Below are 52,000 nucleotides of genomic sequence, written 5' to 3'. Positions count from 1 at the left end.
GGCCACGGCCGGATCGGCGATCACGATGTCGGCGAGCTGCTCCTGCAGCTTGCGCATCGACTGAAACGAGATGTCGGCGGAGGCGCGGGTGGAGCCGATGACGAAGCCGGAATCGTCGATCGGGAAGTATCCCTTCGGCACCTTGATATACAGCGTCACCGTGAGCGCGATGGTGGCGACGAACACCACCATGGCCAGCCACGGCACCGCCAGCACAGCACGCAGCGTCCAGGCATAAAATCCAACGATACGGCTCAGCGTCCCCTCGACCACCCGATCGAACCAGGTCTGCTTCGGCGATTGCTCGGCGCGGATGTAGTGCGCGCAGATCATCGGCGTCACCGTCAGCGACACCACGGTCGACACCGCAATGGCGAAGGTCAGCGTCAGCGAAAATTCACGCAGCAGCCGGCCGATCAGCCCGTCCATGAAGATCAGCGGCGCGAACGCCGCAACCAGCGACAGGCTGATCGACAGCACCGTGAAGCCGATCTGCCGGGCTCCCTCCAGCGCCGCAGGCAGCGGCGCCATGCCGCGCTCGAGATTGCGGTACATGTTTTCGATCATCACGATGGCGTCGTCGACAACGAAGCCGACCGCGATCGCGAGCGCCATCAGCGACAGATTGTTGATCGAAAACCCGCTGATCCACATTCCCGCGCAGGTGCCGGCCAGCGCCAGCGGCACCGATATGCCGGCGGCGATGGTCGGCGTCAGCCTGCGCAAGAACAGCAGAACGACCACCATCACCAGGATCGCCGTTGCCAGCAGCGTCCATTGCATGTCGTCGACGCTGGCACGGATCGTGCCGGTGCGGTCGGCCAGCACCGAGATGTCGACCCCGGCCGGAATCCACCGCTTCAGCTCCGGCAGCAACGCCTTCACCCGGTCGATCGTCTCGATGACGTTGGCGTCGCCCTGCTTAGTGATCTGCATGATCACCGCCGGCTGCTTGTTGAACCAGGCGATGGTGCGGGCATTGCGGGTCGCGTCGCTGACGGTGGCGACATCCGATAGCCGCACCGTACCGTTGGCATCGCTCTTGATGACGATGCTGCGGAACTGCTCCGCCGTGCGCATCTGTGGATTGGTGGACAGCGTCTCGGTCAGCCGCGGCCCGTCGAACGAGCCGACCGGGCCGACCGGATTGGCGGCGACGATCGCGGCACGAACATCGTCGGTCGAGATGCCGGCATTGGAGAGCGCGACAGGATTGAGCGCGATCCGCACCGCCGGCTGGTCGGCGCCCGACACCGTGACGTCGCCCACACCCGGCACCTGCGAAATCCGCTGCGCCAGCACCGTATCGGCCACGTCGTAGATGGCGCTGGCCGGCATCGTCTTCGAGGTCAGCGCCAGGATGTAGACCGGCGCGGCCGCGGAGTTGAACTTGCGAAACGTGGGGAGCGTAGGCAGATCGGTCGGCAGGTCACTGACGGCGGCGTTGATCGCCGCCTGCACGTCGCGCGCGGCACTGTCGACGTTGCGGCCGATCGAAAACTGCAACTGAATCCGGGTCGTTCCCAGCGAGCTGGTCGAGGTGATCTGGTCGAGGCCGGCGATCTCGCCCAGCCGCCGCTCAAGCGGCGCCGCAACCGTCGAGGCCATCACCGACGGGGCTGCGCCGGGCCGCGAGGCCTGCACCATGATCATCGGGAAATCGACGTTCGGCAGCGCCGCCACCGGCAGCACCGCATAGGCCACCATGCCGACCAGAAACAATCCGATCGCCAGCAGCGTCGTGCCGACCGGCCGCCGAATGAACGGGGCGGACATCGACGCCATCAGCGCGCCTCCCCCGCCGGCCCGGCCAGCGGCGGTGACGGCGTGGCTGGAGGCACCGGCGGCAGTGCCCGCTCCAGCTTTCGGTTGATGCGGTCGAGCGCCAGATAGATCACCGGCGTGGTGTACAGCGTCAGCAGCTGGCTGAGCAGCAGACCGCCGATGATCGAGATGCCGAGCGGAAACCGCAGCTCCGACCCGGTGCCGCTTTCCACCGCGAGCGGCAGCGCGCCGAACAGCGCCGCCAGCGTCGTCATCATGATCGGTCGAAACCGCAGCCGGCAGGCCTCCACGATCGCCTCATAGGACGACAGCCCACGTCCGCGCTCGGCTTCGAGCGCGAAGTCGATCATCATGATGGCGTTCTTCTTGACGATGCCCATCAACAGGATGATGCCGATCAGCCCGATCACCGACAGGTCCTGACCGAACAGCATCAGCGCCAGGATGGCGCCGACGCCGGCCGACGGCAGCGTCGACAGGATGGTGATCGGGTGGATGTAGCTCTCGTACAGCACGCCGAGCACGATGTAGATCGCGACGATCGCAGCCAGGATCAGCCATGGCTGGCCGTCGAGCGCCTTGGAGAACTCGGCGGCGTCGCCGTAGAACACGCCGACAATACTGCCCGGCATCCCGATGCGCGTCTCGATCGCCTTGATCTCGTTCAGCGCCTCGCCGAGCGAGGCATCCGGTGCAAGATTGAAGCTCATCGCGACCGAAGGGAACTGCGCCTGGTGCGAGATCGCCAGCGGCGCGATGGTCCGCTTCAACTCGGCGACCGCCGAGATCGGCACCTGGGCGTCCGAAGCTCCGGGTACGTACAGCTTCGACAGGATCGATGGATCCTGCTGATAGATCGGCATCGCCTCGAGCACCACGCGATACTGGTTGGCTTGGCCGTAGATGGTCGAGATCTGACGCTGTGCGAAGGCGTCGTTGAGCGTGTCGTTGACCGTCTGGATGCTGACGCCGAGCTGCCCGGCGCGTTCACGATTGATGTTGAGCGCGGCTCGCAATCCGCCTTCCTGCGCTTCGGTCGACACGTCGCGGAACAGCGGATCGCGGCGCAGCTCGCCGAGCAGCCGATTGGCCCATTGCGACAGCAGCGCCGCGTCGGTCGCCGTCAGCGTGTATTGATACTGCGAGCGGCTGGCCTGGGTCGAAATCTGCACGTCCTGGACGGCCTGGAAGTACACCGTCATGCCGGGAATGCCGGCGACGCGCTGCTTCAGCCGTTCGATCACCTCGCCGACGTCCGATTTGCGGTCGCCGCGCGGCTTCAGCGTCAGCACCAAGCGGCCGACATTCGGCGTGGGATTGACGGACCCGGCGCCGATCACCGACACCACGCCGACCACGTCGGGGTCGGCTTCGATCGCTTTGGCGGTCTCGATCTGCCGCGCCTTCATCTCGGCGAACGACACCGCTGGCCCCGCTTCCGTCACCGCGGTAATCGACGCGGTGTCCTGCAACGGTAGAAATCCCTTCGGCGCGACCACATACAGCACCAGCGTCGCCGCGATGGTCAGGAACGTCACCAGCAGTGTGGCGGGTTGATGCTTCAGCACCCACAACAGGCTGCGGTGATAGGCTTCGGCGCCGCGGTCGATCCAGGCCGTGATGGTGGCGAGCCCGGGCACCTGCCGCTCGTCGCGGGCGTGCTTGAGCAGCCGCGAGCACATCATCGGCGTCAGCGTCAGCGACACGATTGCCGAGGTGACGACCGCGATCGTCAGCGTCAGCGCGAACTCGCGGAACATCCGCCCCACCAGCCCCGACATGAACAGCAGCGGGATGAAAACCGCGATCAGCGACATCGTCAGCGAGATCACGGTGAAGCCGATCTCGCTGGCCCCTTTCAGCGCCGCCTGCATCGGGCTTTCGCCGTCCTCCATGTGGCGGACGATGTTCTCGATCATCACGATGGCGTCGTCGACCACGAAGCCGGTGCCGATCGTCAGTGCCATCAGCGACAGATTGTCGAGGCTGAAGCCCATGAAGTACATCACGCCGAAGCTGGTGATCAGCGACAGCGGCAACGCCACGCCGGCGATGATGGTGGCGCGCATCGAACGCAGGAACAGCAGCACCACCAGAGTGACCAACACGACGCTCAAGAGCAGCGTGAACTGGACATCGTGGACCGAGGCACGGATCGTCTCGGTGCGGTCGCTGACGACGGTGAGCTTGACGCCGGCCGGCACCATCCGCTGAATCCGCGGGATTTCGGCCCGGATACCCTTGACGACATCGATGACGTTGGCGCCGGGCTGGCGCTGGATGTCCAGGATCACCGCCGGCGAGCCTTGGTACCAGGCGCCGGTGCGTTCGTTCTCCAGTCCGTCGACGATCTGCGCCACGTCGCCGATCGTCACCGGAGATCCATTGCGATAGGCGACGATGATCGGCCGGTAGGCGTCGGCCGCGGCGATCTGGTCGTTGGCGGCGATGGTGTAGGCCTGCTGCGCGCCGTCGAGCGAGCCTTTCGGTCCCGACACGTTGGCGTTGGCGATCGCGGTGCGCAGATCCTCCATCGAGATGCCGTAGGCGGCGAGCCGGGCGAGATCGGCCTGCACCCGCACGGCGGGCTTGAGACCGCCGAGCACCGAGACCCGGCCGACGCCTGAGATCTGCGCCAGCCGCTGCGCCATCAACGTGTCCGCAAGATCGCTCATGTTGCGGAGCGACACCGTCGTCGAAGTCAGCGCCAGCGTCATCACCGGAGCGTCGGCCGGGTTCACTTTGGCGTACACCGGCGGATACGGAAGGTTCTTTGGCAGGATGCCGGCCGCCGCGTTGATCGCCGCCTGCACATCCTGGGTGGCGCCGTCGATGTCGCGGTTGAGGTCGAACTGCAGCGATACCTGGCTGACGCCGAACGACGAGGTCGAGGTCATCGCGGTCAGCGACGGAATCTGGCCGAGTTGCCGCTCCAAAGGTGCGGTGATCAGCGACGCGACCACGTCCGGGCTGGCGCCCGGCAGTTGCGTCGTCACCTGCACGGTTGGAAAGTCGACCTGCGGCAGCGCCGATACCGGCAGCGCGAGATAGCCGAGCAGGCCGCCGATCATCAGCGCCACGCCGAGCAGCGAGGTCGCAATCGGACGGCGGATGAACGGCTCGGATACGCCCATGAAACTCACCTCAGCGTTGCGTACAGACGTCTCGCAGTCTGGTGTCCGCCGCCGCTGCGCGGACAGCGAACCCCGTCAGGGCGTCTTCGGGGCGCCAGACGACGCCTCGCCGGACGCCGGCGCCTGCTGCCCGGCCTCCCCGCGGTGACGCTTGCCGCGCCCCTCGCCGGCTTCTCCGCCCCCCTGGCTCTGAGCGCCGTGCGAACCGCGGCGGCGCTTCTGCGGGGCGAGATCGGCGGTCGGAACCTGGCTGGCGTCGCCGATCGTCACCTTGGCGCCTTCCGCCAAGTTGGCAAAGCCAGTGGTGACGACCCGCTCGGCCGGCGTCAGTCCATCCGCGACCACGGCCTCGGTTTCGTTCTGCTGCGTCACCTTCACCGGACGGGCGTGAACGATGTTGTCTTCGCCGATCACGTAGCTGAACGTGCCGGCCGGCCCACGCTGCACCGCCGAGACCGGCACCACGATCGCCTGCTTCAAGGTGTCGACCTTGAGCCGGACGTTGACGAACTGGCCCGGCCAGAGCTGCAGCTTGGCGTTGGGAAATTCGGCTTTCAGCTTCACCGTGCCGGTGGTCTGGTCGACCTGGTTGTCGATCCCCTTCAGCATGCCGGTGTCGATCACGGTGACACCGTCGTTGCCGAACACGTCGACCGGCAGCGGCGCCTCGGCGGCCGCGGCGTTGACCCGCACGATCTGCTGCTGCGGCAGGCTGAACTGCACCCCGATCGGCTTGAGCTGCGTCAGTACCACGATGCCCGTGGTGTCCGAGGCGTGCACGATGTTGCCTTTGTCGACCTGACGCAGGCCGGCACGGCCGGAGATCGGCGCCACAACCTTGGTGTAGCTCAGCGTCGCCGCGGCATTGTCGATCGCCGCCTGATCGGAGCGCACCTGCGCCTCGAGCTGTGCCACGGTCGCCTTCTGGGTGTCGGCCTGCTGCTTGGAGCCGGCATTGGAAGCAGCGAGTTGCTGATAGCGGGCCAGATCGATCTTTGCGTTGGCGAGCTGCGCCTCGTCCTGCGCTTTCTTTGCGACCGCCTGATCGTATTGCGCCTGATAGATCGCCGGATCGATCTCCGCCAACACATCGCCGGCCTTGACGTCCTGACCTTCGGTGAAGTTCACCGAAATCAGCTTGCCGTCGACCTGGGCACGCACCGTGACAGTCGCGAGTGCTTTGACGGTGCCGACGCCGTCGAGATACACCGGCACATCTTCGACCTTCGGCGTTGCGGCCAGCACAGGCACCGCGAGATCGATCGGCATCTTGCGCTCAGCCTGCTTGGTATGAATCGCCCGCCAGGCGACGAAGCCGAGACCGCCGAGAATCACGACCATCAGCAACAGCGAGACGCCACGGCGGCGCAGCCGTGCGCCCCACCCTTTGGGTCCGGCCCCGGTTCCGGACGTGTCGTTCGCATCCGGCTTAAAGAGCATCGGCCGTTCTTTCCATCTTTGGCTCCCAGCCGCCCCCGAGTGCCTGAAACAGACTGACGATCGCCTGGAACCGCGCAAGCTGCGTCTGGATCAGCGCGTCCTCGGCCTGGAACAGCGTGAGCTGCGTGTTCAGCACCGTCACGATGTCACTGGTGCCGGCGCGAAGCTGTTGCTCGGCGAGATCGAACGCACGCCGCGACGATGCCACCACCTCGCGCTGCAGCCGCAGCCGCTCGGTGTTCTGCTTGATCGACTCCAGCGCGTTGTCGACATCGGCGAACGCCGACACCACGGTCTTGCGATAGGTCTGCAGCAGTTCTTCCTGCTGCGCCCTGGTCAGGTCGAAATTGCCCTGAATTTTGCCGCCGTCGAAGATCGGCTGCGTAAGTCCGGCGGCGATATTGGAAAAGGTCGCCTGCGGCGTGAACAGCGAGGCCAGCGCTGCGCTCTGATAGCCGCCCTGGGCGGTAAGCTGGATCGTCGGGAAGAACTGCGCCCGCGCGCTGCCGACATTGGCGGTAGCCGAAGCGAGTTGCGCTTCCTGCCGGCGGATGTCCGGTCGCTGCGTCAGAAGATCGGACGGCAGTCCGGGCGTCACCCGCGGCGACGACAGCCTTGCCAGCGAACCGCCGGCGATCTTCACGCTCTCGGGCGGACGCGCCACCAGCGTCGCCAGCGCGTTGACGTTCTGCGCCAGGGTCAGCCGCAGCGGCGGCAGCGCGGCCCGCTGGTTCGCCAACACGCTCTCCTGCTGCGCGACATCGAGGTCGGTGCCGGTGCCGGCTTTGAGGCGCTGTTTGATCGCGTCGAGAATCCGGCTGGCGCTCTTGATGTTGTTTTCGGCCGTGCGAATCCGGTCTTGAGCCGCGAGCACTTGGAAATACGCGTTAGCAACGCTGGCCATCGTGGTCAGCATCACCGTGTCACGGTCGAACCGGTTGGCGGTGGCGGTCTCCTCGGCCGCGAGCGCGGCGTCGTGGTTCTTGCCCCAGAAGTCGATTTCGTAGGAGGCGCTGAGCGACGACGAATAGGTGCTGTAGCGGCGGCCTGCGATCGTGGTGTTCGAGATGTTCGAGCCCGAGGTTTTGACCTGGCTGCCGTTGCCGGTCCCGCTCAGGCTGGGCAGCAGCGCCGCGCCGGTGATCCGCGCCTGCGCGTCCGCCTGCCGAATCCGCGCGACGGCGGCGGCGACGTCGAGATTGACGGTCTGCGCCTCTTCCATCAGTTGCGTCAGCTCGGCCGACCGGAAGCCGCGCCACCAATCCAGCGCCGGCGGCTTCTCGACCGTGGCTCGTGACGCAGCCTTGTAGCGATTCGGCAGATCGAGCGCCGGATCCGGCAGGTCCTGGGTGAGGATGCAGCCGCCAGACGCAGCGACCAACGCCGAGGCCACCACCAGGCGGGCTCCGCGACCAAGGTAGCGAAGTGTGGTGCTCATGCTGGGCGCGATCCATCCCCCGGCGCGGCGTAAAGCCGCGCAAGCCGCGCCATGAAAGATTTCGGCGCACGATGTTCTCTGCCAGTCACTTGCAACTCGATCCTGGAAAACGATGGTTTGAAAGCCGAGTGCCATTGTAACTGGCGGAAACGCTGGCGCACAGGCCCGTCAACGCTGCACTCGGTGACAAGTTGTTTCCAGCGCGCGGGCGTCCAGGTCGCCTCCTCACGACGCTAGTCCCGATTCCATCGGTATTCCCTCGGCTTGACGGCTTCGCCGAATGCGGCAAATCTTACGAAGATTTCATCTGGTGATACGGCCGTCCGAGAACGATTCCCTGCCCGCCCTTCGATTTTTTTCGCTGCCGGACGTGCTGAAACTCTCGCCCTTGGATGCCGTAGCTCGGTCGCCGGTGGGCTAGAGGGGGCTTGGAATGCGCGTCGCTGTCGTTGGAACGGGAATTGCGGGGAATGCCGCCGCATGGGCGCTGTCGCAGCGTTACCCTGTCACGGTTTACGAGCGCGAGCTGCGCGCGGGAGGCCACAGCCACACGGTCACGGTCGATTACGACGGCACCGCAATTCCCGTCGACATCGGTTTCATCGTCTACAACCAGCTCAACTATCCCGACCTCACCGCGATGTTCGCGCATCTCGGCGTCGAGACCGTCGAAAGCTGCATGAGCTTTTCGGTCAGCGCCGATGCCGGACGATTCGAATGGAAGGGCGGCGGCTCGAACTGGCTCGAAACCGCGGACGGGCTGTTCGCACAACGTCGCAACCTGCTGTCGCCGTCGTACCTGCGGATGCTTCGGCACATCCTGGTCTTCAACGAAAAGAGCGTCGAAGACTTCAAGACGGGCGCGCTCGATGGCCTCTCGCTCGGCGACTATTTCAAGCAACGCAAATTCGCGCCGCGGCTGCTGACCGACTATCTGGCGCCGATGGGCGCGGCGATCTGGTCGGCACCGGCGTCCGAGATCCTCGACTTCCCGGCCGAGAATTTCGTCGCGTTCTTCAACAACCATCGGCTGCTGCACTACGAGCGCCCGATCTGGCGCACGGTGAAAGGCGGCAGCGCGCGCTATGTCGAGAAGCTGACCAGCGCCTTTAAGGACGACATCCGGCTTGGCGCCGCGGTCACCGCGATCGAGCGCTCGGCGAAAGGCGTGGTCGTCCGCGACAGCCTCGGTGGCGTCGGCATCTACGACCACGTCGTGATCGGCGCGCACAGCGATCAGGCGCTTGCGATGCTGGTCGACGCCAATGACATCGAGCGCGAAGTTCTCGGCAGCATCGGCTATGCACCGAACATGGTGTACCTGCACCGCGATCCGCGATTGATGCCGAAGCGCAAGCGGGCCTGGGCATCATGGAACTTCCTGCGCTGGCAGCGCGAGGGATCGCCGGTCAACGACGTCGCGGTCACCTACTGGATGAACCGGCTGCAGGGCATCGACGCCAATAAGCCGCTGTTCGTCAGCCTCAATCCGCCGTTCGAGCCGGCCCCGGAGCTGACCTTCGGACGCTATGCCTGCGACCATCCGCAATATACTGCCAAGGCGTTCGCCGCGCAGCGCCGCGTCGGCGAGATTCAGGGCCATCGCAACACCTGGTTCTGCGGTGCCTGGACCGGCTACGGCTTCCACGAAGACGGTCTTCGGTCTGGCCTCGCGGTCGCCGAACATCTCGGAGCGCCGGTGCCGTGGCGCGGACCGCCGCCGGAATTCCGCGAAGCAGCCGAATAGCCATGTCTCCCCTCGCCGCGCCCGCCCCCTCCAAACCCGGCGCTCCCCCACCCGCGGCCGCGTCGCTGTATGTCGGCGATGTGATGCATGCGCGGCTGAAGCCGCTCGGGCATCGCTTCCAGTACCGGGTGATGTCGCTGCTGATCGACCTCGATCGGCTCGACGAGGCGGATCGGATGTCGCCGCTGTTCGGCATCAACCGTCGTGCGCTGTACAGCTTCCGCGAGACCGATCACGGCCCGCGGGACGGATCGTCGCTGCGCGCTTACGCTCAGGCCAGCGCCGCCGCGCAAGGCGTCGATCTCAGCGGCGGCCGGGTGCTGCTGCTCACCTACCCGCGGGTCCTGGGTTACACCTTCAATCCGTTGTCGGTCTATTTTGGCTACGATTCCTCTGGCGCGCTGGCGGTGGTGATCTACGAAGTCCGCAACACCTTCGGCGACATCCACCCTTACGTGTTGCCGGTGCGCACCGGTCAGCTCGGTCCTGCCGGCCTGCGGCAGGAGCAGGACAAGCTGTTCTACGTTTCGCCCTTCATCGAGATGGCGATGCGTTATCACTTCCGTATCGTGCCTCCCGGAGACATCGTGCGTCTGCGGATTCTCGAAACCGACGCTGAAGGTCCTGTGCTTTCAGCCACCTTTGCGGGCACGCGCCGCGCATTGTCGACGGCGTCGCTGCTGCGAGCATTCCTGTCGCTACCGATGATGACGTTCAAAGTGATCGCGGCAATTCATTGGGAAGCGCTGCGATTGTGGATCAAGGGCGCCAAGCTCGTTCCACGTCCTGCGTCACCGTCACCCCCGCCTGGCTTTGCAGCCAGCAATCACGATGCTTATACTCCATGAAAGGTGAGCCCGGCGTTGCATCGTTGAGCCGGGCGCGAACGATGGAACGGAAATGTCCGAGTTAGTAGCGCTGACCCCCGACAACGTCGACGCCCGCGTGGCCGATCTGCCGCGGGTGGTGAGGATGGCGCTGGCCTTCGGCGCTCGCCTCCAGCGCGGAACGCTCGACGTCACCCTGCCCGACGGCCGTCGCTTCCGCCTCGGCGGCGCCGAACCCGGTCCCGCGGCCGAGATGCGTCTGCATAGCTACGGCTTCGCCTCACGGCTGATCAATGGCGGCGACATCGGCATCGCCGAAGCCTATTTGAACCGCGATTGGGACACGCCCGATCTCACCCAGTTCCTGTATCTGTTCTGCGTCAATCACGAGCTGATCCAGGCGATGCTCGCCGACAATCCGCTGATGCGGTTCGTGCAGATGGTCCGGCACTGGTTCAACCGCAACACCAAGCGGCAGGCCAAAAAGAACATCTACGCCCATTACGATATCGGCAATGAATTCTATTCGGCCTGGCTCGATCCGAGCATGACGTACTCGTCGGCGCTGTTCGAGGATCACACCCACGATCTGACCGCGGCGCAGATCAACAAATATCAGCGGCTCGCCGAAGCGATCGACCTGAGGCCGGGGCAGTCGGTACTGGAGATCGGTTGTGGCTGGGGCGGTTTTGCAGAATACGCTGCGAAGACCTTCGACGTCCGCATCGTCGGGCTGACGATCAGCCGGGAGCAGCGCGATTTCGCACAGCAGCGGATGTTCGAAGCCGGCCTCGCCGACAAGGTCGAGATCAGGCTGCAGGATTACCGCGACGAACGCGGTCGCTACGACCGGATCGCCTCGATCGAGATGATCGAAGCCGTCGGCGAAGAGTTCTGGCCGAACTATTTCTCACAGTTGCGCGATCGGCTGATGTCGGGTGGCCTGGTCGGAATCCAGGCCATCACCATCCAGGACCGCTTCTTCCAGGCCTATCGCCGCGAGGTCGACTTCATCCAGCGCTATGTGTTCCCTGGCGGGATGCTGCCCTCCCCGAGCGTGCTGAAGTCGCTCGGCGAAACGTTCGGTGTGCCTGTCGTGCGTGAACGGGTGTTTGGAGAAGATTATGCCAAGACGCTCGCCACCTGGAGAGACAATTTCCGCGCGGCATGGCCGAACCTGACCGCGCAGGGATTTGACGAGCGCTTCCGCCGGCTGTGGGAATACTACCTGTCGTATTGCGAGGCCGGTTTTCTGTCGGGCAACATCGATGTCCGCCAGGTGATTTTCGCGAAAGCCGGCTGATCCGCGGGTCGACTGCCATCGCAACTGCTCAGTGCGGCGGCAGTCGTGCCTTGTCTGGCGCCGTTCGGTCTCCTAATTTGAGGGCCCGCAACGTCACCAGCCGGACAGCATGAACATCAAGAACGACGTCGTCGACGCCATCGGCAACACGCCCCTGATCAAATTGAAGCGCGCGTCGGAACAGACCGGCTGCAATATTCTCGGCAAGGCCGAATTCATGAACCCGGGCCAGTCGGTGAAGGATCGGGCCGCGCTGTTCATCATCCAGGATGCGGTGAAACGCGGCGCGCTGCGCCCAGGCGGCGTCGTGGTCGAAGGCACCGCCGGCAACACCGGCATCGGTCTTGCGCTGGTCGCCAACGCGCTCGGCTTCCGCACGGTGATCGTGATCCCGAACACGCAGAGCCAGGAAAAGAAGGACATGCTGCGGCTGTGCGGTGCCGAGCTGATCGAGGTGCCGGCGGTTCCTTACGCCAACCCCAACAATTACGTGAAACTGTCCGGCCGCCTCGCCGCGCAGTTCGCCGAGACCGAACCGAACGGCGCGATCTGGGCCAACCAGTTCGACAATGTCGCCAACCGTCAGGCTCACATCGAGACCACCGCACCGGAAATCTGGCGGCAGACCGATGGCAAGGTCGACGGCTTCGTCGCCGCGGTGGGCTCGGGCGGCACGCTGGCCGGCGTCTCGATCGGCCTCAAGCAGTTCAATCCGAAGATCCGCGCGGTGCTCGCCGATCCGATGGGCTCGGCGCTGTACAATTACTACAAGAACGGCGCGCTGAAGTCGGAAGGCTCGTCGATCACCGAAGGCATCGGCCAGGGCCGGGTCACCGCCAATCTCGAAGGCGCGCAGATCGACGACGCCTACCGGATTCCCGACGACGAGGCAGTGCCGCTGATCTACGACCTTCTCGAACACGAAGGCCTGTGCCTCGGTGGGTCGAGCGGCATCAACGTCGCCGGCGCGATCCGTCTGGCCAAGGACCTCGGCCCCGGCCACACCATCGTGACCATCCTGTGCGACTACGGCAGCCGCTATCAGTCCAAGCTGTTCAACCCGGATTTCATGCGAGCCAAGAATTTGCCGGTGCCGGACTGGATGGAAACGAAGAGCACGATCGCCGTACCATTCGAAGCGGTGTGAGCGGACGCCGATTGCGACCGTAGAGAGTCGCGCCTTTATCGTCCGGATCAGGCTGCTTCTTGCGATCGTCAGCATGAGGATCCTGGGTATGATCGCGCCGGCCTCGGCGCAGATCGTCTGCGATCGGGGCCGGAACGTCGCCGGCCAAGGCGTCTCCAGTTCGGACGCTTGGCCGGCACAGTTCGAGGGGGGCTGCATGACCGCAAGATCGCGATCATCCCGATGTGGTGGGGTCCCGACTTGCGGGAGCACCTGCAGGCGGATCACATCCATCACCGCAGCGGGCTACCGGCCGCTCGCCAGCCACATGGCTGGGCTCCGTCCTTCGGTCAGCCCGCTGACGTACCAACGAAGTTCCAGCTAGCCCTTCGTTAACCATACCGGCATAGCTATCCGTCATTGCTTACCCCGCGGAGCGAGCGATGTCGGATCGGGTGCAACTCGTCGTGGCCACGCCGTGCTTCGGCGGGCAGCTTTCGACTATCTATGCCGCATCGATCTTTGCTCTGCAGCGCGCCGTCCGCGGCATGTCCAATCTCGAATTGAAGATTCACCTGCGCGACGGCGACGCGCTGATTACCCGCGCCCGCGCCAATCTGGTGACGCTATTCCTGGACGATCCGAATGCGACCCATTTGTTGTTTATCGATGCCGATATCGGCTTCCAGCCCGAACAGGTGTTCCGGCTGATCGAGTCGGGCGCCGACATCGTCGCCGGCGTCTATCCGATCAAGCGGGTCAACTGGGACAAGGCTCGCCGCGCGATCCAGGCCGGCCGCGACAACGTCGCCGCCGCATCGCTGGACTACGTGCTGGAACTCGATGATCCCGATCGGGTCTCCGTAGTCAACGGCTTTACCCGCGTCCGCTATGCCGGCACCGGCTTCTTGATGATCCGGCGCCACGTACTGGAGACAATGTGCCGTCACCCGGACTACGCCGGCCTGCAGTTCTTTCGCGAACACTCGCACGACACGCTGGTCGGCAGCCCTAATCGCTTCGCGCTGTTCGAGTGCATGATCGATCCGGCGACGGGCACCTATCTCAGCGAGGACTTCTCCTTCTGCAAGCGCTGGACGGACATCGGCGGCGAAATCTGGGCCGATATCCAGAGCGCGCTGGATCACGTCGGTCCGTCGGTCTTCAAGGGCAACGTCGCAACCCAGTTCGGGTGATCGCGCATCCCTCGCCGGCCTGGCCGCGGCGGCATTCGCTCAATCCTTGCCATCCGATTAACCCGACGGCAACCGCGCCCGGAACAGCGACGGCGTCATCAACTCTGCCTTCATGCTTGACGCGTTTTCCTTGCTGACAACTAAGGAGCGCGTCAGGTCATGCCCGTGTTCAGATATTTCACGTCCGTCGGCGCGACGTTGTTGCTGCTGCTGGTGGCGATCGACGCGATGTTCGGGACCGGCGCCGGCACGCAGCGCTTCAACGACATGCTGTACGACAGCGCGCTGTATGCGCCGCGCGTTGCCGCCGCCGGCGCATCGGTCGAACACATTTTCGCCGAGGACGTCACGCCCGCCGACCGTGTCAGGGAAGTATTCGGTCAGTTCTCGGTGAACGACAGCAAGCGCCTGAAACGCTACTCGTCGCGGTCGAGCGCGATCTGGTAAGGCCGCGAGCCCGACCTGCCCTGCTCCAGCCGCGGCATCATCTCAGGATCTGGCTGAGGAACAACTTGGTCCGCGCGTGCTGCGGATTGGCGAAGAATTCTTCAGGCTCGTTCGCCTCGATGATCTGACCGGCATCCATGAACACGACGCGATCGGCGACTTCGCGGGCGAAACCCATTTCGTGGGTCACCACCAGCATGGTCATGCCCTCTTCGGCGAGGTCGACCATGGTGTCCAGCACCTCCTTGACCATCTCCGGATCGAGCGCGGAGGTCGGCTCGTCGAACAGCATCACTTTCGGATTCATCGACAGCGCCCGCGCAATCGCCACACGCTGCTGCTGCCCGCCGGAGATCTGGCCGGGATACTTGTCGGCCTTGTCCGGAATTCGCACCCGCTCCAGGAATTTCATCGCGGTGGCTTCGGCGTCTTTCTTCGGGATGTTGCGCACCCAGATCGGCGCCAGCGTGCAGTTCTCCAGCACGGTGAGATGCGGAAACAGGTTGAAGCTCTGGAACACCATCCCGACTTCGCGGCGGATGGCATCGACATGCTTCAGGCTCGGCCCGAGATCGATGCCGTCGACCACGATATCGCCTTCCTGAAACTCCTCGAGCGCGTTGATACAGCGGATCAGGGTGGATTTGCCCGAGCCCGACGGCCCGCAGATCACGATCCGCTCCCCTCGCGCGACATCGAGGTTGATGTCGCGCAGCACATGGAATTCGCCGTACCATTTGTTCAGGCCCGCGATCCTGACGATCGGAGTATCAGCCATCAATCGATCCTTCCGTCAGGTCCGCCGGTGAGCGTTGAGCCGGCGTTCGACCGACATCGAATAGCGCGACATGCCGAAGCAGAACACGAAGTAAACCAGCCCGGTGAAGGCGAAGCCGGTGAACAGCGTCGTCGGGGTCGACCAGGTCGGATCGGCAAAAGCGGCGCGGAGCTGGCCGAGCAGATCGAACAACGCGACGATCGAGACCAGCGAAGTGTCCTTGAACAGCGCGATGAAGCTGTTGACCAGACCCGGAATGACGTGGCGCAGTGCCTGCGGCAGCACGATCAGCCCGGTCGTTTTCCAATAGGACAGCCCGAGCGCGCTCGCCGCCTCCGCTTGCCCGCGCGGGATCGCGTTCAGGCCGCCGCGGATCACCTCGGCATTGTAGGCGCCGGCGAACAGCGCAATGCCGATCAGCACCCGCATCAGATTGTCGATGGTGAAATGGCCCGGCAAGAACAGCGGCAGCATGTAGGTCGCGAAGAACATCACCGTGATCAGCGGCACGCCGCGCCAGAACTCGATGAAGGCGACCGAGAAGATCCTGATGAGCGGGATGGTCGAGCGTCGGCCGAGCGCGAGCGCAATGCCGATCGGCATCGAGGCGACAATACCGGTCACCGACACAACCAGCGTCACCAGCAGGCCGCCCCACATCCGGGTATCGACGATCGGCAGGCCGCCCCGATCGAGCCGCAACGCAGCGATCGCCACAGCGATGCCGGCGAAGATTCCGACAGTCGTCGCCAGCGCCCGCCCGCCATTGCGCACACCGGCCAGCAAGAACACCAGCACCGTGACGGCTACAGCCGTGCATGCAAGATCAAGCCACAAAGGCTGAGACGAGGACTGAATCCAATCGCGCAGCGCCACCAGAGGCCAGCTCAGCCAACCCAGGACGACGCCGATGCCGAGCAGGACCTGCCCAATCCCCCCGCCGATCGCTCCGCCGGCGGCGAGCTTGCGTCCCGCGCTCCCGACGCTGTCAGCCAAGCCGCTTGCCAAATCGGCGCTCCAGGTCACCCCGAAGCCGGCCAGACCTCCGCCATAGAGCAGAAAAAATGCCAGCACCGGAAACGCGGCGAAGAACAAACCGGCATTCAGCGTCTTGGCCGGCGCGCGCGGGATCAGGAGCGGCAACAGCAGCAGCGCGCCGAGCGCGAAGACCAGATCGACCCGCCAGCGCTCCGGCGTCGGATAGAAGCCATAAATGAACTGCGAGAACTTGGCCTGCACGAACGGCCAGCAGGCACCGACCGGATGGCCTGCCTTGTCGGCTAGGCAGTCGGTGCGGTTCGAGCCGGTCCATACGGCGTCGACCAACAGGAACTTCACCGTCGGCACCACGGTGAAATATAGCAGCAGCGTCCCGACGATCGTCAGCAGGATGTTGGTCGGCGAGTTGAACAGCCTTTGCCGTATCAGCCCAACAACGCCCGGCCGATGCACCGGCGGCGGCCGCTGCGGCACCATCTCGCCGCGCACGAACACAGGAGTCACGGACCCGAGCTCGCTCATGCGCCCATGCTCCGGTTGATCCGCCACGCGTAAAGGCTCATCAAGGCGCTGGTGACCAGCGAAATCAGCAGGTACACGCCCATCGTGATCGCAATGACCTCGATGGCCTGCCCGGTCTGGCTCAACGTGGTGCCGGCGAACACCGAGAACAGGTCGGGATAGCCGATCGCCACCGCCAGCGACGAGTTCTTGGTCAGATTGAGATATTGGTTGGTGAGCGGCGGCAGGATCACCCGCAGCGCCTGCGGGATCACGATCAGCCGCAGCGTCTGGCCGCGCGACAGGCCGAGCGATGCGCCGGCCTCCATCTGCCCCTTGTGCACCGACAGAATCCCGGCGCGGACGACTTCGGCGATGAAGGCCGCCGTGTAGGTCGACAGCGCCAGCGTCAGCGCGGCAAATTCAGGCGCCAGACGCGCTCCGCCGGCGAAGTTGAACCCTCGCAGAACCGGAACTTCCAGCGAGAACGGCTTGCCGAAGATCAAGAACGCGATCAGCGGCAGTCCGATCAGCAGGCCCACCACCCATGGCCACACCCGCATCGGCTTGCCGGTCGCGAAGAGTCGACGTCGGGCAAACAGCGGTAACCCGATGGCTACGGCAACCGCAATCAACAGAGCGACGAGGAAGCCGTCGAGCCCAGCTTCGCCCACCAGCCGCGGCACGACGATCCCGCGATTGGATAGGAAGAAGCTGTCCATCACCGAAACGCTCTGTCGCGGCGACGGCAACGCTCCGAGCACGGCCAGATACCAGAACAGGATCTGGAACAGCAGCGGCAGGTTGCGAACGATCTCGACGTAGCCGCCGCCGATCCGCGAAATCAGCCAATTCGGAGACAACCGTGCCAACGCAACCGCAAAGCCGATCACGGTGGCGAAGAAAATGCCGACGACCGACACCAACAGCGTGTTGACAAGGCCGACCAGAAACACCCGGGTGTAGCTGTCTGACTCCTGATACGGGATCAGCGTCTGGCTGACGCCAAATCCGGCCGTATGCGACATGAAGCCGAATCCGGAGGCGATCCGCTGATTGGCGAGGTTGTCGCGGGCATTGTCGAAGATCTCGTAGCCGATCCAAAACAACGCCGCGACGAACAGCACCTGCGCGATCAGCCCCTTCCAGCCGGAGCGACCGCCCAGCACGCGCCGCAGTTTCGCGACGAGCTGCATCGGCGGTGGGCGGGCGTCGATCGCCATCGGCGCGGGTCTTTACGCGATCAGCGGATCGGCGGGGCGTACATGATACCGCCCTTGTTCCACAGCTTATTGAGCCCTCGCGCAATCTCGAGCTTCGAGCCGGTTCCCACGTTACGCTCGAACGACTCGCCGTAGTTGCCGGTCGCTTTGACGATGCGGGACACCCAATCCTTGGTCAGGCCGAGCTGTTCGCCGAGATTGCCATCGGTGCCGAACACGCGCTTCAGCTCCGGCTTGTCCGACTTGGCCATCTCGTCCACGTTCTTCTGGGTGACGCCGAGCTCCTCGGCATTGATCATCGCGAACAAGGTCCACTTGACGATATCGAACCACTGATCGTCGCCGTGGCGAACCAGCGGCCCCAGCGGCTCCTTGGAGATCACTTCCGGAAGCACGATGTGATCCGCCGGCGTCGCCAGCTTCAAGCGTTGGGCATAAAGCTGCGAGACGTCGGAGGTGAACACGTCGCAGCGGCCGGACTCGTAGGCCTTGACCGCCTCGTCGGCGTTGGCGAAGGCGATCACCTCGTACTTCATATTGTTGCCCTTGAAATAGTCGGCAACGTTCTGCTCGTTGGTGGTGCCGGTCTGGACGCAGATCGAGGCGCCGTTCAATTCCAGCGCGGAATTCACCTTGAGGGCCTTCTTGGCCATGAAGCCCTGACCATCGAAATAACTGATGCCGGCGAAGTTGACGCCGAGCGACGTGTCGCGCGACAGCGTCCAGGTGGTATTGCGCGACAGCACATCGATTTCGCCCGATTGAAGCGCGGTGAAGCGATCCTTGGCCGACAACGGCACGAACTTCACCTTGCTGGCGTCGTCGAACACGGCGGCAGCGATCGCGCGGCAGACATCGACATCGAGGCCAGTCCAATTACCCTTGTCATCGGGTGCCGAGAAACCGGGCAGCCCCTGGCTGACGCCGCAGGACAACATGCCACGATCCTTGACCGTCTTCAGGGTCTGCGCACCTGCCGGCGATACCGAGAACACGGCGGCGGCTGCGAGGGCGGCAACGAGCGATACACGTTTCATGCAATGACCTTTCAAGGGATGTCCTGGCCGCTTCAATCGGCTCCGTGGGCGATGCGTTCCGATTGGATCCGCCGTTCGATCGCCCGAAGGCCCGCGCGCGGCAGCCGTTGTCCGGCACCGTGCTGCAAAAACTCTCGCCCTGCAATTCGCGAGCCTCTCAGCACGGCCTTCCAGACAGACCGATATGCATCACAGAACGAGTTGCGCGCCGGGTCAAGGGGTTGACGGCCGTCTTCCAGAAGCTGCTATTACCCCCATTCGTCGAAGTAGCCGAAGCACACGCTGCGAGCGCTTGTCATCATCGGCCCAACCACCAGCGAGCACTCATGGACTCTTTCGACTCCAGCGGGACACCCGCGCCGCTCAGCACGCAGACCCGTCTCGTCACTGCGGGCCGCGACACAACGGCACAGAAGGGCTTCGTCAATCCCCCGGTGGTGCATGGTTCGACGGTGCTGTACCCGACGGCGGCCGACCTGCACGCCCATCGCGGTGAGTACTCCTATGGACGGCACGGGACCCCCACTACCAAGGCGCTGCAGCAGGCGCTGATGGCGCTCGAAGGCGAGCGGTGTTCCGGTGTCGGCATCACCCCCTCCGGTGTCTCGGCGATCTCCACCGCCCTGCTCGCAGTCGTCAAAGCCGGCGATCATGTGCTGGTGTGCGACAATGCCTATCGGCCGACGCGACTGTTCTGCGATCAGATGCTGAAGCGTCTGGGCGTCGAGACCAGTTATTTCGATCCGCTGATCGGCGCCGGCATCGCCCAACATTTCCGGCCCAACACCGTGGCGGTGGTGGTCGAAGCACCCGGCTCGCAGTCGTTCGAGATGCCGGACATCCCGGCAATCGCCGCGGTCGCCAAGCAGCACGGTGCGCTGGTGATCGACGACAACACCTGGGCGACGCCGCTGTATCATCGCTCGCTGGAACAAGGCGTCGACATTTCGATCCAGGCCGCAACCAAATATATCGGCGGTCACTCCGACATCATGTTCGGCACCATCTCGGCCAATGCCGCCGCGTGGCCGAAGGTGTCGGAGGCGATCCGGCTGCTCGGCGTCTGCGCCGGACCGGACGACGTGTTCCTGGCGCTGCGCGGCCTGCGCACCCTGGAGGTGCGGCTGGCCCGCCACTATCAGGCCGGCCTGGACATGGCGCGCTGGCTCGCCGCGCGGCCCGAAGTGCAGCGCGTGCTGCATCCCGGCCTCGAAACAGATCCGGGTCATGCGATCTGGAAGCGCGACTTTACCGGCGCCTCCGGCCTGTTCTCGATCGTGCTGCAGCCGGCGCCGCAGGCCGCCGTCGATGCCCTGCTCGACACCGTCACCTTGTTCGGAATGGGCTATTCCTGGGGCGGCTTCGAAAGCCTGGTGATCCCGTTCGACTGTGCGTCGTACCGGACCGCGACGCAGTGGAACCCGGGCGGCCCGGCGCTGCGGCTGCATATCGGGCTGGAATCGACCGACGACTTGAAGGCCGATCTCGACCGCGGCTTCGCGGCGTTCAACGCAGCACGGACATAATCTTCTCCGTCATTGCGAGGAGCACCCGGATCGGCGCTTCGCGCCGTCCGGGCACAGGCTCCGCGCGAAGCAATCCACAAAGCCGCGCGCAAGGCCGCTGGATTGCTGCGCTACGCTCGCGATGACGGGGATGGTCTTCTGATCGCCGCTGACCAGCGTCGAGACGGTTCGCTACGGCCGATCAGTTCGGCACGCTCTCCGAGCCGCGGGCGTGCGACTTGATGATCAGCATGATGTTGCGCACGTAGATGATCGTCGCCATCGCCTGGCCGAGGATGATCACCGGCTCGCGTTTGGCGATGCCGTAGATCAGCGTCATCAGGCCGCCGCCCATCGAGAAGAACCAGAACGCCATCGGCACCACGCTCTTGCCGGCGCGCTCGCTCGAGATCCACTGCACCAGAAAGCGCGCGGTGAACAGCAGCTGCGCGATCAGGCCGAAGGCGAGCCAGAAATCGAACTTGGCGACGAACACGTCGTACAGATAGTCGCCGAGTTCCTGACCGTATTGAATCAGCATCAGTTTACCTCGGTTGCGACCGGCGTCGCTTTCTTGCGGCGGATCAGCCACCACACCCCGGCGAGATCCATCAGCCCGACCCACAGCCGGTCGAAGAAGCCGTAATTCGATTTGCCCGACAATCGTGGCCGGTCGGCGACGTCGACATAGACGATGCCGAAACCCTCGCGGCGCACCAGCGCCGGCAGGAACCGATGCAGGCCATCGAAATACGGCAGCGACAGGAACACGTCGCGGCGGAACGCCTTGAGGCCGCAGCCGGAGTCGCGGGTGCCGTCGCGCAGGATGGCGTTGCGCACCTTGTTGGCGACGCGCGACTGCAGCCGCTTGAAGCCGGTGTCCTTGCGCCCCACCCGCTGGCCGGCGGCAAGGCCGACCCGGGCCCCGCCCTGCTCCAGCGCGAAGATCAGCTCGGGAATGAAGGCCGGGTTGTTCTGGCCGTCGCCGTCGAGCGTCGCGACCAGCGCGCCGCGCGATGCGCGCACGCCGGTCCGCACCGCGGCCGACTGGCCGCACGACGCAGCATGGCGGATCTGGCGCAGATTGGGCCGCTCGGCGCGCAGCGCGGCGAGCCGCTGCGGGGTGGCATCGGTCGAGCCGTCGTCGACATAGACGATCTCGTAGATCCAGCGTCCGTCCAGCGCAGCGGCGATCTCGGCGATCAGCGGGGCGACGTTGTCAGCCTCGTTGCGCACCGGTACCACGATGGACACCGCAGGCGGCGGTCCGGACTGAGACAAGGTTTCAGGCATGCTTCGGAACAATCCGGGGCCGACGGGAACTCGCGGCCGGGGCGCTGTCTGCGCGCCCGCTTCTTATGGGGCGGAGCCGCCGCGGGCAACCCTTTTGACGCGATCCCAGGACGGCCCTGGCAGCGGGTCGATGGTGCCATCCTGCCGGATGGTGAACGCCAGCCGGCGGGCGGCGAACCAGTATCGTACCGCCATCGCGCCGACGAGCCCAAGCAAAGCACCGGCGACGACGTCGCTTGGGTGGTGGGCGAGCAACACCAGCCGGCTGACCAGGATGACGAACACGTAGGTCGCCATCACAGCCGTCAGCCGCGGCCACAGCGCCGAGACTGCAAAGCCCAGCGCGGCCGCGGTCATCGAGTGCCCCGACGGGAAGCTGGCATAGGCCTCGTTCCAGGCGAACAGCGAGAAATTGTACGGATCGGCGGCGCCGCCGACAAACGGGCGGCCACGGCCGATGATGCCCTTCAGCACTTCGCCAATCGCGACCGGCACCAGCACCGCCAGAAACAGGAATTGCACGCGGGTGCCGAAACCAATCAGCACCGCACGCGACGTGCCGCGCAGCAGCGGCACGATCAGCACGATCAGCAGCAGCAAGCCTGCGAGCGCCCACAGCACGTAAGCGGACTTGCCGAAATCGGTAATGATCTTCACCGGCCACAGCGACGGCGTGCCCCGCGGCGGCATCAGGCCGATCTCGAACGCATCGACCCCGACCATCAGGACCACGATCGCCAGCGACAGCACGGCCGTCAGCCACAGCGCATGCCGCGCCCAGCGCCGCGCGGCTTCGGCGCGCCGCGAATGCGACGGCGCCCGCACCAATTGCGCCAGCGCCCGGCCGATCACCAGGACCAGTTCGATGGGATAGATGCGCTCCGGTCTGCCGGGCTTGTCGGACACCGACATCCTATTGCGTGCCTTCGGAACGGAAAATCGCAATCGAGACCGGCTTGCCTTGCGAGAAGTTGTAGCCGTCGATCCGCGCCGCAACGTTGTAGCGCAGGCCGATCGCCTCGGCCCGGCTGGCGAACGCCCGCTCGCTGCGCGACTCGACGATCGCGAACCGGCAGGAGCCACCGAGCAGGAAGTCCGCAGCGCCGGAGCCGTCGGTGAGCAGCGTATCGGTACCGGTCATGAACACAAGGCTGGGCTCGTGATAGCCCGCGGCCGCTGCTTTCGGTCCGACGCACACCACCTTGCGCAGCTCACGCGCGACTTCGACGCTCGGGAACACCGGGCGCAGCATCGGAACCACCACACCAAAAACCGCGACGGCGAGAAACAGCGATGCCAACGCGCCATTCAGCAGCGAAGCTTCGGCACGGTTCTCGTCGAACAGCCGCCAGGCGAACAGACCGAAGATCAGAGATCCAGCTGCGAACGGCCATGCCAGGAACATCGGGTGATGCGTCAAATACACCGACCCGATCACCGCCAGCGGCAGGATCAGGGCTGGGATCGCGAACCACCACGCCGACCCGCGCGCCAGCCAGGAGCGCGACAATACCCGGCGCTCGATCGCTCCCGCCGTCATGATCGCAATCGCCGGATACAGCGGCAGCACGTAATGCGGCAGCTTGGTGATCACCAGCTCGAACACGATCCATGACGGGATCAGCCAGGCTAAAAGGTACTGAGCGCCGGGCTCCCGCCGGGCCCGCCACACCGCAGGGGCCGCCATCGCGGCCAGCGGCGCGCCGGGCCAGAACGTTGCCCAGAACAGCAGGAAATACAGACCGGGCGGCGCGCCGTGGGATTCCTGCGGGCTGGCGATCTTGCTCAGCATGTCGCCGCCGACCGAATCCGCAAAGAAGGTGTCACCGGCGCGCAGGTAGATCGCGATGAACCACGGCAGCACCCACAGCAGCATCCACGGCACACCGAGCAGCGGCCGCAGCCGCCACAGCCAGGCCGCCGAGCGATCCAGGATCGCCAGCGGGATCACCGTCAGCGCGATGAACATCAGAATTAGCGGCCCCTTGAGCAGAATGCCCGCAGCCAGCGCGGTCCAGAATACCGCCGGCACGATCCACGACCGCTCCGGACCGATGTCCCCGCGCTGCCAGCCGAGATAGGCCCGCGCCATCGCGCCCATCGCGGCGGTGACGGTGAGCAGCAGGAATGCGTCGGTTTTGGCAAGCCGGGCCTCGACCCCGAGCAGGATACAACTGCACAGCATCAAGGCGGCCATCACCGCCCCGCGTCGCCCGACGAAAGCGAGCGCCGCCCAATAGGTCATCAGCACCGCGCCGATCGCGCCGGCCAGCGACGGCACCCGGTACAACCAGATCCGGACCTGCGCACGCGGCAAGCCGAGCTTGCCGGCGGTCTCGACGACGGTGGCCTGCAGCCAATAGATGCCGACCGGCTTCTTGTAGCGCACCTCGTCCTGATAGCGGATGTCGATGAAATCGCCGGTCTCGACCATCTGCTTGGTCGCCTGAGCGAATCGCGCTTCGTCGCGGTCGATCGGCGGGATGTTGAAGAAGCCCGGCAGGAAAAACAGCAGCCCGACCAACACCAGAAATGCGGTGGCACGCAGATGACTGACCGTCACGAAGTCCAGCACCGCGACCAGCCCGCGGCCGGGATCGACGGTGGTTTTGGGTTCGCGCGGCGCGCCGAAACGGGGTCTGGCAGAGGTCTCGATCATCGGCTCCGCATACGCTGAAACCGATACAGCGACAACTGCTTAGCCCGGCTCTATTGAATTCTGACAACAACTGTGTCCGCGGCGCCAACGGCATCCATCACGGTGAGCCGGACGAAGCCCGGACCGGGAGGCGCGATCAGCCGTTGCCGTCGCCCGTCGATCTCGCCGACCGACAATCCGTTGACCATCACGGTCATCGGCAGCACCCCGCCGGCCACCTTGACCGGCAGCGCGCCGACCGAGGCTTCGCTGATCGCATCGATCCGCGATCCGTTCAGCGGGAACTGGATCCGCAGCGCCTTGTCGTCGCCCGGCTGCACCAGGTCACCCGAGGACCGGAAGCGCCTGAGCGGCAGCGGCAGCTTGGCGTTGCTGGCGACCAGCGTTCCCCGCGGCGCTTTCGGTAATGGTGCGCGGAGATGGCCGCTGCGGGCAAAGGCATCGAACAACACTGGAGCTGCCGCGACGCGGCCGATCATCCCAGGCACCGGGGCGCCATCGGGCCGGCCGACCCAAACCCCGATCGTCATCCGGCCATCGAACCCGACCGACCAGGCGTCGCGGTAGCCGTAGGAGGTGCCGGTCTTGAACGCGATCTGGTTGCGCACCGCATTCTCGGGCGGCGGGGTGCCGAGCAGAACGCTGCCGACCTGCCAGGCAGCAACTTGATCCATCAGGCGCAGAGTCTCGCGCTTGTCATTGCTGGAACTTGCAATTTCGCGCAACGGCAGAACGCTGCCGAGACGCGGCAGCCCGCTGTAGAGCTGCACCAGGTCGATCAGCTTGATGCCGACACCGCCCAGCCCCATCGCCAGACCCGGCGCTTCGTCCTTGGGCAGCACCAGCTCGGTGCCGGCCTGCTTCAGCCGCGAGGCCAGCCGCGCGGCGCCGACCCGGTCGAGCAGTTCGATCGCCGGAACGTTGAGCGAGAGCTGCAGCGCCTTGCGCACCGGCACGGTGCCCTGGAACGTCATGTCGAAGTTCTCGGGTGCGTAGGCGCCGTACCGCACCGGGCGGTCGTCGATCAGGCTTTCCGGATGGACGAAGCCGTCCTCAAAGGCGAGCCCGTAGATGAACGGCTTCAGGGTCGAGCCCGGCGAGCGCACCGCGCGGGCCATGTCGACCTGCCCGGCCCGGCGGTCATCGAAATAGTCGGCCGAGCCGACATGGGCGAGCACGTCGCCATTGGCATTGTCGACCGCGACGATGCCGATCGAGATGTCGGGGCCGAGCGCGGCGGCGCGGTCGCGCGCAAGCGTCTCGAGCGCGCGCTGCAGACCGGCGTCCAGCGTCAGGCGGATCAGCTTGGCGTTCTTGTCGGCGATCACCGCCTGATCGGCCGAATGCGGCGCCAGCACCGGCATCGGCTTGCGCTGACGCGCGACCGGCACCGCCCTCGCCTGCGCCGCGTCTTCATCGCTGACGACGCCGTCTTCGACCATCCGCGCCAGCACCCGGTCGCGCGCGGCCTGGGCGGCGTCCGGGAAACGATCGAGCCGGCGCGTCTCCGGCGACTGCGGCAAGGCGACCAGCAGCGCCGACTCCGCCAGCGTCAGCCGCTTCGGCTCCTTGCCGAAATACGCGATCGATGCGGCGCGAATGCCTTCGAGATTGCCGCCATACGGCGCCAGCGCCAGATAAAGGTCGAGGATCTGCGGCTTCGACAGCGTCTGTTCGAGTTCGACCGCGCGCACCATCTGCCGCAGCTTGGCGCCGACCGAGCGCTGGCGCCGCGGCTCCATCAGCCGCGCGAGCTGCATGGTGATGGTCGAACCGCCGGAGACGATCCGACCGTGGCTGACGAGCTGCAGCGCGGCGCGTCCCACCGCCAGCGGATCGACGCCGTGATGCTGATAGAACCGCTTGTCCTCATAAGCGAGCAGCAGCTTGAGGTAGCGCGGATCGACTTCGGTCGCGGCATCGACCGGCAACCGCCAGCGCCCGTCCGCCATCGCGAACGCCCGCAGCAGCTTGCCGTGGCGGTCCACCACCGTCACCGACGTCTGCCGCGCCTCGTCGAGCGGCAACGGGCCGAGCGAGACGGCGTAAGCGAAAAGGCCGCCGATTGCGATGGCGATCAGGAGGGCCGACACGAGGGCGGTCGTCTTGATCCTCCCCCAACCTCTCCTCCCGTCATTGCGAGGAGCGAAGCGACGAAGCAATCCACGCCGCGCGCGTGGCGCTGGATTGCTTCGCTCCGCTCGCAATGACGCCTTGGCAGGCGTCAGGACCTCTCGCGACGCTGCGGGCGTGTTGGTCGGCCGCTCGTTCATTTCGCAGCCCGCACCTCGATCGTGCCGGTGCCGGTGCGACCGTAGCGCGAGGGATTGTACATGTCCTCGACCACGGCTTGCGGCAGCACGTATTTGCCGGGCGACACCGCGCGCACCACGTAGGCGACCGTGAACACCGACTTGTCGTCGGCCTTGCGGTCGATCGCGGCGGTGAAGCGGTCATCGCGGAACTCGGTATTCACCGGCTCGGCGCCATCGGCGATCCAGCTCAGCGTGCCGGAGTCGCCCGACGACACCAGATGCGGATTGTCGATCTCCAGGCCCGCCGGCAGGTAGTCGGCGATCATGACGTGGCCGTATTCCGGCTTCGGCTCGGTGATCGTCAGCACCACCGCGAAGCGGTCGTTCTGCTTCGCCTTGGTGATGTCGGCCGGCTCGCCGCCGAGCGTGAAATAATTGCGCTCGATCTTGAAGCCGTTGCTGGCGGCCGGCTCCGGCGTGATCGGCGAACCGCTCACCGTCACCACCGCCTGCACCGGGGAGTCGCCGGTGTTGGCGATCTTGAGGGGCTGGGCCTTCACCTCGTCCGCCTTGTAGCTGCGATACAGCGCCGTCTTCACCGCATCTCCGTTGAGGTCGAGCGCCATCGTCTCCTTGGCGAGCGCGCGCGCCGCCAGCACCAGCCAGGCGTTTTCCTGGGTCGAGGTGTAGGGCGACAGTCCGCGCGCGGCTTCGACCCGCTGCACCGCCGTCGTCAGCGTCGGCCGCGGCGCGTTGCCTTCGCTGGCGAGCGACACCAGAGCCGCGGCATCGCGCAGCTCGGAGCCGTAATCGACCCGGCCGAACACGATCGACGGCTTGGGGTTGAGGCTGTCGGCCGCCGCCGCATAGACCCGCTCGGCGCGGGTGCGGTCGCCGACCAGCGCCAACGCCGCCGCAAGCTGCGCCTTGGCGATCGGGGTCGCCAGCTTGTCGAGCTTGGTGTCGGCGAGATAGCGCAGGTCGCCGATCGGCGCCGCGCCGTTGCGGGCGAGCACGTACAGCCCGTAGGCGAGATCGCGGCCGCCGTTCTTGTCCGGCTCGTCGGCATTGACCACCGAGTTGCGGATGCGATCGAGCGCGCTGCGGAACGCGACGTCCGGGACCACGAAACGCTTCTCGCGCGCCCGGGTCAGGAAGTCGGTGACATAGGCGTCGAGCCAGGCATCGTCGCCGCCAGTCGACCACAGCCCGAACGAGCCGTTCGAGCCCTGCCGCGACAGCAGCCGGTCGATCGCGCCTTTGATGCGCTCGTCGGCGCTACCGTCCATCGCCAGATGCGCGCCGGCGGCCAGATCGTTGACGTAGAGCAGCGGCATCGCCCGGCTGGTGATCTGCTCGGTGCAACCGAACGGATAGCGGTCGAGCGCCTTGAGAATGGTCGCAGCGTCGAGCGCGGTCGATAGGCTGACCGACAGCGACAGCCCGCCGGTGCCCGGCACCAGGTCCGAGAACATGTCGGAGGTCAGCGTCAGGCTGTCGCCCTTGGCGAGCGTCCGGATCGAGCGCCGCGCCAGGGTCTGGTTGGCGGGACGGATGTCGAGCGCATAGTGGCGCGCCAGCGACAGCCCGTTCGGCCCCTGGATCGCGACGTCGAGCGCAGCCGTGCCGGCACCGCCGGCGTCCAGCATCAGCTTGGCCGAGCCGCGTTGCTTGGCGGCGAGCTTCAGCGTCGTCGCCGCTTCGCCGCTCAGCTTCACCGGACCGCTGGCGCTGACCTTGATGGTGTAGTCGCCGGCAGCGCCTTCGACGTTGTCGAGATCGAACGCCATGGTGCCGCGGTCGCCGTTGCGCAGGAAGCGCGGCAGCGTCGTGGTCAGCACCACCGGATCGCGCACCGTGACGTCGGTGCTCGCACGGCCGACCTTGGTGGCGGTCCACGCCACCGCCATCACCCGCGCAGTGCCGGCGAATTCGGGAATGTCGAAGTCGATCGTCGCGGTGCCGTCGGCCGCCACGGTGACGATGCCGGAATACAGCGCGAGCGGCTTCTGCGTCGGCGGGCTGCCCTGCAGCTCCGCCGCCGAGGCGTCGCCGCCGGAACGGATCTGGCCGCGCGCCCCCTGCATGCCGTCGATCAACTGGCCATAGAGGTCGCGGATCTCGGCGCTGAGCCGGCGCTGACCGAGATAGTACACATCGGGCGCCGGCGGCTTGTAGCCGGTGAGATTGAGGATGCCGACGTCGACCGCGGCGACCACGATCTTGGCGTCCTCGCCGGGCGACAGCCCGCCGAGCTTGACGGGCAGCTTCAGCGTCGTCGACGGCCGCACCAGGGCCGGCGGCGACAGCTCGACCGACAGCGTGCGCGCCGCCTTGTCGATGCCGAACCATTTCAGGCCGATCGCGCGGCCCGGCATCCGCTGCGCGGCGGTGTCGAGCGGCCGCCGCAGCGTCGTGACGACATAGGCGCCCGAGCCCCAATCCTTGCCGACCGCAACCTTGACCTGCGAGCTGCCCGGCTTGACCTGCAGCGACTGCGTGGTCAACAGCCGGTCGCCGAGCACGTTGACGGTCAACAGACCCGCGGTCCGCGCGTTCACCGTCACCGTCATGGTGTCGCCGGAGGCGTATTCCGGCTTGTCGATCGAGGTCTCCAGCAGATCCGGCGTATCGGCCGAACCATCCGAATACCAGCCGACGTCGAACTGCACCGAGGTCAGCGGACCGGCCACATCGGCGGTCTTGACGTCGAGCCGGTAGCGGCCGGGCTCCGGGTTGAACTGCAGCCGCGCCGGCTCGCCGGCCTTGATCGACAGATCGCCGTCCGCGACCCGCTTGGTCGACTTCACCGGCTCGTAATCCCAGGACGAGTTCTGCCGGTACCACTGATAATGCGACTCGATCTTGAGCAGCTCGTAACGCAGGCCGCTGCGCGGCAGCGAGGTGCCGTCCGGCGCGACGAACGCGACATCGAACTTGGCGACATCGCCCTCGGGCACGTTGCGGTCGGCGAACAGCGGCTTGACGCCGATCATCGCCGCCGCCGGCGCGACCGGCAGCACCAGCTTGCGCTCGACCGCGCGGCCGCCGGCTTCCGCCATCCGGACGAAGATCTGCGCCTCCTGCGGCCGGGTCGAGGACGGCGGCTTCGGCAGGCTCACCTCGAACGTGGCGGCGCCATTGGCGTCGGTCTCGGGCAGGTTTTCGAGCGGGGTGCGCTCGTTGCTGGTGGTCTCCTCGTCGGCGACGCCGAACTGATAGCCGGCATAGCCCGGCCGTGCGTCGGCCGGCGCCACCAGCAGGTCGCCTTCGAGCTGCAGCGCCGAGGCCGGCGCGCCGTACAGGAAGCGGCCGTCGACCTTAAGTTCCACAGGAGCATCAGCTTTGATCGCCTTGTCCTTGGTGGAAATGTCGAATTCGATCCGATCGGGAACATAGTCTTCGACCATGAAGGTGGTTTCGCCGACGCTTCCCCCCTTCGGATCGGTGAACGCGCGGACCCGCCAGGTGCCGGTCGGCACCGCCGAATTCAGCGCGACATCGAGACTGCGGCCGCCGGCGCCCTGGTCGGACAGCACGGCGCGGCGGTATTCGACTCCATCGGGACGCTCCACCACCAGCGTCATCGGGCTGGCGGTCAGCGCCATGCCTTGGCCGTCGCGCAGCAGCGCGGTGAGATGCACCGTCTCGCCGGAGCGGTACACGCCGCGCTCGGCATAGACGAAGGCGTCCGCCCCGGCCGGCACCGCGCGACCGGCGACGCCGCGGTCGGACAGGTCGAAGGCGTTGGTCTTGAGGCTGAGGAAGGCGTAATCGGCCTTGTCGCGGCTTGCCGTCAGCAGCGCCGGCGACAGCCCGCCCTCGCCGCGCGCCAGCCCGGCTTCGAACAGGATGTGGCCGGAGGCGTCGGTCTTGCGGGTCGCCAGCACTTCGTTGTTGCGCGCGATCAGCCGCACCTCGGTATTGGCGAGCGGATCGGTCGAGGCCAGCGAATTGACGAAGACGTGGATGCCGTCGTTGCCGGAGAACGCGGTCAGGCCGAGGTCGGAGACGATGAACCACTGGGTGGCGATCTGGCCGTCATCGTCGGAATTGGGGATCGGGCCTTTCGGCGCCGCGGTCATCACATAGACGCCGGGCTGCAGATCGCCGAGCACCTGGTCGACCGGGAACGCGGTGGTGACGTCGGCATTCAGCGCCGCGGCCGCGGTGTCGAGCTCGCCCGACCACACCTTGGCGCCGCGCTCGTTGCCGAGGTCGCCGAGCTGGTAGCGGTTCAGCGTGCGCTGGAAGTCGCTGTCGACCACGGTGTTGATCAGGTTGCGGTCGCCGATCCGGAACACCTGCACCGCCACGGTCGGGGTGTTGACGCTGACCAGCGGAATGCCGCGCTGGCCGGTGCGCGGCAGCACGTAGGCCCGGCCGGTGAAGCGGACCAGCGGCTTGCGGTCTCGGACATAGACGTTGAACTCGGCCGACTTCGCCAGCGCCTCCTTCACGGTCGACGGCAGGCCGGCGCGCAGATTGATGTTGTAGCGCTCGCCGTGCTTCAGCCCCTCGACGCAGAGCTGGCGGTCCTCGGCGCTGATCGCCGGCTTGTCGGTGCCGGCCAGCGTCACATAGGGCGCAAAATCGGTGCGCTTGGCCAGTTCCTCGGAGAACTGGAAGCACACCCGCGGCGAGGCCGAATCCGAATCGACGGTGTAATCGAGCAGCCGAAAGCCGTGATCGGCGCGCAGCTTCTCGTATTGGCCGCGAATGTCGGCGACCTCGCGCAGCTCCAGCGAAATCCGCAAGGCATCGAGCGCCGGCCGCCACAGGCTGCGGTCGGCCATCGCGCGGCCGAGCAGCGCCAGCGCGGCGGCCTCCTCGCCCGGGCTCTTGGCGCGCTGGTAGGCGATATAGGCGGCGGTGGTGGCGCGCTCGCGCAGGAAGGTCTGTTCGGAACTGGTGGCGGCCTTGATCTGCAGCACGGTGCGGGCCAGCCGCTGCCAGTTGTCGCCGTCGGACGGATCGAGCGCCGCGATCTGCCCCAGAATCTGCAGGCCGCTGCGGTAATCGCCGCGCTTGAACGCGGCGTCGGCGTCGCCGCGCAGCACCGCAGTGGGCTTGTTGGTGGCCGCAGCCTCGCTCTTGATCTGGGCTTCGAGCTTGATCGCGGCGTCCGCCAGCTCGTCCCGCTGGAACGCCTTGTCGGCAGCGTGCGCCGATGCGAGCCCGAGCGCCAATCCGGCGCAAAGCGTGAGGGCGCGAACCAGACCGATCATGCTTGAACTCCCTTGCCGCGAACGAGCGTCGCGTTAGATCTTGTCATGCCGTGACGAAGATGACGCCGTGATGGCTGCGGGCGGACGCAGGGGCCGCCGGTTTCGCCATCCATCTTCCGCCCTCGCCGGCCAGCCCGGCTCGAGACTCACATCCTCGCCCGCGCGCGCGCCGAAAACAACGCGCCGCATGCGTTGGACGCCGGATGGTGGCAAATGGTTCGGGGCGGTTGTGGCGGAGGCGGATTTTTTGTATCCGGGGGTGGTGCTATAAAGCCCCCAACGGTCCCATAGCTCAACTGGATAGAGTAGCGGATTTCTACTCCGCGGGTTGCAGGTTCGAATCCTGCTGGGATCGCCATTGGCCAGAGGGAAGGGTCCAACGGAATTCACCGCAATTGCCCTCAATAAGTCGTAACGCTATGTCCTAATGACCAGAAGATTGAATCCGGTGCTGCTCCCGCAGATGAACTGCAGTTTGGTCTATGCTGGGATAGACAGTGGTCGCACTAATATTGATACTCTCAAGCTGATCCAGAATATGCTTCTTGTTCCGGATCGTCACACGGGTGATATCGATTCCGTCTTGTCCAACATCCGGCAAGGTGGCGCCGTGTCCGAAGAGTAAGAATGCACCAGACTGTGATTTGATGCGGGAATTCGTGCGTTTCGCCTTTACGCAAATAATCCCGCCAAGATCGTCAGGAACAATACGCCCTTCGAAGAAGCCTTTCTCCGACTTGATATGGTGAAGGAGCTTTTTGGCCACATCCGTCTGGTTGAAGGCACAAAGATCTAGACCGAGATCGAGACGGTTTTTCTGATCGTATGAGAGGTTTGAGAGGTTTGAAAGACAGCTAACAGTATCGGAATCGTAGTATTTGACGCGCCCTTCGGAGACGCGAAAAACGATAACCTCGCCAGCAATATCCGCTTGATCAGAATTGCAGGAACAAGCGAAGAATAGCGCAACAAGCGGATTCCCCGAAATATCGAGCAATCGCGTCGGCAAGCCATAATGTTGCATTCGCACAAGCCGATCGAAACAGTATTGATCACTCTGAAATTCGTCGTGGTGTGCAATCAATAGTTCTTTGCAGAGTCGATCTTCTCTTGGCAAGAACTGCCAATCCCCATTCTCCCATTTGCGCAGAAGAGATGGCGTAAGCTCATAGCGAGCGTCGGCGTGACCTCGAAAGAAAGTTTCGGTCTCGTCTCTTGCGGATGATTGATAGAGCAACCCAAGGAAGGACTCCACGCTCTCCGCAGTCCCGAGGCTTCTCTTTGCCCGAGGAGGAGGCTGCACGCCTGAGCCACCATCGGCACCGCCTCCCTGCATTCCGATAATATCGGCAAGATCAGGCTTAAGTTCGCCCAATCGGGCCAGCACTTCCGTTGCATCTCCCTCACGGACGGCCCAATGAGTACGATACACTTGGAACCGGTCCACTCCTAGGGCCGACGCGGCAACTTGATAATTCTTGAATTCCACTTCGCCGAAATCAATCAGCGTATTAAAAGTGGCGGAAACTTCCTGCCTATCAACTGTGACGTCAGAAATCCGCCCATACTTGATAAGCATGGAGACGGAATTCTCACCCGTCTTAATCTCGCTACACAAAAACGTCGGGATTTTCTCCAAGAAGGAGACCGCCGCAGTATTGAGACTATCGAGCCGCTTCTCAATGTCAGGCCGCGTGTACTCGAACATGCGGCCTCGGCTCATAGAGATGACGTTACCTTCACCATCAACCCGCTCCCAGTTTCCAAAAGAAATGTAGTTATAGTTTTTCGTCATTCGCTACCACGTCATTGAGTCGCGCAGAGCGACGCCACATCAATCTATCTTAGTTACAATCGAACACTGAGTCGTCCACATGACAATTCTAGACAGGCTTTGCGAGAAGAGAATCCTGGCAAGCTGGCTTCGGCATTGCGATATCCCATTTTCATAGGCTCAGTTACAACGCAATTCCGTATCAGCTCACCGGCACCCGCGGCTTGCGATGATGCCGGACGACCGGCGGCGGTGGTGGCGTGACCGGCTGCAGCGTCACCACGACCGGGTTGGGCTTGTGATCCATCGCGGCGCCGGTGGCGGCGTCGACGCCCATGCCGACGACGCCGCCGAGCAGCAGGTTGCCGGCAAAGCCGGCGCCGCCGCTGCCGGAGACTTCGCGGGTCAGCGGGATGATCTGCGGTTCATAGCCCTCTTTGCTCAGGCTGACGGTGATGTCGGCGTTGCGGTTGACCTCGACCACGCACGGCGTGACGCAGGAAAACGGCGCCTCGGTGCCGGACACATCGGCCTTGGCGCCCGACGGTGTGCTCGCGATCGAAATGTTCTCCGTGGTGCCGCGCGTCACCGACGCACACCCCGACAGCAGCAACGCGGCCAGCGCCGCGCCTCCCCATGACCGCATTGCAATCCCCCTGATACCGATGCTCCCAGAGCACCGTGTTCCAAGGGGAATTCAAGCCGCTGCGGGCCGCCAAAGCCGCACCTGAGACGCAGGGACAAACCTATCAGCAGGATGTCCCCACCCGGGTAATCGCGGCCGAGCTGCAGTCCGCCTTTTACCGGCGGCCCCGCTCGCATGACGCGGCAGCGGCCCTGTGGCAGAATCGGATACCGATCTGCATTCCGGCAAGCATTCGAGATCGCGTGGACCAGTCCCAAGCCCGAGCCATTCTGCATCTGAAAGCGGAGATCGTCCGCGTCCGCTCGTTCGGCCAGGCGCACAGCTATAAGTTCTGGGCCTTCAAGGTCGACGAGATCACCGATCCGGTGTGGACCGACGGTGCGGCCACCACATCGACGGTCTGGCTGACGACCGATTACGGGCTGCTCGACGGCACCGGCTATCGCGACCGCCGCAAATTCCGCATCGATCCCGGCGGCCGGGTGTCGCTGATCCAGGCCAGCAGCCATGACGGCAGCATCGTCGAGGGCCGCAATGCCGGACGGCTGGCGAGCGGCGTGGCGCGCTCGGTGGCCTGGCCCGGCACCGGGCGCTGATCAGAACTGCCGGCTCTTCAACAGATACGCGGGGATCGCCAGCCCCGCCCCGATCGCGCCGACGATCGACAGCACGCGCACGAACGCCTGCGAGGCCGCGACGATCTGCGCGGTCGAGGAGCCGGTGGTGTCGGCGGCGACCGCCATGTAGCCGAGCATCGCCTGACCGAAGAACGCGCCCGGCACCATCGGAATGCAGCCGGCCAGCGCCACCGCGTTGCAGGCCGGGCCGAGCCAGCGCAGCGCCAGGATCGCGGTGAACGAGGTGACGAAGGCCGCCGCGAAGGTCGCGGCCTCCAGGCTGCCGCCGGTCTGCTGCACCACGGTACGGACCGCCAGCGCCAGGGCGCCGGCAACCGCGCACCAGGCGAGCGTGCGCCAGCCGAAATTGAACAGCACGCCGAAGCCGGCCGCCGCCAGCGCGCCGAACGCGGCCTGATGCGCCAGATGCGGCAGCATCGCGATCCAGGTCGCGGTCATGTGTGAATCCTCAGCACGAATTCGGCCAGCCACAGCCCGGTGACGGCGAACACCATGATCATGATCACGGTGACGGCGCGGGCGCTGCCCATGGTCGGATAGCCGTCCATCACGTCGGTCTGGGCGTTGGTGGACGGCACGCCCGGCACCAGCAGCAGGATCGACGCCATCATGGCGAGCTCGGTGGTGGAGCTGCCGATCAGCCGCGCACCGAGGCCGCCGAGCGCCGCCGAGATGCAGCCGACGATCGCCGCGACCACGAACACGTTGAAGCGGCGGCCGAGCAGCAGATGTCGCACGCTCTGCCCGATGCTGGCCGCGGCCAGCACCGGCCCGAACGACAGCCAGTCGGAGCCGAGCAGCCGGCCGAACGCCGCGCAGGCGGCGCCGGTGGCGATCGCCACCAGCCACGGTGGATGCCGCGGCGTATCCTTCTGCAGCCGCTTCAGCTCGGCCTCGATCGCATCCGGCGTCATGTCGCCTTGCGAGGCGCGCTTCAGCAGCTCGCGCACCGCGAAGTCGAGCCGGTGGTTCACGCCGTGCGGGCCGATCTGCATCATGCGGGTGATGCTGTGGTGGCCGCGCGCCAGCGTGATCTCGAACGAGGCGTAGCCGGAGCGCATCCCCAGCACCTCCACGCCCAGCCCCTCCGCCACCATCCGCGCGCCCTCATGCACAACGCGCACCGACGCCCCGCTCTGCGCCAACACCGCCCCCGCCCGCAGCGCCACATGCGAGATCCGCGCCAGCGAATACGGGTGGATCGGTTCGAGGTCGGCGGGATCGGGCTCAATCGTCGTCATGGTGGATCGCTTTATAGATCGAAGGTGGGCAAAAGCGGGATCGCTTCGCCGCGCGCATGCAACGTATACCACGCCGCAACTAATCGCGGTCGCATGTTACCATTTGCGCGGTATCAGTGCCGAGTTAACAGCGTTGGCGTTGAATGCTTCCAATTGCGCAATGCAGGTCTATGCTCGGCGCGGCCTCGGCTGCCGCCAATTCGAAGAATGGAGTTGAAGATGAAGTTCTCGACATTGATCATCGCCTGCATCGCAGTTGCCGCAGTGATATTCGGCGCGCGCCAATTCAATTCCGAGTCCGTCCCCACCGCGGAGGCGCCTGAACAGACCGCGGCGAGCGTCCCGGCCGTGCCGGTGAGTCCGATCAAGACGGTGACCTCGACGTCGTGCTCGTCCGATGGCTGCCCGGTGTCCTGCGGCGACGACGAGACGCCGTTGTCGGCGTTTTGCGTCAGCGGCACCAAGGCCCGTTTCGCCGACAACCTCAAGCTCGCAGGCGGCAAGCTGACCGCGACCTGCGGCATGGGCGCCAACAGCGTGCTGATGTATTGCGGCCGTCCCTGAGTGCGGCGTCGATGGCCCGGCTCGCACCGGGCCATCGCATCGACGGCTTCACTTGAGGCCGAGCAGTTCCACATCGAAGATCAGGGTCGCGTTCGGCGGGATCACGCCGCCTGCTCCACGCGCGCCGTAGCCGAGCTCCGGCGGAATGATCAGCGTGCGCTTGCCGCCGACCTTCATGGTCGAGACGCCCTCGTCCCAGCCCTTGATCACCCGGCCCATCCCGATCGGGAATTCGAACGGCTCGTTGCGGTCGACCGAGGAGTCGAACTTGCGGGTCTTGGCGCCGTTCTCGTACAGCCAGCCGGTGTAGTGCATCACGCAGATCTGGCCGCGCGCCGGCGACGCGCCGGTGCCGACCTGGGTGTCGATGATCTGCAGGCCGGACGGCGTGGTGACGGTCTTGGCGGATTCGGACATGGCGGGGGTGCTCGACATCAGGGCCGCGGCGGGAGACAGCACAGCAACGGCCAAAGCCAGCACAGCGCCGGCGGGAAAAGCGAAACGCATCGGATTGTCCTTCGGGAAGATCGACGTCGGTCGCGGTGAGCCACGGTTGTAGCCGCTCGGCGCCGATCTCACAACCGAGGCAGCAACGACAGATCCGGCGCACCGCAACGCGCGGTCGCCTGCCCCGCTTCCGAAAGCGCTCGCGGCCCGGCTCCGCACCGGGCCGCGATCATCGCCCTCAATCTCTGGCGAACGGCCACGCTCCGAATTTGTAGTTCACGCCGAGCGATACGGTCTGCAGCTTGTTGCTCGCCGGCGCGAAATCGATGCCGGACAACGGCAGCGGCGGCGAGGCGCCGAACGCCGAGGATGCGCCGAAGTCGAAGTACTTGTACTCCAGCGCCATCGACCACGACGGCGCCAGCGCATATTCGAGGCCGCCGCCGACGGTCCAGCCCCAATTGGTGCTGGTGTTCGATATCACCGGGCCTCCGACGCCGACGAGATTGAACTGATCCTGCTGGCGATCCCAGGCCGCACCGCCTTTGACGTAAAGCAGCGTGCGATCGATCGCATAGCCGCCGCGCGCCGTGAAGGCGCCGATCGCGTCGATCCTGCTGCCGCAGTTGAAACCGGCGAAGACCGGATTGGGGAAAGCGCCGAAGCAGGTGTCGGTGCCGCGGATGTTGGCCCAGTTCGCCGAGGCTTCGACGCCGGCAACGAGGTCGCCGACCTGATAGTTCACGCCGATCTGGCCGCCGAGCAGCGCGCCGCCGAGGTCGACGCGGTCGCCCGTCGTCGGAGTCGGGAATGGATCCGCATAGGTGGTGCGGCCCCAGCCCGAGCCGACGCTGGCGCCGACATAAACGCCGGTCCAATTGGCGACCGCGATCGGGGGCGCCTTGGTGATGCCGCGCTCCGCAGTGCCGGCGCCATCGATATCGCCGAACTTGTACGAGGTCTGCAAGAAGCCGCCGTAACGCTCCGAATAGAACTGCATCGGCGCGGCGACAGTCGCCCCCGGGAAGACCGTGCTGGCACTGTCCGTCGCGAAGTACCAATAGCGGCCGCCGACGCCGACGCTGAAGCGGTCGGTGACGGCGTAGGACAGGATCGCCTCGAACTGCGTGCCCCAACCGTGGCCGACCTCGGACTGCGGATTGATGTCGGCGCGGAACCAGTGATTGTCGAAGCCGGCGCGGTTGACGTAAGGCAGATAGGCCGCGTCGACCTCGAGCCGCAGTCGTTCGGTCAACGGCGCCCGGACGTTGATGCCGAGCGCGACCCCGCGCCAGGATTCGGTCTCGCTGAGACCGAGATAGTTGGTGGGAAACGGAACCCCACAGGTGGCGAAGTCGGTCGCGATCTGAAGGCAGCCGAAGCCGTTGCCGGTCTGGTAGAACGAACGATAGCCGACGAAGCCGCCGAGCTTGCGCCCGCCATCGTTGATGAAATTGTAGCCGATGTCGGCGCTGCCGAACGACAGGCGGCCGTCGCGCATTTCCGAAATCGTGTTGGAATAGGTCACCTGGCTGGGGAAGTCTTCGTCGTTGAGCTGCCCGTCGACGAGATGACCGAGGCCGAGGTTCGCCTTGGCGAACAGACCCGACGCATGATCGACACGCACGAACGCTTCGAGCGAATGACCGGTCTGATCGCCATAGATCAGCCGCGAATTCAGCCGGCTCGGCAGAACGTTGCTGTTCAGATCCTTCTGCATCCGCCCCGAGCTGCCCCAATAGCGGGTGCCGGCTTCGACCTGCCAGCCGAGCGGCAGCGCTGCGGCTTTGACGAACAGCGGCGCGTCGCTGCCGAGCGTCGGCGCGCCGGAGCCGAGCCGGTAGTTCAAGCCCGCCTTGACCAGATCGAACTTCTGCTTGAATCCGACATTGGATGCGTTGCCGAACTGATCGACGTAGGATGTGTCGGCGGTGCCGAGGTCGACGTGATCGTACTCGACGAACGCCGACAGGTTCGAGCTGAGCGCGTATTCGAGGCCGGTGCCGGTGACCCAGCCCCACCGCGTCCCGCTTTCGGTGAAACGGTTGGCGATCCTCGCGCGCTGAGCATCGCTGCTGCCGCTCGCCCACGCCGCGCCGGCCTTGCCGTAGATCAACAGGTTACCCCAGGTCTGGCCGAGCCGACCCGTGATCATGCCGAGTGAAGAGACCGAGTTGTGGCAGGTGAAACTGCCTTGTGACCCGATATCGGTTGCGCATTTGGCGTAGCCGCCGATATCGGCCGCGGATGCGGACGCTTCGACGCCGGCGACCCACCGGCCGATCTGATAGTTCGCCCCGATCTGCCCGCCGCCAAACAGACCCGAACTATCGCCGCCGCCGGGGAAGCCGCCCGACGACGATGCGGCGAGCAAGGCACCTGTTGCCGAGTCCCAGTCGTTGCGGCCGAAGGCGCCGCCGGCGTGGACGCCGAGATAGATCCCGGTCCAGCTCCACTGCGGCAACGGCACGCCGGGAAGCGGCGCGGCACTGACCGACGCTGCGCCGAGGCGATAGTTGAGACCGACCTTGACCAGATGCGCGGTCTGGCCGATCGAGACGTCCGATACTCCGCCGAACTGATCGGCCATCGTCAGCGAGCGATTGCCGAAATCTGCGTAGTTGTACTCGATCTTACCCGACAAGCCCGGCAGGAAGGCGTATTCGGCACCGACGCCGACCAGCCAGCCGGTGCGGATCTCGGACGCTTCGAGGACATTGACGAAGTTGCCGCTGGCCATGCGGCGATGCACATCGGCCCAGGCGGCGCCCGCCTTGCCGTAGAGCAGCAGATCGCCGGCGGCATAGCCGAAGCGCGCCGCGAGCGTCCACAGCTCGTCGATCCGGGTGGTACAGGCAAAAGCGCCACGCAGGCACCGCGCCAGGCCGTTGATGGAACCGAAGCTGGCGTCGCCCTCGATGCCGACGACGGTGCGGCCGAACTGCGCATTGTAGCCGGCCTGGACGCCCGTGATCGCATTGCCGCTGACGCCGTGGCCATAGAAGGCCGCTCCCGCCAGCGCAGAGCCCCCGCCCGCGATGCTGTTCCAGGCACTATCCGAAGCGGCGCCGCCAACGTGGCTGCCGATGTAAAAGCCGGTCCAGTCGGTTGCGACCGCTGTGGGCGACCGGACGTTGTTGAACGGCAAATCGGCCGCAGCGGCCGGACCGCACGAAACGCCCACCACTGAACCAATGCTCAGCCACACTGAGAATTTTCTCATACCGCCCCCCTCGGCCCGTAGGCGCACCACCCGGTGCAGGGCAACATGATTCTCTGGCGGAACTCTACGGCCGCGCGCACATGGAGACCGCGTAAAACACAGCAAAGCTGCATTCTACACACCATTGTACAGGTCGCACGGCCCATTGTGAGAACGCCGACCGCGATAAAGCCCGCGTCACGGCACCACGCCCTAAAGCGAGACGCCAGGACGGCCGCTGTCCGCCAGGCACGACGTGACGACCGGCTTCACCGGCCGCCTCGCGCGCGATCGTCCGGAAGTGTCCGGTACGTCGCTGATCGGCAGCCGCAGCGCCGGCTTCCGCGCCACGCTGCGGCTGCTCGCCGCCGACTGATCGGCGGTCGTTCTCTTGCTCCGACTGCGTCGCGCGGGAATTACTTCTTCATTTGATCCTTCGACATGTGGTCCTTCGACATGCCGTCCTTGTGCATGCCGTCCTTCGCCATGGTGTCCTTCTTCATGCCGTCCTTGGACATGGAGTCCTTGGACATCGAGTCTTTGGACATGCCGTCTTTCTTCTCCATCTTGTCCATGGCGTAGGCAGCGGGAGCCGCAGCGAGACCGGCGGAGAACACGGCCAGAGCGACGGCGGAAGCGAGGCGGATGCGGGTCATGTGATGTGATCCTTGTCGAAATCGATCGGGCCGGCGAATGCCGCCCTCTTCCTCGACGTTGGCGAACGGCCGCGTGTTACATCGGACCGAAATTATTCTCGCGCATCGTGCAGCGGAACCGTCATCGCCTCTCCGGACTCGCGTGCATCGCAGCAAGTCGTCTACCGCACTGCAACTAACAAATCGGAGCAATCGGGCCAGTTTGCCGCATCATGCCTTGACCATCGCGCGACCGATGCCCTAGCGATTCAAGCAACAGATAATGATCGGGAGAGAAACGATGCTGTCACGCCGCCACCTCCTCGTCTCCGCCCTGGCTGCACCGGCCGTCCTCAAATTCGGAACAGGCACAGCTCGAGCGGCAACGACGCTGAAGATCTCGCATCAGTTTCCCGGCGGCACCATCGACAAAGGCGACTTCCGCGACCGGCTGTGCCGCAAGTTCGCCGAGGAAATCGGCAAGCGCTCCGGCGGCGAACTGGTCGGCGAAGTCTATCCCGGCTCATCGCTGATCAAGACCAACGCGCAGTTCTCGGCGATGCGCAAAGGCGCGCTCGACCTGTCGCTATATCCGATGCCTTATGCCGGCGGCGAAGTGCCGGAGACCAATATCGGCCTGATGCCCGGGCTGGTTTCGACCTACGACCAGGGCCTGTCGTGGAAGAACAAGCCGGTCGGCAAGGCGCTGACCGATTTCCTCGCCGACAAGGGCATCGTGCTGGTCACATGGGTATGGCAGGCCGGCGGCGTCGCCAGCCGCTCCAAGGCGCTGCTGTCGCCCGATGACGCCAAGGGCCTCAAGGTTCGCGGCGGCTCGCGCGAGATGGACATGGTGTTGCAGCAGGCCGGCGCCGCGGTGCTGTCGGTGCCCTCCAACGAGATTTACGCCGCAATGCAGACCGGCGCCTGCGATGCCGGCATCACCTCGTCCACCAGCCTGATCTCGTTCCGCCTCGAAGAAGTCGCCAAGCATCTGACCTCGGGCGCCGACGCGTCCTACTGGTTCATGCTCGAGCCGCTGATGATGTCGAAGGCGATCTTCGACAAGCTGCCGAAGAACCATCAGGACATCATCCTATCGGTCGGCGCCGAGCTCGAAGCGTTCGGCAAGCAAGGCGCCCAGGCCGACGATATCGAAGTCGCAAAGGTGTACGAGAAGGCCGGCGCCAAGGTCGACAAGCTCGACGCCGCCACGGTCGAGAAGTGGGCCGCAATCGCGCGCGATACCGCGTGGAAGGACTACGGCAAGAAGACCGCGACCTGCGCCAACCTGCTCAAGCTCGCGACCGACGCGGCATGATGCACGGACCCGTGCCGGGCCAGCCGGATCCGACCAGCGCCGCGCAGCGCGAGACCGGCGGCCCGCTCGGCCATGTGCTGGCGCTGATCAACCGCGCGATCCTGGTGCTGGCGGCGATCGCACTGGTGGTCGCCTGCGGCATCCTCAGCTACAGCGTGGCAGTGCGCAGCCTGTTCCACAGCGCGACCTACTGGCAGGATGAGGCCGCGGTGTTCCTGCTGGTCGGCGCCACCTTCCTCACCGCCGCCTTCGTGCAGAGCCAGCGCGGCCATATCGGCATCGAAGCGTTCACCGGCCTGCTGCCGCCCGCGGTGAACCGAGTCCGGCTGCTGCTGGTCGACATCGCCAGCCTCGCCTTCTGCGGCTTCTTCGCCTGGAAATCCTGGACGCTGACGCACGAGGCCTATGTCGACGGCCAGGTTTCGAATTCGATCTGGTCTCCGCCGCTCGCCATCCCCTACGCGCTGATGGCCGCCGGCATGACGCTGCTGTGCCTCCAGATCGCGGTGCAGATCGTGAACTCCTTCGGCAGGACGAAGCGCGCGTGACAGTCCTCGGTATTGGTATCAGCTACGGCCTCGCCACGCTGGTCGCGATGTTCTCCGGCATGCCGATCGCATTTGCGCTCGGCGCCGTCGCGCTGGTGTTCATGGCGATCTACATGCCGCACGCCTCGCTCGATACGGTGACGCAGAACGTCTACGAGGAGATGGCCTCGATCACGCTGCTGTCGATCCCGCTGTTCATCCTGAAGGGCGCGGCGATCGGCAAGTCGCGCGCCGGCCAGGACCTGTATTCGGCGCTGCACGCCTGGCTGCATCGCGTGCCCGGCGGCCTCGGCGTCGCCAACGTGTTCGCCTGCGCGCTGTTCGCCGCGATGGCCGGCTCCTCACCCGCGACCTGCTCGGCGATCGGCTCCGCCGGCATTCCGGAGATGCGCAAGCGCGGTTATTCCGGCGGCTTCGCGGCCGGCATCATCGCCGCTGGCGGTACGCTCGGCATTCTGCTGCCGCCGTCGGTGACGATGATCCTGTTCGCGGTGGCGGCCGAGAAGTCCCTCGGCCGGCTGTTCCTCGCCGGCATCGGACCGGGCCTGCTGCTGGTGACGCTGTTCGGGCTGTACGCGGTGTGGCGGTTTCGCAGCGAATACGCCGCCGCCAAGGCGCTGTACGAGCAGACCGGCAAGGAGTCCGCGATTTTGACTCGCGAGCACTACACCATGGCGCAGCGCTTCGGAGCGCTGCCGCGGGTGCTTCCGTTCGTGATCCTGCTCACCGGCGTGATGATCGCGCTGTACGGCGGTTACGCGACGCCGTCGGAAACCGCCGGCCTCGGCGGCCTATTGGCGTTGGCGTTGATCGCGCTGATCTACGGGGTATGGAAGCCTTCCGACCTGTCGCCGATCATGATCTCGACGGTGCGCGAATCCACTATGCTGATGATGATCATCGGCATGTCGCTGCTGTACTCCTACGTGATGAGCTATCTGCACATCTCGCAGTCGGCAGCCGAGGCGGTCGTGGCGATGCAGCTGCCGCGCTGGGGGCTGTTGGTGGCGATCCTGGCGCTGGTCGTGGTGCTCGGCTTCTTCCTGCCGCCGGTGTCGATCATCCTGATGACCGCGCCGATCATCCTGCCGCCGCTGCGCGCCGCCGGCTTCGACATCATCTGGTTCGGCGTGGTGATGACCATCGTGATGGAGATGGGCCTGATCCATCCGCCGGTCGGCCTCAACATCTTCGTCATCCGCAACGTCGCCCCCGACATCCCGCTGTCCGAGGTGATCTGGGGCACGCTGCCGTTCGTGCTGCTGATGATGTTCGCGGTGCTGCTGCTGTGCCTGGTGCCCGGCATCTCGACCTGGCTGCCGGATCTGGTGATGGGGCCGGAGAGCCTCAGATAATTCTCTGGATGGATTAGGCGCACTCGCGCCGCAACCCACCTCCCCTCGCCGCACCAGAAACCAGATGGTGGGTTACGCGCCCACGGCGCTAACCCACCCTGCCGGTCACTACCACGTGACGTAGAAGTCGCCGCGATTACCCATGCTCAAAGCCAGCGCTTTGCCGCCATCGATCGCCGCCTTGGTATCACCCGTCGGCTTCACACTGGTCGACCCCATCGTCCCGCCGCCACCGGCGTCGGCAAAATGGACCGCCCACGACTGCATGTTGAGGTCAGGCACGTCGGACGCCTTCTGGAATTTGAGCGTGCCGTTCTGCAGCGCATCGCTGAGCGACTGCGCCTGCTCGGTCATGCCCTTGTCCTGAAGCGCGGTGATGTGACTGGCGATGGCCGAGTGCGTTGCAAAGACGAACATGACGTCGTCGGACACCACCTGGCCTTCGGTCGAGCTCGCGAATTGGCCGCCGTTCTTGGCCAGATCCTGCATCGCCTGCGCATTGTTGTAGAGCTTTGCGCCGGCCTCCAGGATGGCGATATTGTCCGCGCTGCCCTCCTGTTGCCAGATCGGCGTACCAGACAGGACGCTGGCCCCCGCGCTGGTTTGGTCTGTCGAACCTTTCAGCCCGTTTCCGAGATCGTGGATTTGATCGAAGATCGATTTGTTCTTGGATGACGCTTTGTCCGACGAGACCGAGCCCTTGTTGTTTGACCTCGACGCTTCGACCTGGGCCGCGAGCTTCTTGGCCGCGACTTGATCGGCCGCGTTCCTCGCCAGCACTGCCTTGGCGTTATCTGACAGATCCACGATCGTCGCAGAACCGGCGCGGCTCGACGCCGCTGCGCCCGGAGCCGCAAAGCTCCCGCTGCTGAGCCCGGAGATCACGCTGTCGCTGGTAGCGTTCTGCACGCCGATCACGGTCTTGATCGCCGAAAGGTCCGGAAGCGTGGGAGCGATCGTCGTCATGATGGGCCTCCCTGGCCGCGCCGCTGACCCGGTAGATGAAACGGGGTCGATTCGCCAAATTCGAGTATCAAATGATACGGGTATCTTCAGGCGCGCATCGTTAAGAATGAATTAACGCGACCGTCTTCGACCGGATCGAGGCGACCCGCCTTGCCTGAGAATTGTTCTAGACTGGCCTGGGTCCGCGCGACTTAGGACGCTGTGCGCACCCGCTTGTTCTTCGCGTTCAGCGCATTGACGACGCGGCTGACCGGCGGGCGGCCGAGCAGTGCGGCGACGCTGTTGGTCGCGGCAATCAGCCTGTCCATGTCGACGCCCATCGGCACGCCCATGCCTTCCAGCATGTAGAGCACATCTTCGGTCGCAACGTTGCCGGTGGCGCCCGGCGCATAGGGGCAGCCGCCGAGGCCGCCGGCGGCGCTGTCGATCACGCGGGCGCCCTCTTCCAGCCCGGCATAGAGATTGGCGAGCGCCTGACCATAAGTGTCGTGGAAGTGCATCGCGAGGTTCTGCATCGGGATCGCCTCGGCACAGGCGCGTAGCAGCTCTCGGACTTTTTTCGGGGTGCCGACCCCGATGGTGTCGCCGAGCGAGATCTCGTAGCACCCGAGGTCCCACAGCGTGGTCGCTGCATCGACCACCGCCTGCACCGGCACGTTGCCGTCGAACGGACAACCGAGCACGCAGGAGATGTAGCCGCGCACCTTGACGCCGTCCGCTTGCGCTCGCGCAATCACCGGCCTGAACCGCTCGATCGACTCAGCGACCGAGCAGTTGATGTTGGCGCGGGAAAACCCTTCCGACGCCGAGGCGAACACCGCGACGACCTTGGCGCCGGCGGCGTGCGCGGCGTCATAGCCCTTCTCGTTCGGCACCAGCACGTGGAATTCGCCGGGCAGCTTCAGCGACGCCCGCAGCACCTCGTCGGAGCCGACCATCTGCGGGATCGCCTTCGGCGACACGAACGCGCCGACCTCGACGGTGGACAGACCCGCGCCGACCAGCGCCTCGACGAACGCGATCCGGTCCGCCACCGAAACCGGAGTCTTCTCGTTCTGCAGGCCATCACGCGGGCCGACTTCGACGATACGGATGGTGTCGGTCATGCGCCCTCCATGTATTACGTCGTCATGCTCGGCCTTGTGCCGGGCATCCGCGCCTTTCAGCAGATCAACGTCCGAAGGCGTGGATGGCCAGGACGAGCCCGGCCATGACGGTGGTAGTTGCTACTCTGCGTCGGCCTCGAGCTCGGCCAGCTCGGCACCTTCAGCGACAATGTCGCCGACCTTGCACTTGATCGCCGTCAGCGTACCGGCGAACGGCGCGCGCAGGGTCTGCTCCATCTTCATCACTTCGAGCGTGAGGATCGGCGCTCCCTTGTCGAGCTTGGCGCCGACCTCCGCCAGCAGCGCCACCACGGTGCCGGGCAGCGGCGCGACAATCTTGTCTTCGCCGGTCTGCTCCTCGCTCTCACCGCCGAACGGATCGACAAGGTGCAGCTCGAACCGGCCGTTGCGGGTGCGGACATAAAACTCGGCGCCCTCGACCACGGCATGTACGCGCGAGCGTGCTTCGCCGAGCGACACGTCGATGCTGTCGCCATTTGCGGCCCACGCAAACGCCAGTTCGCGGCCGTCGATCGCCAGCGTCGATGCCCCGCCACCATAGCTGAGCTGCACGTTGTGGTCGGTGTGGTCGTGCCCCTGCCCGCGCCGGAACAGGAAGGTACGCTGGCGCCGGCCGACCGGCATCCAGCCTGCCGTCCGCCACGGCGACGGTCCTTCGGCCTTCGCTACGTCATCCTCGCTGCGCAGGATCGCCGCAACCGCGGCGGCGAGTTCGAGATCGCCGAGCGCGTTCGGCGCCGCGGTGAGCGCTGCGAGATGGCGTTCGATGAAGCCGGTATCGATCGCGTTGGCGCGTACCTCGGGATGCATGATCAGCGCCGACAGGAACGGAATGTTGGTGACGACGCCGCGGATGTCGGTCTCGTTCAGCCCGCGGTCGAGCCGGTCGATCGCCGCCTCACGGGTCGGCGCCCAGGCGATCACCTTGGCGAGCATCGCGTCGTAATACGGCGACACGCTGTCGCCGCCGCGATAGCCGGCATCGATGCGCAGGCCATCGACCTCGGCCGGCGTGCGCCAGGTCGTGATCTTGCCGACCGACGGCATGAAGTTCTTCGCCGGGTTCTCGGCATAGACCCGCGCCTCGATCGCGTGGCCATTGAGCCGGAGCTGACCCTGCTCGAGCGGCAGCGCTTCGCCGAACGCGACGCGAAGCTGCCATTCAACCAGATCGACGCCCGAGATAAGTTCGGTCACCGGATGCTCGACCTGCAGGCGCGTGTTCATCTCGATGAAGAACACGTCCTTGCCGTCGGAGACGAACTCGATGGTGCCGGCGCCGACATAGTTCACCGTGCCGGCCGCGCGGCGGGCTGCTTCGCACACAGTCTCACGCTGCGCAGCGCTCAGCGTCGGTGACGGGGCTTCTTCGATCACCTTCTGGTGGCGGCGCTGCAGCGTGCATTCGCGCTCGAACAGCGAGACCAGATTGCCGAGGCTGTCGCCGACGATCTGCACCTCGATATGGCGCGGATTGTCGACATAGCGCTCGATCAGCAGCGTATCGTCGCCGAACGCCGCCTTGGCCTCGCGCTTGGCGCTGACGATCGCTGCGGCAAGCTCGTCGGCCTTGCGCACCACCCGCATGCCGCGTCCGCCGCCGCCGGCCGAAGCCTTCACCAGCACAGGGAAGCCGATCTTGTCCGCAGCCGCGGCGAGCGTCGCCTCGTCCTGCGCGGCGCCGTGATAGCCCGGCACCAGCGGCACGCCGGCCTTTTCCATCAGCGCCTTGGAGCCCGATTTCGAGCCCATCGCGGTGATCATCTCCGGCGTCGGCCCAACGAATACGAGGCTAGCATCCGCGCAGGCCTGTGCGAACTCGGCGCTCTCGGACAGGAAACCGTAGCCGGGATGCACCGCTTCGGCGCCGCTCTGCTTGGCGGCCTGGATGATGCGTTCGATGTTGAGATAGCTGTCGCGGGCCCGCGCCGGGCCGAGCAGCACAGCCTCGTCGGCCTCGGCGACGTGCTGCGCGCCGGCATCGGCCTCGGAATATACTGCGACAGTCCGCAAACCCATTGCGCGTGCGGTGCGGATGACGCGGCAGGCGATCTCGCCGCGGTTGGCGATCAGAAGCGTGCGGAAGCGACGATACAGGGCCGTGTTTGCCATCATCAAATCCTGATCATCACATCCGGAACAGGCCGAACTTCGTCGGCTCGATCGGCGCATTGCTCGAAGCCGAAAGGCCGAGCCCAAGCACCAGCCGTGTGTCGGCGGGGTCGATCACGCCGTCGTCCCACAGCCGCGCCGTCGCATAGTATGGGCTGCCTTGCGTCTCGTACTGCGCACGGATCGGAGAGCGGAATTCTTCTTCATCTTCCGTGCTCCACGAACCGCCCTTGGCCTCGATGTTGTCGCGGCGGAGCTGGCTCAGCACCATCGCGGCCTGCTCGCCTCCCATCACCGAGATCCGCGCGTTCGGCCACATCCACAGAAAACGCGGCGAATAAGCCCGCCCGCACATGCCGTAATTGCCGGCGCCGTAGGAGCCGCCGATCACCACGGTGAATTTCGGCACGTTGGCGGTCGCGACCGCGGTCACCAGCTTGGCGCCGTCGCGGGCGATGCCGCCGGCCTCGTATTTCTTGCCGACCATGAAGCCGGTGATGTTCTGCAGGAACACCAGCGGAATGCCGCGCTGGCAGCACAGCTCGATGAAATGCGCGCCTTTCAGCGAAGACTCGCTGAACAGGATGCCGTTGTTGGCGATGATGCCGACCGGGAAGCCCCAGATATGCGCGAAGCCGCACACCAGCGTCTGGCCGTAGAGCTTTTTGAATTCGTCGAACTCCGAGCCGTCGACGATCCGGGCGATGATGTCGCGCACGTCGAACGGCTTGCGGCTTTCGGCCGGCACGATGCCGTAGAGCTGCTCGGCCGGATACAGCGGCTCCCTCGGCTCGCGCATGTTCAACACCGGCCGCTGCGGCGGCTTCAACGTGCCGACGATTTTTCGCGCGATGCCGATCGCATGGGCGTCGTTCTGCGCGTAATGGTCGGTGACGCCGGACTGCCGCGAGTGCACGTCGGCTCCGCCGAGCTCTTCGGCCGAGACCACTTCGCCGGTCGCCGCCTTCACCAGCGGCGGGCCGCCGAGGAAGATGGTGCCCTGATTACGGACGATGATGCTCTCGTCCGACATCGCCGGCACATAGGCGCCGCCCGCGGTGCACGAACCCATCACCACCGCGATCTGCGGAATGCCCTGCGCCGACATATTGGCCTGGTTGAAGAAGATCCGGCCGAAGTGCCGCTCGTCGGGAAACACCTCGTCCTGCTGCGGCAGGAAGGCGCCGCCGGAGTCGACCATGTAAATGCACGGCAGATTGTTCTGCCGGGCGATGTCCTGCGCGCGCAGATGCTTCTTCACCGTCAGCGGATAATAGGTGCCGCCCTTCACGGTCGCGTCGTTGGCGACGATCATGCATTCACGGCCCGCGACTCGGCCGATGCCAGTGACGATCGAGGCCGAATGCACATCGCCGCCATAGAGGCCATTGGCCGCGAGCGGCGACAATTCGAGAAACGCCGTCCCAGGATCGAGCAGCAGATCGACGCGGTCACGCGGCAGCAGCTTGCCGCGCGCAGTGTGCTTGGCGCGGGCCGCCTCGCCGCCACCGGCGGCCACCGCCACCAGCTTGTCGTTCAATTCAGCGACCAGCGCGCGCATCGCCTCAGCGTTGCGCGCGAAATCGGCCGAACCGGGATCGATCTTGGAATGCAGCGACATGGCGTTTCCGGCAGGTTCTGACTCGCTTCGGGATCGAAGCGTTGAAGACATGGTGTCATCGCCGGGCCGACAGGCGCAACCCTAACCTGCCCGGGCGCGACGCAACACGCGCATAGCCGGGTCTCTCGGCCGGCGGCTTGCGCCGAGCGGCCGCGTCGAACGCCGCGGCCTTGCAAGCTGCCGCGGCTGCAATTCCGGGTCAGTGCGTCCAGGGCTCGGGACGACGGAAGGCGAAATTGTCGGCGTAGGCCGCGCGGCGGCGTGCCGGCTCCTTCGGCTCGATGATCTGGTATGGAATGCCCTCGCGCTCGCAATAGGCGACCGCGTCCTCACAGGTTTGGAAGTGCAGGCTGACCTGCTGGTGCATGTCCGAGGACGAGGTCCAGCCCATCAGCGGCTCGATCGTGCGCGGCGTTTCCGGCTCGTAATCGAGCTGCCATTCCCGGGTCTTGGCAGTCCCGGATTGCATCGCGTTCTTGGAGGGCTTGTAGATCCGTGCGGTCATGGAAGAGACGAGCCTGTCGAGCTACGGCACTGCGCCGGTTTGGTGGAAGCGACGATCCTGGTGTAACGTTCCGCTGAGTAACGGACGAGGTCGGAATCACGTAGAGTTTTGAGGTTGGTTCCGGCCAATTGAGATTCCGTCGCCTAGCGATTTCGTTTCCTGATTTCCTATATTCTGTCCCCGGCATCGTGACAATCGCAGGCCGGCGGGCGACCTCGCAACAATACGGACGATCGGCCCCATGGAGATACAGGCTATTCTGCCCAGCAAAGGGCGCGATCTGCGGCTCGACCTATTCCGCGGCATTGCCAACTGGGCGATCTACCTGGATCACATCCCGAACAACGTGGTGAACTGGATCACGACCCGCAACTGGGGGTTCAGCGACGCCGCCGACCTGTTCGTGTTCATTTCCGGCTACACCGCTTCGTTCGTCTACGCGAAGATGATGCTGGAGCGCGGCTTCATCGTCGGCGGCACCCGGCTGACCAAGCGGGTCTGGCAGCTCTACGTCGCCCACATCGTGCTGTTCGTGATCTATATCGTCGCGATCGGCTATGTGGCGGAGCGCTTTTCCGATCCCGAGATCATCAACGAGTTCAACATCGCAGGTCTCGTCGCCAATCCGGGCGAGACGTTCCGCCAAGGGCTACTGCTGAAATTCAAGCCGGTCAATCTCGACGTGCTGCCGCTGTACATCGTGCTGATGGGGCTGTTCCCGCCGGTGTTATGGCTGATGTTGCGCCGCCCCGACGCGGTGATGATCGGCTCGTTCGTGCTGTATTTCGCCGCCCGCTATTTCGAGTGGAATCTGCAGGCGTTTCCGGAAGGCACCTGGTACTTCAACCCGTTCTGCTGGCAGCTGTTGTTCGTGTTCGGCGCATGGTGCGCACTCGGCGGCACGGTCCGGTCGCGTTCGCTGATCAACTCGCGCGGCATGCTGTGGTTCTGCATCGCCTATCTGGTGTTCGCGCTGATCATGACGATGGCGGGCCGTTTCGAGGAATTCGGCGACCTGTTTCCGCGCTGGCTGTATGACGCCTTCAATCCCAACGATAAGACCAACCTCGCACCCTACCGCTTCCTGCATTTCGCGGTGATCGTCGTGCTGGTGATCCGGTTCGTGCCAAAGGACTGGAAGGGACTGGAATCGCGCATCTTCGAACCGCTGATCAAGTGCGGACAGCAGTCGCTCGCGGTGTTCTGCGTCGGCGTCTTCCTGTCGTTCGTGGCGCATTTCGAGCTGACCATGAGCTCCGGTTCACTGCTGGCGCAGATCCTGGTCAGCGCCGCTGGCATCGCGATGATGACGCTGGTCGCGTACTACATTTCCTGGTCGAAGCAGCAGGACAAGCCCGTCCGCCCGGCCCCCAAGCC

General features: G+C 65.3%; 39 protein-coding genes and 1 tRNA gene. 14 read left to right on the top strand and 26 right to left on the bottom strand.

Annotation, left to right across the window (positions count from 1 at the left end):
• The 4 genes from DY468_RS14215 to DY468_RS14200 all read right to left on the bottom strand — a co-directional run.
• A partial coding sequence (locus tag DY468_RS14215; protein WP_205512321.1) for an efflux RND transporter permease subunit occupies positions 1 to 1,785 on the bottom strand: 1,785 nt, incomplete at its 3' end.
• On the bottom strand, positions 1,785 to 4,919 hold the full coding sequence (locus tag DY468_RS14210; protein WP_164605457.1) for an efflux RND transporter permease subunit: 3,135 nt from the start codon (positions 4,917 to 4,919) through the stop codon (positions 1,785 to 1,787). The genes DY468_RS14215 and DY468_RS14210, both read right to left, overlap by 1 nt.
• Positions 4,920 to 4,994: 75 nt before the next feature.
• Entirely contained in the window at positions 4,995 to 6,359 is a 1,365-nt protein-coding gene (locus DY468_RS14205) for an efflux RND transporter periplasmic adaptor subunit (protein ID WP_164605456.1), read from the bottom strand.
• Positions 6,349 to 7,797 (bottom strand): efflux transporter outer membrane subunit, encoded by a 1,449-nt coding sequence (locus tag DY468_RS14200; RefSeq protein ID WP_164605455.1) that lies wholly within the window; start codon positions 7,795 to 7,797, stop codon positions 6,349 to 6,351. Before DY468_RS14200 ends, DY468_RS14205 begins: the two co-directional genes overlap by 11 nt.
• Positions 7,798 to 8,230: 433 nt before the next feature.
• Here DY468_RS14200 and DY468_RS14195 point away from each other — a divergent pair, with 433 nt between their 5' ends.
• The 6 genes from DY468_RS14195 (at position 8,231) to DY468_RS14170 (ending at position 14,443) form a co-directional block, all read left to right on the top strand.
• Positions 8,231 to 9,544, top strand: coding sequence for an NAD(P)/FAD-dependent oxidoreductase (locus DY468_RS14195; protein WP_164605454.1), 1,314 nt, complete (start codon positions 8,231 to 8,233; stop codon positions 9,542 to 9,544).
• Positions 9,545 to 9,546: 2 nt separating this feature from the next.
• Positions 9,547 to 10,392 (top strand): DUF1365 domain-containing protein, encoded by an 846-nt coding sequence (locus DY468_RS14190; protein ID WP_164605453.1) that lies wholly within the window; start codon positions 9,547 to 9,549, stop codon positions 10,390 to 10,392.
• A gap of 52 nt (positions 10,393 to 10,444) precedes the next feature.
• Positions 10,445 to 11,674: an SAM-dependent methyltransferase gene (locus tag DY468_RS14185; RefSeq protein ID WP_164605452.1), complete on the top strand. Its 1,230-nt coding sequence runs from the start codon at positions 10,445 to 10,447 to the stop codon at positions 11,672 to 11,674.
• Between the two features lie 109 nt (positions 11,675 to 11,783).
• Positions 11,784 to 12,821 carry a cysteine synthase A gene (locus DY468_RS14180; RefSeq protein WP_164605451.1) on the top strand — a complete coding sequence of 346 codons (1,038 nt, stop codon included), beginning with the start codon at positions 11,784 to 11,786 and terminating at the stop codon, positions 12,819 to 12,821.
• A gap of 422 nt (positions 12,822 to 13,243) precedes the next feature.
• Positions 13,244 to 13,996 (top strand): hypothetical protein, encoded by a 753-nt coding sequence (locus DY468_RS14175; RefSeq protein ID WP_164605450.1) that lies wholly within the window; start codon positions 13,244 to 13,246, stop codon positions 13,994 to 13,996.
• A 159-nt stretch (positions 13,997 to 14,155) separates the two neighbouring features.
• Positions 14,156 to 14,443 (top strand): hypothetical protein, encoded by a 288-nt coding sequence (locus DY468_RS14170; protein WP_164605449.1) that lies wholly within the window; start codon positions 14,156 to 14,158, stop codon positions 14,441 to 14,443.
• Between the two features lie 37 nt (positions 14,444 to 14,480).
• Here DY468_RS14170 and DY468_RS14165 read toward each other — a convergent pair whose 3' ends face one another.
• The 4 genes from DY468_RS14165 to DY468_RS14150 are packed head-to-tail and all read right to left on the bottom strand — an operon-like array spanning position 14,481 to position 18,981.
• Positions 14,481 to 15,221 (bottom strand): amino acid ABC transporter ATP-binding protein, encoded by a 741-nt coding sequence (locus DY468_RS14165; protein WP_164605448.1) that lies wholly within the window; start codon positions 15,219 to 15,221, stop codon positions 14,481 to 14,483.
• Positions 15,222 to 15,236: 15 nt separating this feature from the next.
• Positions 15,237 to 16,742, bottom strand: coding sequence for an amino acid ABC transporter permease (locus DY468_RS14160; RefSeq protein WP_164605447.1), 1,506 nt, complete (start codon positions 16,740 to 16,742; stop codon positions 15,237 to 15,239).
• Positions 16,739 to 17,944, bottom strand: a complete 1,206-nt coding sequence (locus tag DY468_RS14155; protein ID WP_164605446.1) for an amino acid ABC transporter permease — start codon at positions 17,942 to 17,944, stop codon at positions 16,739 to 16,741. The genes DY468_RS14160 and DY468_RS14155 overlap by 4 nt, the downstream gene beginning before the upstream one ends.
• Positions 17,945 to 17,964: 20 nt before the next feature.
• Complete coding sequence (locus DY468_RS14150; RefSeq protein WP_164605445.1) at positions 17,965 to 18,981, bottom strand: amino acid ABC transporter substrate-binding protein; 1,017 nt, start codon at positions 18,979 to 18,981, stop codon at positions 17,965 to 17,967.
• 326 nt (positions 18,982 to 19,307) lie between these two features.
• Between DY468_RS14150 and metC the strand changes: the two genes are divergently transcribed.
• Positions 19,308 to 20,507 carry a cystathionine beta-lyase gene (gene metC, locus DY468_RS14145; RefSeq protein ID WP_164605444.1) on the top strand — a complete coding sequence of 400 codons (1,200 nt, stop codon included), beginning with the start codon at positions 19,308 to 19,310 and terminating at the stop codon, positions 20,505 to 20,507.
• 181 nt (positions 20,508 to 20,688) lie between these two features.
• Here metC and DY468_RS14140 read toward each other — a convergent pair whose 3' ends face one another.
• The 6 genes from DY468_RS14140 to DY468_RS14115 all read right to left on the bottom strand — a co-directional run bounded on the left by DY468_RS14140 (position 20,689) and on the right by DY468_RS14115 (position 31,921).
• Entirely contained in the window at positions 20,689 to 21,027 is a 339-nt protein-coding gene (locus DY468_RS14140) for a lipid-A-disaccharide synthase N-terminal domain-containing protein (protein WP_164605443.1), read from the bottom strand.
• Positions 21,027 to 21,779, bottom strand: a complete 753-nt coding sequence (locus DY468_RS14135; RefSeq protein WP_164605442.1) for a glycosyltransferase family 2 protein — start codon at positions 21,777 to 21,779, stop codon at positions 21,027 to 21,029. Before DY468_RS14135 ends, DY468_RS14140 begins: the two co-directional genes overlap by 1 nt.
• A 63-nt stretch (positions 21,780 to 21,842) precedes the next feature.
• Positions 21,843 to 22,691, bottom strand: coding sequence for a phosphatase PAP2 family protein (locus DY468_RS14130; RefSeq protein WP_164605441.1), 849 nt, complete (start codon positions 22,689 to 22,691; stop codon positions 21,843 to 21,845).
• 1 nt (position 22,692) lies between these two features.
• Complete coding sequence (locus tag DY468_RS14125) at positions 22,693 to 24,438, bottom strand: ArnT family glycosyltransferase (protein WP_164605440.1); 1,746 nt, start codon at positions 24,436 to 24,438, stop codon at positions 22,693 to 22,695.
• 50 nt (positions 24,439 to 24,488) lie between these two features.
• Positions 24,489 to 26,711, bottom strand: a complete 2,223-nt coding sequence (gene pbpC / locus DY468_RS14120; protein ID WP_502706227.1) for a penicillin-binding protein 1C — start codon at positions 26,709 to 26,711, stop codon at positions 24,489 to 24,491.
• Positions 26,708 to 31,921 carry an alpha-2-macroglobulin family protein gene (locus DY468_RS14115; RefSeq protein WP_164605438.1) on the bottom strand — a complete coding sequence of 1,738 codons (5,214 nt, stop codon included), beginning with the start codon at positions 31,919 to 31,921 and terminating at the stop codon, positions 26,708 to 26,710. The genes pbpC and DY468_RS14115 overlap by 4 nt, the downstream gene beginning before the upstream one ends.
• 281 nt (positions 31,922 to 32,202) lie before the next feature.
• Between DY468_RS14115 and DY468_RS14110 the strand changes: the two genes are divergently transcribed.
• Positions 32,203 to 32,279: transfer RNA gene (locus DY468_RS14110), tRNA-Arg, on the top strand.
• Positions 32,280 to 32,345: 66 nt separating this feature from the next.
• Here DY468_RS14110 and DY468_RS14105 read toward each other — a convergent pair.
• Both DY468_RS14105 and DY468_RS14100 read right to left on the bottom strand, forming a co-directional pair.
• Positions 32,346 to 33,716 carry an FRG domain-containing protein gene (locus DY468_RS14105; protein WP_246700979.1) on the bottom strand — a complete coding sequence of 457 codons (1,371 nt, stop codon included), beginning with the start codon at positions 33,714 to 33,716 and terminating at the stop codon, positions 32,346 to 32,348.
• A gap of 181 nt (positions 33,717 to 33,897) precedes the next feature.
• Positions 33,898 to 34,341 (bottom strand): peptidase associated/transthyretin-like domain-containing protein, encoded by a 444-nt coding sequence (locus DY468_RS14100; protein WP_164605437.1) that lies wholly within the window; start codon positions 34,339 to 34,341, stop codon positions 33,898 to 33,900.
• 35 nt (positions 34,342 to 34,376) lie between these two features.
• On the opposite strand from DY468_RS14100, the gene DY468_RS14095 reads away from it, so the two are divergent.
• A complete protein-coding gene (locus tag DY468_RS14095; RefSeq protein ID WP_246700978.1) occupies positions 34,377 to 34,937 on the top strand; it encodes a hypothetical protein in 561 nt (186 codons plus the stop codon).
• On the opposite strand, the gene DY468_RS14090 is transcribed toward DY468_RS14095, so the two are convergent.
• Together DY468_RS14090 and DY468_RS14085 are read right to left on the bottom strand one after the other, a co-directional pair.
• A complete protein-coding gene (locus tag DY468_RS14090; protein ID WP_142882640.1) occupies positions 34,938 to 35,417 on the bottom strand; it encodes a threonine/serine exporter family protein in 480 nt (159 codons plus the stop codon).
• Positions 35,414 to 36,220 (bottom strand): threonine/serine exporter family protein, encoded by an 807-nt coding sequence (locus DY468_RS14085; protein ID WP_164605436.1) that lies wholly within the window; start codon positions 36,218 to 36,220, stop codon positions 35,414 to 35,416. The genes DY468_RS14090 and DY468_RS14085 overlap by 4 nt, the downstream gene beginning before the upstream one ends.
• Before the next feature lie 219 nt (positions 36,221 to 36,439).
• On the opposite strand from DY468_RS14085, the gene DY468_RS14080 reads away from it, so the two are divergent.
• Positions 36,440 to 36,784: a hypothetical protein gene (locus tag DY468_RS14080; RefSeq protein ID WP_164605435.1), complete on the top strand. Its 345-nt coding sequence runs from the start codon at positions 36,440 to 36,442 to the stop codon at positions 36,782 to 36,784.
• A 48-nt stretch (positions 36,785 to 36,832) separates the two neighbouring features.
• Here the strand turns inward: DY468_RS14080 and DY468_RS14075 are convergent, their stop codons facing one another.
• From DY468_RS14075 to DY468_RS14065, 3 genes are all read right to left on the bottom strand, one after another.
• Positions 36,833 to 37,291, bottom strand: coding sequence for an FKBP-type peptidyl-prolyl cis-trans isomerase (locus DY468_RS14075; protein ID WP_164605434.1), 459 nt, complete (start codon positions 37,289 to 37,291; stop codon positions 36,833 to 36,835).
• 178 nt (positions 37,292 to 37,469) lie between these two features.
• Entirely contained in the window at positions 37,470 to 40,454 is a 2,985-nt protein-coding gene (locus DY468_RS14070; protein WP_164605433.1) for an outer membrane protein, read from the bottom strand.
• Positions 40,455 to 40,849: 395 nt separating this feature from the next.
• Positions 40,850 to 41,089, bottom strand: a complete 240-nt coding sequence (locus DY468_RS14065) for a pentapeptide MXKDX repeat protein (RefSeq protein WP_164605432.1) — start codon at positions 41,087 to 41,089, stop codon at positions 40,850 to 40,852.
• A 280-nt stretch (positions 41,090 to 41,369) separates the two neighbouring features.
• Between DY468_RS14065 and dctP the strand changes: the two genes are divergently transcribed.
• The 3 genes from dctP to DY468_RS14050 are packed head-to-tail and all read left to right on the top strand — an operon-like array spanning position 41,370 to position 44,292.
• Complete coding sequence (gene dctP, locus DY468_RS14060) at positions 41,370 to 42,389, top strand: TRAP transporter substrate-binding protein DctP (protein WP_164605431.1); 1,020 nt, start codon at positions 41,370 to 41,372, stop codon at positions 42,387 to 42,389.
• Positions 42,386 to 42,937 carry a TRAP transporter small permease gene (locus tag DY468_RS14055; protein ID WP_164605430.1) on the top strand — a complete coding sequence of 184 codons (552 nt, stop codon included), beginning with the start codon at positions 42,386 to 42,388 and terminating at the stop codon, positions 42,935 to 42,937. Before dctP ends, DY468_RS14055 begins: the two co-directional genes overlap by 4 nt.
• Complete coding sequence (locus DY468_RS14050) at positions 42,934 to 44,292, top strand: TRAP transporter large permease (RefSeq protein ID WP_164605429.1); 1,359 nt, start codon at positions 42,934 to 42,936, stop codon at positions 44,290 to 44,292. The genes DY468_RS14055 and DY468_RS14050 overlap by 4 nt, the downstream gene beginning before the upstream one ends.
• 108 nt (positions 44,293 to 44,400) lie before the next feature.
• Here the strand turns inward: DY468_RS14050 and DY468_RS14045 are convergent, their stop codons facing one another.
• The 5 genes from DY468_RS14045 to DY468_RS14025 all read right to left on the bottom strand — a co-directional run bounded on the left by DY468_RS14045 (position 44,401) and on the right by DY468_RS14025 (position 50,623).
• The gene (locus tag DY468_RS14045) at positions 44,401 to 45,210 is read right to left on the bottom strand and encodes a hypothetical protein (protein WP_164605428.1); all 810 of its coding nucleotides are present in this window, start codon (positions 45,208 to 45,210) and stop codon (positions 44,401 to 44,403) included.
• Between the two features lie 239 nt (positions 45,211 to 45,449).
• A complete protein-coding gene (locus DY468_RS14040) occupies positions 45,450 to 46,364 on the bottom strand; it encodes a hydroxymethylglutaryl-CoA lyase (protein ID WP_164605427.1) in 915 nt (304 codons plus the stop codon).
• Positions 46,365 to 46,484: 120 nt separating this feature from the next.
• Complete coding sequence (locus tag DY468_RS14035; protein ID WP_349644280.1) at positions 46,485 to 48,497, bottom strand: acetyl/propionyl/methylcrotonyl-CoA carboxylase subunit alpha; 2,013 nt, start codon at positions 48,495 to 48,497, stop codon at positions 46,485 to 46,487.
• Positions 48,498 to 48,513: 16 nt separating this feature from the next.
• On the bottom strand, positions 48,514 to 50,118 hold the full coding sequence (locus DY468_RS14030) for a carboxyl transferase domain-containing protein (RefSeq protein ID WP_164605425.1): 1,605 nt from the start codon (positions 50,116 to 50,118) through the stop codon (positions 48,514 to 48,516).
• Between the two features lie 199 nt (positions 50,119 to 50,317).
• Positions 50,318 to 50,623: an ETC complex I subunit gene (locus DY468_RS14025; RefSeq protein WP_164605424.1), complete on the bottom strand. Its 306-nt coding sequence runs from the start codon at positions 50,621 to 50,623 to the stop codon at positions 50,318 to 50,320.
• 241 nt (positions 50,624 to 50,864) lie between these two features.
• Between DY468_RS14025 and DY468_RS14020 the strand changes: the two genes are divergently transcribed.
• The coding region (locus DY468_RS14020) for an OpgC domain-containing protein (RefSeq protein ID WP_164605423.1) at positions 50,865 to 52,000 on the top strand (1,136 nt) is incomplete at its 3' end.

This window comes from Rhodopseudomonas sp. BR0M22, assembly GCF_010907035.1.
Lineage (GTDB): Bacteria > Pseudomonadota > Alphaproteobacteria > Rhizobiales > Xanthobacteraceae > Rhodopseudomonas.
The sequence above is the reverse complement of the archived record's forward strand: the minus strand, read 5'-3'. Positions and strand labels throughout refer to the sequence as shown.

Bases quoted from the DNA above. Each gene is read 5' to 3' on its own strand.
- DY468_RS14185 (WP_164605452.1), top strand. From the start codon at position 10,445: ATGTCCGAGTTAGTAGCGCTGACCCCCGACAACGTCGACGCCCGCGTG.
- DY468_RS14150 (WP_164605445.1), bottom strand. From the start codon at position 18,981: ATGAAACGTGTATCGCTCGTTGCCGCCCTCGCAGCCGCCGCCGTGTTC.
- DY468_RS14035 (WP_349644280.1), bottom strand. From the start codon at position 48,497: ATGGCAAACACGGCCCTGTATCGTCGCTTCCGCACGCTTCTGATCGCC.
- DY468_RS14030 (WP_164605425.1), bottom strand. From the start codon at position 50,118: ATGTCGCTGCATTCCAAGATCGATCCCGGTTCGGCCGATTTCGCGCGC.
- DY468_RS14165 (WP_164605448.1), bottom strand. From the start codon at position 15,221: ATGGCTGATACTCCGATCGTCAGGATCGCGGGCCTGAACAAATGGTAC.
- DY468_RS14075 (WP_164605434.1), bottom strand. From the start codon at position 37,291: ATGCGTTTCGCTTTTCCCGCCGGCGCTGTGCTGGCTTTGGCCGTTGCT.
- DY468_RS14125 (WP_164605440.1), bottom strand. From the start codon at position 24,438: ATGATCGAGACCTCTGCCAGACCCCGTTTCGGCGCGCCGCGCGAACCC.
- dctP (WP_164605431.1), top strand. From the start codon at position 41,370: ATGCTGTCACGCCGCCACCTCCTCGTCTCCGCCCTGGCTGCACCGGCC.
- pbpC (WP_502706227.1), bottom strand. From the start codon at position 26,711: ATGAACGAGCGGCCGACCAACACGCCCGCAGCGTCGCGAGAGGTCCTG.
- metC (WP_164605444.1), top strand. From the start codon at position 19,308: ATGGACTCTTTCGACTCCAGCGGGACACCCGCGCCGCTCAGCACGCAG.
- DY468_RS14070 (WP_164605433.1), bottom strand. From the start codon at position 40,454: ATGAGAAAATTCTCAGTGTGGCTGAGCATTGGTTCAGTGGTGGGCGTT.
- DY468_RS14100 (WP_164605437.1), bottom strand. From the start codon at position 34,341: ATGCGGTCATGGGGAGGCGCGGCGCTGGCCGCGTTGCTGCTGTCGGGG.
- DY468_RS14180 (WP_164605451.1), top strand. From the start codon at position 11,784: ATGAACATCAAGAACGACGTCGTCGACGCCATCGGCAACACGCCCCTG.
- DY468_RS14195 (WP_164605454.1), top strand. From the start codon at position 8,231: ATGCGCGTCGCTGTCGTTGGAACGGGAATTGCGGGGAATGCCGCCGCA.
- DY468_RS14210 (WP_164605457.1), bottom strand. From the start codon at position 4,919: ATGGGCGTATCCGAGCCGTTCATCCGCCGTCCGATTGCGACCTCGCTG.
- DY468_RS14080 (WP_164605435.1), top strand. From the start codon at position 36,440: ATGAAGTTCTCGACATTGATCATCGCCTGCATCGCAGTTGCCGCAGTG.
- DY468_RS14085 (WP_164605436.1), bottom strand. From the start codon at position 36,220: ATGACGACGATTGAGCCCGATCCCGCCGACCTCGAACCGATCCACCCG.
- DY468_RS14170 (WP_164605449.1), top strand. From the start codon at position 14,156: ATGCCCGTGTTCAGATATTTCACGTCCGTCGGCGCGACGTTGTTGCTG.
- DY468_RS14205 (WP_164605456.1), bottom strand. From the start codon at position 6,359: ATGCTCTTTAAGCCGGATGCGAACGACACGTCCGGAACCGGGGCCGGA.
- DY468_RS14175 (WP_164605450.1), top strand. From the start codon at position 13,244: ATGTCGGATCGGGTGCAACTCGTCGTGGCCACGCCGTGCTTCGGCGGG.
- DY468_RS14190 (WP_164605453.1), top strand. From the start codon at position 9,547: ATGTCTCCCCTCGCCGCGCCCGCCCCCTCCAAACCCGGCGCTCCCCCA.
- DY468_RS14160 (WP_164605447.1), bottom strand. From the start codon at position 16,742: ATGAGCGAGCTCGGGTCCGTGACTCCTGTGTTCGTGCGCGGCGAGATG.
- DY468_RS14065 (WP_164605432.1), bottom strand. From the start codon at position 41,089: ATGACCCGCATCCGCCTCGCTTCCGCCGTCGCTCTGGCCGTGTTCTCC.
- DY468_RS14090 (WP_142882640.1), bottom strand. From the start codon at position 35,417: ATGACCGCGACCTGGATCGCGATGCTGCCGCATCTGGCGCATCAGGCC.
- DY468_RS14140 (WP_164605443.1), bottom strand. From the start codon at position 21,027: ATGCTGATTCAATACGGTCAGGAACTCGGCGACTATCTGTACGACGTG.
- DY468_RS14135 (WP_164605442.1), bottom strand. From the start codon at position 21,779: ATGCCTGAAACCTTGTCTCAGTCCGGACCGCCGCCTGCGGTGTCCATC.
- DY468_RS14130 (WP_164605441.1), bottom strand. From the start codon at position 22,691: ATGTCGGTGTCCGACAAGCCCGGCAGACCGGAGCGCATCTATCCCATC.
- DY468_RS14105 (WP_246700979.1), bottom strand. From the start codon at position 33,716: ATGACGAAAAACTATAACTACATTTCTTTTGGAAACTGGGAGCGGGTT.
- DY468_RS14200 (WP_164605455.1), bottom strand. From the start codon at position 7,797: ATGAGCACCACACTTCGCTACCTTGGTCGCGGAGCCCGCCTGGTGGTG.
- DY468_RS14040 (WP_164605427.1), bottom strand. From the start codon at position 46,364: ATGACCGACACCATCCGTATCGTCGAAGTCGGCCCGCGTGATGGCCTG.
- DY468_RS14115 (WP_164605438.1), bottom strand. From the start codon at position 31,921: ATGATCGGTCTGGTTCGCGCCCTCACGCTTTGCGCCGGATTGGCGCTC.
- DY468_RS14155 (WP_164605446.1), bottom strand. From the start codon at position 17,944: ATGGCGATCGACGCCCGCCCACCGCCGATGCAGCTCGTCGCGAAACTG.
- DY468_RS14055 (WP_164605430.1), top strand. From the start codon at position 42,386: ATGATGCACGGACCCGTGCCGGGCCAGCCGGATCCGACCAGCGCCGCG.
- DY468_RS14025 (WP_164605424.1), bottom strand. From the start codon at position 50,623: ATGACCGCACGGATCTACAAGCCCTCCAAGAACGCGATGCAATCCGGG.